This is a genomic window from Pseudomonas sp. SED1 (assembly GCF_034044025.1).
GTDB lineage: Bacteria > Pseudomonadota > Gammaproteobacteria > Pseudomonadales > Pseudomonadaceae > Aquipseudomonas.
Map to the genome: position 1 here is coordinate 57,672 of NZ_JAXCIS010000142.1, position 53,926 is coordinate 111,597.

60 protein-coding genes and 1 tRNA gene (2 of these 61 only partly in view) are annotated in these 53,926 nt (G+C 58.2%); 31 read left to right on the forward strand and 30 right to left on the reverse strand.

Annotation, left to right across the window (positions count from 1 at the left end):
- The 5 genes in view from lolA to cysG are tightly spaced (at most 27 nt apart) and all read left to right on the forward strand, a layout consistent with a single transcriptional unit that may run on beyond the window.
- A protein-coding gene (lolA, locus tag SNL23_RS18155) for an outer membrane lipoprotein chaperone LolA (RefSeq protein WP_026078226.1) crosses the window boundary here: on the forward strand, positions 1-198 show its end. The gene continues 426 nt to the left of window position 1, outside the view; 198 of the gene's 624 nt are visible here — the last part of the coding sequence; the start codon falls outside the window, past its left edge; the stop codon is at positions 196-198.
- A 27-nt stretch (positions 199-225) separates the two neighbouring features.
- Positions 226-1,548: a replication-associated recombination protein A gene (locus SNL23_RS18160; RefSeq protein ID WP_010172481.1), complete on the forward strand. Its 1,323-nt coding sequence runs from the start codon at positions 226-228 to the stop codon at positions 1,546-1,548.
- Entirely contained in the window at positions 1,548-1,922 is a 375-nt protein-coding gene (gene crcB, locus SNL23_RS18165; RefSeq protein ID WP_008431560.1) for a fluoride efflux transporter CrcB, read from the forward strand. The genes SNL23_RS18160 and crcB overlap by 1 nt, the downstream gene beginning before the upstream one ends.
- 16 nt (positions 1,923-1,938) lie before the next feature.
- Positions 1,939-3,219 (forward strand): serine--tRNA ligase, encoded by a 1,281-nt coding sequence (gene serS / locus SNL23_RS18170; protein WP_076016785.1) that lies wholly within the window; start codon positions 1,939-1,941, stop codon positions 3,217-3,219.
- Positions 3,220-4,614, forward strand: coding sequence for a siroheme synthase CysG (gene cysG, locus SNL23_RS18175; RefSeq protein WP_167663356.1), 1,395 nt, complete (start codon positions 3,220-3,222; stop codon positions 4,612-4,614).
- Positions 4,615-4,743: 129 nt separating this feature from the next.
- On the opposite strand, the gene SNL23_RS18180 is transcribed toward cysG, so the two are convergent.
- From SNL23_RS18180 to SNL23_RS18210, 7 genes are all read right to left on the reverse strand, one after another.
- Positions 4,744-5,739 (reverse strand): glutathione S-transferase family protein, encoded by a 996-nt coding sequence (locus tag SNL23_RS18180; RefSeq protein ID WP_318303007.1) that lies wholly within the window; start codon positions 5,737-5,739, stop codon positions 4,744-4,746.
- Between the two features lie 88 nt (positions 5,740-5,827).
- Entirely contained in the window at positions 5,828-6,829 is a 1,002-nt protein-coding gene (locus SNL23_RS18185) for a glycosyl transferase family protein (RefSeq protein WP_318303008.1), read from the reverse strand.
- Complete coding sequence (locus SNL23_RS18190; RefSeq protein ID WP_076016789.1) at positions 6,826-7,161, reverse strand: TusE/DsrC/DsvC family sulfur relay protein; 336 nt, start codon at positions 7,159-7,161, stop codon at positions 6,826-6,828. The genes SNL23_RS18185 and SNL23_RS18190 overlap by 4 nt, the downstream gene beginning before the upstream one ends.
- On the reverse strand, positions 7,158-7,451 hold the full coding sequence (gene tusB / locus SNL23_RS18195; RefSeq protein ID WP_076016790.1) for a sulfurtransferase complex subunit TusB: 294 nt from the start codon (positions 7,449-7,451) through the stop codon (positions 7,158-7,160). Before tusB ends, SNL23_RS18190 begins: the two co-directional genes overlap by 4 nt.
- Entirely contained in the window at positions 7,451-7,801 is a 351-nt protein-coding gene (gene tusC, locus SNL23_RS18200; RefSeq protein WP_076016791.1) for a sulfurtransferase complex subunit TusC, read from the reverse strand. The genes tusB and tusC overlap by 1 nt, the downstream gene beginning before the upstream one ends.
- A 1-nt stretch (position 7,802) precedes the next feature.
- Positions 7,803-8,195, reverse strand: a complete 393-nt coding sequence (tusD, locus tag SNL23_RS18205; protein ID WP_017479530.1) for a sulfurtransferase complex subunit TusD — start codon at positions 8,193-8,195, stop codon at positions 7,803-7,805.
- 89 nt (positions 8,196-8,284) lie between these two features.
- A complete protein-coding gene (locus SNL23_RS18210; RefSeq protein WP_318303010.1) occupies positions 8,285-8,956 on the reverse strand; it encodes a Bax inhibitor-1/YccA family protein in 672 nt (223 codons plus the stop codon).
- Between the two features lie 152 nt (positions 8,957-9,108).
- Between SNL23_RS18210 and SNL23_RS18215 the strand changes: the two genes are divergently transcribed.
- Positions 9,109-9,199 (forward strand) — tRNA-Ser (locus SNL23_RS18215).
- Between the two features lie 92 nt (positions 9,200-9,291).
- On the opposite strand, the gene SNL23_RS18220 is transcribed toward SNL23_RS18215, so the two are convergent.
- Complete coding sequence (locus tag SNL23_RS18220) at positions 9,292-10,047, reverse strand: tyrosine-type recombinase/integrase (RefSeq protein WP_442969514.1); 756 nt, start codon at positions 10,045-10,047, stop codon at positions 9,292-9,294.
- A gap of 226 nt (positions 10,048-10,273) precedes the next feature.
- On the opposite strand from SNL23_RS18220, the gene SNL23_RS18225 reads away from it, so the two are divergent.
- A complete protein-coding gene (locus SNL23_RS18225) occupies positions 10,274-10,465 on the forward strand; it encodes a hypothetical protein (protein ID WP_318303011.1) in 192 nt (63 codons plus the stop codon).
- Positions 10,466-10,494: 29 nt separating this feature from the next.
- On the opposite strand, the gene SNL23_RS18230 is transcribed toward SNL23_RS18225, so the two are convergent.
- The gene (locus tag SNL23_RS18230; RefSeq protein WP_318303012.1) at positions 10,495-10,740 is read right to left on the reverse strand and encodes a hypothetical protein; all 246 of its coding nucleotides are present in this window, start codon (positions 10,738-10,740) and stop codon (positions 10,495-10,497) included.
- A gap of 207 nt (positions 10,741-10,947) precedes the next feature.
- Here SNL23_RS18230 and SNL23_RS18235 point away from each other — a divergent pair, with 207 nt between their 5' ends.
- The 4 genes from SNL23_RS18235 (at position 10,948) to SNL23_RS18250 (ending at position 14,303) form a co-directional block, all read left to right on the forward strand.
- Positions 10,948-11,355 (forward strand): hypothetical protein, encoded by a 408-nt coding sequence (locus SNL23_RS18235; RefSeq protein WP_318303013.1) that lies wholly within the window; start codon positions 10,948-10,950, stop codon positions 11,353-11,355.
- 24 nt (positions 11,356-11,379) lie between these two features.
- A complete protein-coding gene (locus SNL23_RS18240; RefSeq protein ID WP_318303014.1) occupies positions 11,380-11,637 on the forward strand; it encodes a hypothetical protein in 258 nt (85 codons plus the stop codon).
- A gap of 1,221 nt (positions 11,638-12,858) precedes the next feature.
- Complete coding sequence (locus SNL23_RS18245; RefSeq protein WP_318303015.1) at positions 12,859-13,773, forward strand: hypothetical protein; 915 nt, start codon at positions 12,859-12,861, stop codon at positions 13,771-13,773.
- Entirely contained in the window at positions 13,749-14,303 is a 555-nt protein-coding gene (locus tag SNL23_RS18250; protein ID WP_318303017.1) for an AAA family ATPase, read from the forward strand. Before SNL23_RS18245 ends, SNL23_RS18250 begins: the two co-directional genes overlap by 25 nt.
- Here SNL23_RS18250 and SNL23_RS18255 read toward each other — a convergent pair whose 3' ends face one another.
- The 4 genes from SNL23_RS18255 to SNL23_RS18270 form a co-directional block, all read right to left on the reverse strand.
- Positions 14,304-15,050 carry a hypothetical protein gene (locus SNL23_RS18255; RefSeq protein WP_318303019.1) on the reverse strand — a complete coding sequence of 249 codons (747 nt, stop codon included), beginning with the start codon at positions 15,048-15,050 and terminating at the stop codon, positions 14,304-14,306.
- Positions 15,051-15,068: 18 nt separating this feature from the next.
- Positions 15,069-16,253 (reverse strand): DNA methyltransferase, encoded by a 1,185-nt coding sequence (locus SNL23_RS18260; RefSeq protein WP_318303020.1) that lies wholly within the window; start codon positions 16,251-16,253, stop codon positions 15,069-15,071.
- The gene (locus SNL23_RS18265) at positions 16,240-17,544 is read right to left on the reverse strand and encodes an HD domain-containing protein (RefSeq protein WP_318303021.1); all 1,305 of its coding nucleotides are present in this window, start codon (positions 17,542-17,544) and stop codon (positions 16,240-16,242) included. Before SNL23_RS18265 ends, SNL23_RS18260 begins: the two co-directional genes overlap by 14 nt.
- A gap of 639 nt (positions 17,545-18,183) precedes the next feature.
- Positions 18,184-19,095, reverse strand: coding sequence for a bifunctional GNAT family N-acetyltransferase/nucleoside diphosphate kinase regulator (locus SNL23_RS18270; protein WP_318303054.1), 912 nt, complete (start codon positions 19,093-19,095; stop codon positions 18,184-18,186).
- A gap of 280 nt (positions 19,096-19,375) precedes the next feature.
- On the opposite strand from SNL23_RS18270, the gene SNL23_RS18275 reads away from it, so the two are divergent.
- Both SNL23_RS18275 and SNL23_RS18280 read left to right on the forward strand, forming a co-directional pair.
- Positions 19,376-19,804, forward strand: a complete 429-nt coding sequence (locus tag SNL23_RS18275; RefSeq protein WP_318303022.1) for an N-acetyltransferase — start codon at positions 19,376-19,378, stop codon at positions 19,802-19,804.
- 198 nt (positions 19,805-20,002) lie between these two features.
- Positions 20,003-20,461 carry an Hsp20 family protein gene (locus SNL23_RS18280; RefSeq protein ID WP_003219642.1) on the forward strand — a complete coding sequence of 153 codons (459 nt, stop codon included), beginning with the start codon at positions 20,003-20,005 and terminating at the stop codon, positions 20,459-20,461.
- Positions 20,462-20,589: 128 nt separating this feature from the next.
- Here the strand turns inward: SNL23_RS18280 and SNL23_RS18285 are convergent, their stop codons facing one another.
- From SNL23_RS18285 to SNL23_RS18305, 5 genes are all read right to left on the reverse strand, one after another.
- A complete protein-coding gene (locus tag SNL23_RS18285; protein ID WP_318303023.1) occupies positions 20,590-21,918 on the reverse strand; it encodes an OprD family porin in 1,329 nt (442 codons plus the stop codon).
- Between the two features lie 233 nt (positions 21,919-22,151).
- Positions 22,152-22,406 (reverse strand): hypothetical protein, encoded by a 255-nt coding sequence (locus SNL23_RS18290; RefSeq protein ID WP_017477095.1) that lies wholly within the window; start codon positions 22,404-22,406, stop codon positions 22,152-22,154.
- 40 nt (positions 22,407-22,446) lie between these two features.
- Complete coding sequence (locus SNL23_RS18295) at positions 22,447-23,439, reverse strand: zinc-dependent alcohol dehydrogenase family protein (RefSeq protein ID WP_318303024.1); 993 nt, start codon at positions 23,437-23,439, stop codon at positions 22,447-22,449.
- A gap of 61 nt (positions 23,440-23,500) precedes the next feature.
- The gene (locus SNL23_RS18300) at positions 23,501-23,803 is read right to left on the reverse strand and encodes an ArsR/SmtB family transcription factor (protein ID WP_318303025.1); all 303 of its coding nucleotides are present in this window, start codon (positions 23,801-23,803) and stop codon (positions 23,501-23,503) included.
- Between the two features lie 54 nt (positions 23,804-23,857).
- On the reverse strand, positions 23,858-24,226 hold the full coding sequence (locus tag SNL23_RS18305; RefSeq protein WP_318303027.1) for a hypothetical protein: 369 nt from the start codon (positions 24,224-24,226) through the stop codon (positions 23,858-23,860).
- A gap of 204 nt (positions 24,227-24,430) precedes the next feature.
- Here SNL23_RS18305 and SNL23_RS18310 point away from each other — a divergent pair, with 204 nt between their 5' ends.
- Complete coding sequence (locus SNL23_RS18310; RefSeq protein WP_318303029.1) at positions 24,431-24,628, forward strand: hypothetical protein; 198 nt, start codon at positions 24,431-24,433, stop codon at positions 24,626-24,628.
- A gap of 56 nt (positions 24,629-24,684) precedes the next feature.
- Here SNL23_RS18310 and SNL23_RS18315 read toward each other — a convergent pair whose 3' ends face one another.
- Positions 24,685-25,245 carry a fasciclin domain-containing protein gene (locus SNL23_RS18315; RefSeq protein WP_318303031.1) on the reverse strand — a complete coding sequence of 187 codons (561 nt, stop codon included), beginning with the start codon at positions 25,243-25,245 and terminating at the stop codon, positions 24,685-24,687.
- Positions 25,246-25,435: 190 nt separating this feature from the next.
- On the opposite strand from SNL23_RS18315, the gene SNL23_RS18320 reads away from it, so the two are divergent.
- Positions 25,436-26,185 (forward strand): hypothetical protein, encoded by a 750-nt coding sequence (locus tag SNL23_RS18320; protein ID WP_076017135.1) that lies wholly within the window; start codon positions 25,436-25,438, stop codon positions 26,183-26,185.
- A gap of 12 nt (positions 26,186-26,197) precedes the next feature.
- On the opposite strand, the gene SNL23_RS18325 is transcribed toward SNL23_RS18320, so the two are convergent.
- From SNL23_RS18325 to xylA, 4 genes are all read right to left on the reverse strand, one after another.
- Positions 26,198-27,334 carry a sugar ABC transporter permease gene (locus SNL23_RS18325; protein ID WP_076016803.1) on the reverse strand — a complete coding sequence of 379 codons (1,137 nt, stop codon included), beginning with the start codon at positions 27,332-27,334 and terminating at the stop codon, positions 26,198-26,200.
- Positions 27,335-28,894 carry a D-xylose ABC transporter ATP-binding protein gene (gene xylG, locus SNL23_RS18330; protein WP_318303032.1) on the reverse strand — a complete coding sequence of 520 codons (1,560 nt, stop codon included), beginning with the start codon at positions 28,892-28,894 and terminating at the stop codon, positions 27,335-27,337.
- Between the two features lie 68 nt (positions 28,895-28,962).
- Positions 28,963-29,964: a D-xylose ABC transporter substrate-binding protein gene (xylF, locus tag SNL23_RS18335; RefSeq protein ID WP_076016805.1), complete on the reverse strand. Its 1,002-nt coding sequence runs from the start codon at positions 29,962-29,964 to the stop codon at positions 28,963-28,965.
- A gap of 57 nt (positions 29,965-30,021) precedes the next feature.
- The gene (xylA, locus tag SNL23_RS18340; protein WP_167663343.1) at positions 30,022-31,338 is read right to left on the reverse strand and encodes a xylose isomerase; all 1,317 of its coding nucleotides are present in this window, start codon (positions 31,336-31,338) and stop codon (positions 30,022-30,024) included.
- A gap of 152 nt (positions 31,339-31,490) precedes the next feature.
- Between xylA and SNL23_RS18345 the strand changes: the two genes are divergently transcribed.
- The 3 genes from SNL23_RS18345 (at position 31,491) to SNL23_RS18355 (ending at position 35,322) form a co-directional block, all read left to right on the forward strand.
- Positions 31,491-32,702, forward strand: coding sequence for a XylR family transcriptional regulator (locus SNL23_RS18345; RefSeq protein WP_076016807.1), 1,212 nt, complete (start codon positions 31,491-31,493; stop codon positions 32,700-32,702).
- A 54-nt stretch (positions 32,703-32,756) separates the two neighbouring features.
- Complete coding sequence (locus tag SNL23_RS18350) at positions 32,757-34,907, forward strand: phosphocholine-specific phospholipase C (RefSeq protein WP_167663342.1); 2,151 nt, start codon at positions 32,757-32,759, stop codon at positions 34,905-34,907.
- Positions 34,908-35,046: 139 nt separating this feature from the next.
- Complete coding sequence (locus SNL23_RS18355) at positions 35,047-35,322, forward strand: hypothetical protein (protein ID WP_076016808.1); 276 nt, start codon at positions 35,047-35,049, stop codon at positions 35,320-35,322.
- On the opposite strand, the gene SNL23_RS18360 is transcribed toward SNL23_RS18355, so the two are convergent.
- Positions 35,313-37,028, reverse strand: coding sequence for an amidase (locus SNL23_RS18360; protein ID WP_076016809.1), 1,716 nt, complete (start codon positions 37,026-37,028; stop codon positions 35,313-35,315). The genes SNL23_RS18355 and SNL23_RS18360 overlap by 10 nt on opposite strands.
- A 149-nt stretch (positions 37,029-37,177) precedes the next feature.
- On the opposite strand from SNL23_RS18360, the gene SNL23_RS18365 reads away from it, so the two are divergent.
- Together SNL23_RS18365 and SNL23_RS18370 are read left to right on the forward strand one after the other, a co-directional pair.
- Entirely contained in the window at positions 37,178-37,483 is a 306-nt protein-coding gene (locus SNL23_RS18365) for a putative quinol monooxygenase (protein WP_167663339.1), read from the forward strand.
- A gap of 86 nt (positions 37,484-37,569) precedes the next feature.
- Positions 37,570-37,824 (forward strand): hypothetical protein, encoded by a 255-nt coding sequence (locus SNL23_RS18370; RefSeq protein ID WP_318303033.1) that lies wholly within the window; start codon positions 37,570-37,572, stop codon positions 37,822-37,824.
- 14 nt (positions 37,825-37,838) lie between these two features.
- Here SNL23_RS18370 and SNL23_RS18375 read toward each other — a convergent pair whose 3' ends face one another.
- Positions 37,839-38,639 (reverse strand): SDR family NAD(P)-dependent oxidoreductase, encoded by an 801-nt coding sequence (locus SNL23_RS18375; RefSeq protein WP_318303034.1) that lies wholly within the window; start codon positions 38,637-38,639, stop codon positions 37,839-37,841.
- Between the two features lie 120 nt (positions 38,640-38,759).
- Here SNL23_RS18375 and SNL23_RS18380 point away from each other — a divergent pair, with 120 nt between their 5' ends.
- Positions 38,760-39,284 carry a MarR family winged helix-turn-helix transcriptional regulator gene (locus SNL23_RS18380; RefSeq protein ID WP_167663336.1) on the forward strand — a complete coding sequence of 175 codons (525 nt, stop codon included), beginning with the start codon at positions 38,760-38,762 and terminating at the stop codon, positions 39,282-39,284.
- A gap of 74 nt (positions 39,285-39,358) precedes the next feature.
- A complete protein-coding gene (locus SNL23_RS18385) occupies positions 39,359-40,690 on the forward strand; it encodes an LLM class flavin-dependent oxidoreductase (RefSeq protein WP_318303035.1) in 1,332 nt (443 codons plus the stop codon).
- 239 nt (positions 40,691-40,929) lie between these two features.
- On the opposite strand, the gene SNL23_RS18390 is transcribed toward SNL23_RS18385, so the two are convergent.
- The 3 genes from SNL23_RS18390 to SNL23_RS18400 are packed head-to-tail and all read right to left on the reverse strand — an operon-like array spanning position 40,930 to position 42,313.
- Positions 40,930-41,451 carry a hypothetical protein gene (locus tag SNL23_RS18390; protein ID WP_178124253.1) on the reverse strand — a complete coding sequence of 174 codons (522 nt, stop codon included), beginning with the start codon at positions 41,449-41,451 and terminating at the stop codon, positions 40,930-40,932.
- Positions 41,452-41,511: 60 nt separating this feature from the next.
- The gene (locus SNL23_RS18395; protein WP_076016824.1) at positions 41,512-42,150 is read right to left on the reverse strand and encodes a helix-turn-helix domain-containing protein; all 639 of its coding nucleotides are present in this window, start codon (positions 42,148-42,150) and stop codon (positions 41,512-41,514) included.
- A gap of 4 nt (positions 42,151-42,154) precedes the next feature.
- Entirely contained in the window at positions 42,155-42,313 is a 159-nt protein-coding gene (locus SNL23_RS18400) for a hypothetical protein (protein WP_167410161.1), read from the reverse strand.
- 216 nt (positions 42,314-42,529) lie between these two features.
- On the opposite strand from SNL23_RS18400, the gene SNL23_RS18405 reads away from it, so the two are divergent.
- The 6 genes from SNL23_RS18405 (at position 42,530) to SNL23_RS18430 (ending at position 51,162) form a co-directional block, all read left to right on the forward strand.
- Complete coding sequence (locus SNL23_RS18405; RefSeq protein ID WP_318303036.1) at positions 42,530-44,677, forward strand: TonB-dependent receptor family protein; 2,148 nt, start codon at positions 42,530-42,532, stop codon at positions 44,675-44,677.
- Between the two features lie 454 nt (positions 44,678-45,131).
- Positions 45,132-45,977, forward strand: coding sequence for a DNA/RNA non-specific endonuclease (locus tag SNL23_RS18410; protein WP_318303037.1), 846 nt, complete (start codon positions 45,132-45,134; stop codon positions 45,975-45,977).
- Between the two features lie 257 nt (positions 45,978-46,234).
- Complete coding sequence (locus SNL23_RS18415) at positions 46,235-46,780, forward strand: sigma-70 family RNA polymerase sigma factor (RefSeq protein ID WP_318303038.1); 546 nt, start codon at positions 46,235-46,237, stop codon at positions 46,778-46,780.
- Positions 46,777-47,721, forward strand: coding sequence for a FecR family protein (locus SNL23_RS18420; RefSeq protein ID WP_076016829.1), 945 nt, complete (start codon positions 46,777-46,779; stop codon positions 47,719-47,721). The genes SNL23_RS18415 and SNL23_RS18420 overlap by 4 nt, the downstream gene beginning before the upstream one ends.
- A gap of 89 nt (positions 47,722-47,810) precedes the next feature.
- Positions 47,811-50,300, forward strand: coding sequence for a TonB-dependent siderophore receptor (locus SNL23_RS18425; protein ID WP_318303039.1), 2,490 nt, complete (start codon positions 47,811-47,813; stop codon positions 50,298-50,300).
- A 223-nt stretch (positions 50,301-50,523) separates the two neighbouring features.
- A complete protein-coding gene (locus SNL23_RS18430) occupies positions 50,524-51,162 on the forward strand; it encodes a hypothetical protein (RefSeq protein WP_318303040.1) in 639 nt (212 codons plus the stop codon).
- 66 nt (positions 51,163-51,228) lie between these two features.
- On the opposite strand, the gene SNL23_RS18435 is transcribed toward SNL23_RS18430, so the two are convergent.
- Positions 51,229-51,774 carry a hypothetical protein gene (locus SNL23_RS18435; RefSeq protein ID WP_003219695.1) on the reverse strand — a complete coding sequence of 182 codons (546 nt, stop codon included), beginning with the start codon at positions 51,772-51,774 and terminating at the stop codon, positions 51,229-51,231.
- Positions 51,775-51,987: 213 nt separating this feature from the next.
- Here SNL23_RS18435 and SNL23_RS18440 point away from each other — a divergent pair, with 213 nt between their 5' ends.
- The gene (locus SNL23_RS18440) at positions 51,988-52,317 is read left to right on the forward strand and encodes a hypothetical protein (protein ID WP_318303041.1); all 330 of its coding nucleotides are present in this window, start codon (positions 51,988-51,990) and stop codon (positions 52,315-52,317) included.
- 3 nt (positions 52,318-52,320) lie between these two features.
- Here the strand turns inward: SNL23_RS18440 and SNL23_RS18445 are convergent, their stop codons facing one another.
- The gene (locus tag SNL23_RS18445; protein WP_318303042.1) at positions 52,321-52,872 is read right to left on the reverse strand and encodes a DUF4262 domain-containing protein; all 552 of its coding nucleotides are present in this window, start codon (positions 52,870-52,872) and stop codon (positions 52,321-52,323) included.
- 172 nt (positions 52,873-53,044) lie between these two features.
- On the opposite strand from SNL23_RS18445, the gene SNL23_RS18450 reads away from it, so the two are divergent.
- Both SNL23_RS18450 and SNL23_RS18455 read left to right on the forward strand, forming a co-directional pair.
- Positions 53,045-53,740, forward strand: a complete 696-nt coding sequence (locus SNL23_RS18450; RefSeq protein WP_318303043.1) for a fumarylacetoacetate hydrolase family protein — start codon at positions 53,045-53,047, stop codon at positions 53,738-53,740.
- A 36-nt stretch (positions 53,741-53,776) separates the two neighbouring features.
- Positions 53,777-53,926 carry the 5' portion of a helix-turn-helix transcriptional regulator gene (locus tag SNL23_RS18455; protein ID WP_318303044.1) on the forward strand. Its footprint extends 750 nt past the window's final position, so only the first 150 of its 900 coding nucleotides appear in the window; it begins with the start codon at positions 53,777-53,779; its stop codon lies off the right edge, out of view.

Sequence of the window (53,926 nt, forward strand, 5' to 3'; positions counted from 1 at the left end):
AAGCCGAAATCCAAGGACACGCTGTTCGACAGCCTGCGCCTGTCGTTCCGCAACGGCGTGATCAACGACATGCAGTTGGTGGACAGCGTCGGCCAACGCACCAATATCCTGTTCACCGGGGTCAAGGCCAACGAGCCGGTGGCCGCGTCCAAGTTCAAGTTCGACATCCCGAAGGGTGCCGACGTGATCCAGGAATAAACTGCCTAGAGGTTTCAAACGCTGCCCATGGACCTGTTTCGAAGTGACCCGATTGCTCAGCCTCTGGCGGCGCGCCTGCGTTCGACCAACCTGGACGAGTACGTCGGGCAAGAACACCTGCTCGCTCGCGGCAAGCCTTTGCGCGAAGCCCTGGAGCAGGGTGCGCTGCACTCGATGATTTTCTGGGGGCCGCCGGGCGTGGGTAAAACCACCCTGGCGCGGCTCCTGGCGAAAGTCTCGGATGCCCACTTCGAAACGGTTTCGGCGGTGCTGGCCGGGGTCAAGGAAATCCGTCAGGCGGTGGAAGTCGCCAAGCAGCAGGCCGGGCAATACGGCAAGCGCACCATCCTGTTTGTCGACGAAGTGCATCGCTTCAACAAATCGCAGCAGGATGCGTTCTTGCCGTATGTCGAAGACGGCACGCTGATCTTTATTGGCGCCACCACCGAAAACCCGTCCTTTGAATTGAACAACGCCTTGCTGTCTCGGGCGCGTGTCTATGTGCTCAAAAGCCTCGATGAAGCGGCGATGCAGAAGCTGTTGCAGCGCGCGCTGAGCGAAGACAAGGGCTTGGGCAAGCGCCAACTGAGTGTCAGCGAGGAAGGCTTCAAGATTCTGCTGACCGCGGCTGACGGTGACGGTCGACGTTTTCTCAATCTGCTGGAGAACGCCTCCGACCTCGCCGAGGACGGCAGCGAGATCGGCGTCGATTTGCTGCAAAGCCTTTTGGGCGACACCCGCCGGCGTTTCGACAAGGGCGGTGAAGCGTTCTACGACCAGATTTCCGCGTTGCACAAGTCGGTGCGCGGCTCTAATCCCGACGGCGCGCTGTATTGGTTTGCGCGGATGATCGACGGCGGTTGCGACCCGCTGTACCTGGCCCGGCGCGTGGTGCGCATGGCCAGTGAAGACATCGGCAATGCCGACCCGCGGGCGCTGAGCCTGTGCCTGGCCGCCTGGGAAGTGCAGGAACGCCTGGGCAGCCCGGAAGGCGAGTTGGCGGTGGCCCAGGCCATCACCTATCTGGCCTGCGCGCCGAAAAGCAACGCGGTGTACATGGGCTTCAAGTCCGCCCTGCGTGCTGCCGCCGAGCATGGCTCCCTGGAAGTGCCGCTGCACCTGCGCAATGCGCCGACCAAGCTGATGAAGCAGCTTGGCTACGGCGATGAATACCGTTACGCCCACGATGAGCCGGACGCCTATGCGGCTGGCGAAGATTACTTCCCGGATGACCTTGAGCCGCAGCCTTTCTACCAGCCGGTGCCGCGTGGCCTGGAGCTGAAGATTGGCGAAAAGCTCAATCACCTCGCTCAACTTGACCGGCTCAGTCCGAAACAGCGGAGAAAGTAGTGCTCAGAACGATTCTTGCCGTGTCCGTGGCCGGCATCGCTGGTACATTATTGCGTTTCGCCACCAGCACCTGGGTCAGCGCCAACTGGCCGAAGCATTTTTATGCGGCGACCCTGGCGGTCAACCTGGTGGGCTGTTTGATCATCGGCTTGTTGTACGGGTGGTTTCTGCTTCGCCCGGAAGTGCCGATTGAGATTCGTGCCGGCTTGATTGTCGGCTTTGTAGGCGGTCTGACGACCTTTTCATCCTTTTCACTGGACACGCTGCGACTGCTGGAAAGCGGGCAGGCACCGGTCGCCTTCGGGTACCTGGCCATCAGCGTGTTCGGCGGGCTGCTCGCCACCTGGGCTGGCCTGTCCTTGACCAAACTTTGATAAACGAGAGACCGACATGCTCGATTCCAAACTGTTACGTAGCAACCTTCAGGACGTAGCGGACCGCCTGGCATCCCGTGGCTTTGCCTTGGATGTTGCGCGCATCGAAGCGCTGGAAGAACAGCGTAAGACCGTCCAGACCCGCACGGAAGCACTGCAGGCTGAGCGTAATGCGCGTTCCAAATCCATCGGTCAGGCCAAGCAGCGCGGCGAAGACATCGCGCCATTGATGGCGGACGTCGAGCGTATGGCTGGCGAGTTGGCTTCCGGCAAAGTCGAGTTGGACGCGATCCAGACCGAACTGGACTCGATCCTGCTGGGCATCCCGAACTTGCCGCACGAATCCGTGCCGATTGGCGAAGACGAAGACGGCAACGTCGAAGTCCGTCGCTGGGGCACGCCAAAAGCCTTCGATTTCGAGATCAAGGACCACGTCGCCCTGGGCGAATTGACCGGTGGCCTGGATTTCGAAACGGCGGCCAAAATGTCCGGCGCGCGCTTTGCCTTGCTGCGCGGCCCGATCGCGCGCATGCACCGTGCCCTGGCGCAGTTCATGATCAACCTGCACACCGGCGAACACGGCTACGAAGAGGCTTACACCCCGTACCTGGTTCAGGCGCCGGCGTTGATGGGTACCAGCCAACTGCCGAAGTTCGAGGAAGACCTGTTCAAGATCAGCCGCGATGGCGAAGCCGATCTGTACCTGATCCCGACCGCCGAAGTGTCGCTGACCAACATCGTGGCCGGGGAAATCCTCGACGCCAAGCAACTGCCGCTCAAGTTTGTCGCCCACTCGCCGTGCTTCCGCAGTGAAGCCGGTGCATCGGGTCGCGATACGCGCGGCATGATCCGCCAGCACCAGTTCGACAAGGTCGAGATGGTGCAGGTTGTCGAGCCGTCGACCTCCATGGAAGCCTTGGAAGGTCTGACCGCCAACGCCGAACGCGTCCTGCAACTGCTGGAACTGCCGTACCGCGTTCTGGCGCTGTGCACCGGCGACATGGGTTTCAGTGCCGTGAAGACTTACGACCTGGAAGTGTGGGTGCCGAGCCAGGACAAATACCGCGAGATTTCGTCGTGCTCCAACTGCGGTGATTTCCAGGCCCGTCGCATGCAGGCGCGTTTCCGTAACCCGGAAACCGGCAAGCCTGAGCTGGTCCACACCCTCAACGGTTCGGGCCTGGCGGTAGGCCGTACCCTGGTGGCCGTGCTGGAAAACTACCAGCAGGCTGACGGTTCGATCCGCGTACCTGACGTGCTCAAGCCTTACATGGCGGGCGTTGAGGTCATCGGCTAAATGGAATTTCTGCCGCTGTTTCATAACCTGCGCGGCAGTCGTGTGTTGGTCGTCGGTGGCGGGGAGATTGCCTTGCGCAAATCCCGGCTGCTGGCCGACGCCGGCGCGTTGTTGCGGGTGGTTGCTCCCCAGATTGAAGACCAGTTGCGTGAACTGGTGCAGGGCAGTGGTGGTGAACTGATTTTGCGCGGTTATCAGGAGGCCGACCTCGACGGTTGCACCCTGATCATCGCCGCGACCGACGACGAGCCGTTGAACGCGCAAGTGTCCAGCGATGCCCGGCGCCGTTGCGTACCGGTCAATGTGGTGGATGCGCCAGCCTTGTGCAGCGTGATCTTCCCGGCGATTGTCGACCGTTCGCCTTTGGTGATCGCAGTGTCCAGCGGCGGCGATGCGCCGGTGCTGGCACGCTTGATTCGCGCCAAGCTTGAAACCTGGATTCCTTCGACTTACGGCCAACTGGCCGGGTTGGCGGCGCGGTTTCGCAGCCAGGTCAAAGGCTTGTTCCCGGATGTGCAGCAACGTCGCGCGTTCTGGGAAGAGGTCTTTCAAGGCCCGATTGCTGATCGGCAACTGGCCGGGCAGGGCGATGAAGCCGAGCGTTTGCTGGTGGAGAAAATCAACGGCGCGCCGCCTCACGCACCGGGCGAAGTCTACCTGGTGGGCGCAGGCCCGGGTGATCCGGACCTGCTGACCTTCCGCGCGCTGCGCTTGATGCAACAGGCCGATGTGGTGCTGTACGACCGTTTGGTGGCGCCGGCGATTCTTGAGCTGTGCCGTCGCGATGCCGAGCGGGTGTACGTCGGCAAGCGTCGCGCCGACCATGCGGTGCCGCAAGACCAGATCAACCAGCAACTGGTGGACCTGGCCAAGCAAGGCAAACGCGTGCTGCGGCTCAAGGGGGGGGATCCGTTCATCTTTGGGCGTGGTGGTGAAGAGATCGAGGAACTGGCGGCCCATGGCATCCCGTTCCAGGTGGTGCCTGGGATTACGGCAGCCAGTGGTTGCGCGGCGTATGCCGGTATTCCACTGACCCACCGCGACTATGCGCAATCGGTTCGCTTCATTACCGGGCACTTGAAGGACGGGACTTCGGACCTGCCATGGAGTGACCTGGTGGGGCCGTCGCAAACCCTGGTGTTCTACATGGGGTTGATCGGGTTGCCGATCATCTGCGAACAGCTGATCCAGCATGGCCGCTCGCCGGATACACCGGCGGCGTTGATCCAGCAGGGCACTACGTCTAACCAGCGGGTGTTTACCGGCACCCTGGCTGATTTGCCACGCATGGTGGCGGAGCATGAAGTTCATGCACCGACACTGGTGATTGTGGGAGAAGTGGTGCAGTTGCGTGAGAAGCTGAAGTGGTTTGAAGGCGCTCAGTCGCAAGTCTGACAAGCGCGACACATTCCAACTGTAGGAGCGAGCTTGCTCGCGAAGGTCGTCAACGATAACGCGCTCATTCTGAATGAACGCGGTACCCTTGAGTTTTTCGCGAGCAAGCTCGCTCCTACAGGGCTTGGATCAACTCCAGACGCCTTTCCCGCTCAACCGGTATCGGTCATGAGCGGCATCAAACGCCTGTAAAGGCCCCTTCGGCACAATCCCCGTCGGATTAATCGTGCGGTGACTGGCGTAGTAATGCCCCTTGATGTGGGCAAAATCCACCGTCTCGGCAATCCCCGGCCACTGATACAGCTCCCTTAGCCAGTTCGACAAGTTCGGATAATCCGCAATCCGCCGCAGGTTGCATTTGAAGTGGCTGTAGTACACCGCATCAAACCGAATCGCCGTGGTGAAAAGCCTTACATCGGCTTCCGTCAGGTATTCCCCGGCCAGGTAACGATGCTCACCCAAGTGCTGCTCAAGGTGATCCAACTCGGCGAACACATCATCAAATGCCGCTTCATACGCCTTTTGCGACGTGGCAAAGCCTGCGCGATATACGCCATTGTTCACGGCGGGATAGATCCGGTCGTTCAGTGCATCGATGGTCGAGCGCTGGGCCTCGGGATAGAAATCCAGTTGATTGCCGGTCAGTTGATTAAACGCACTGTTGAACATGCGAATAATCTCCGCCGATTCATTGCTGACAATCCGCTTGAGTTTCTTGTCCCACAACACCGGCACCGTGACACGCCCGGTGTAGTTGGCGGTGTCGGCGGTGTAGCGTTGGTGCATGTAGGTGAAGTCGTCGAGCTTGTCGCCGCTGGAGCCGTGGGCCTTGTCGAAGGTCCAGCCGTTCTCGAGCATTAACCAACTGACCACGGACACATCAATCAGGCTTTCCAGGCCTTTGAGCTTGCGCAGGATCAAGGTGCGGTGTGCCCAGGGGCAGGCGAGGGAGACGTACAGATGATAGCGACCGGCTTCGGCCGCGAAACCGCCTTCGCCGGTCGGGCCGGGTTCGCCATCGCCGGTCACCCAGTTGCGGCGTTGCGCCTGTTCCCGTTGGAAGGCGCCGTCTGCGCTACTTTCGTACCACTGGTCATGCCAGCGTCCTTCGATCAGCAAACCCATGACTGACTCCTTGGCTAATAAGCGTTGGAGTGCAGTCTAAAGGTCTGAGTTCGAACAAAAAGCGCAAAGGCTGGGGGTTAATGATCGACTAAATCGATTTGTCCCGGGCGTCCCAGTACTGCTGGGCCAGTTCAAACGCTTGCTCCCGCGTGTGGCCGAGGCCACGCAAGGCCAGGGCCATGGTGGCGATCAGTGCCAGTTGCGGGTAGCTGTCCTGCACGTCGCCGCGCCATAACGCCTTGAGGTGCTCGGGCTCCAGGGCGGCAGGTTTGACGTGGCGCTGGGCCGAGAGGGCAGGCCACTCTTCATCCCAGCTTTCGCCGCCAGTGGTGCCGTACAAGTGGCTGATGGTGTCCGGGTTGATCTCGATCTCGCCGCCGTCGCCCTTGACCACGATGGTGTTGTCGCCGAGCAAGCCGCTGGCATCGCGGTGCACGCCCTGATAGCCCGGGTGGAAGATGCTTTGCAGGCCGCAGCGAGCGCTCAACGGGTTGAGGATGCGTGCCAGGGAGTGGATCGGCGAACGCAGGCCCAACGTGTTGCGCAGGTCGATCATGCGCTGCAGTTGCGGCGCCCAATCTCCCAGCGGAATAAACGCCAGGTTGCCCTGTTCAAGGGCCGCTTCCACCTGTTGCCAGTTACGGCACAACGGAATCTGCAAGCCTTCCAGCAATTGCTCGGTGTAGAGCCGGCCTGCCGTATGTGCGCCGCCGCCGTGCATCAAGATGCGCACGCCGTTCTGTGCCAGGCACTTGGCCGCCAACAGGTACCAGGGCAGGTGGCGTTTTTTACCGGCGTAGGTAGGCCAGTCGACATCCACCTTGAGTGACGGTGCATTCAGGCGCTCGCGCACGGCTTCAGTAAAGCCTGCGAGTTCTTCCGGGCTTTCTTCCTTGTGCCGCAACAGCATCAGGAAGGCGCCGAGTTGGGTGTCTTCGACCTTCTCGTCCAGCAGCATGCCCATGGCTTCCCGGGCTTCCTCACGGGTGAGGTTGCGGGCGCCGCGCTTGCCTTTACCAAGGATGCGCACGAACGGTGCGAACGGATGCTCGGCAGGGGTTTCAGTGATCAACGGGGCAAAATCAGTCATAAGCAATTCGTCGGCCTGGGCAGGCCCGCCAGCTTGGCGGCGAGTTTGGCGGGAGTGCCTTTGAACAGTCGGTTGAGGTGCAGGCTGTTGCCCTTTTCCGGGCCCAGCTTCAAGGCGGTGTACTTGATCAGCGGGCGAGTGGCGGGCGACAGCTGGAATTCGCTGTAGAAGCCCCGCAGCAGTTCGAGGATTTCCCAGTGTTCCGGGGTCAGCGCCAGGTCTTCTGCGGCGGCGAGGGCGTTGGCCACGTCGCTGGACCAGTCGTTCAGGTCGACGAGGTAGCCGTCCTTGTCCAGTTCGAGAGTGCGTTCGCCTGCGGTCAGGGTGTTCATAGCCAGGTGTTGACCTTGTCGTAATCGATCGACAGCTGGACGAAGGCCGGGTAATCGACACTGGCGGCCCAGGCAGGCACCGAAAGATTGCGCGCCTGGCCGTCTTCGGCCAGCACAAACACCTTCAAACCCTTGGCTTGCAGGGCCTGGAAGGGCGCGCTGGCGGTTTGCAGGGCGTAGGCGCCGTCGCCGCACAGCAGGATCGCATCTTGTGCGCCACAGAGGCGCAGGCAGCTGTCCAGCCGGCTATCGGTAAACGGGGAGTGGGATACCACATGCAAAGTCGACATCAGAGGGTAATCACCTGGTCGTAACGGTCAATCATCTGTGAGATCTGTTCGCTGCTCAGCGGCTGCGCGTTGCCGGATGCGGTCAGGCCACGCTCGGTGAGGCTATGGCTGCAGGCAAACACATCCTCAACCCCAAACAACTCCAAAGCCTGGAGGTTGGCGCTGAGGTCTTTCTGTTGCACAGCCTTGGCGTCCTGGCGTGCGGCCAGTTGAAACACGCCGTCGTCCAGAAACAACAGGCCAATGGGCAAATCAAACGCGCCGCCAGCCAGTACGATATCCAGCGCTTCGCGGGCGCTGGGGCCGGACCACGGCGCCTGTCGGCTGATCACCAGCAAGGATTTCGACATGTCACGGCCCTCCGAAGCAGATCAAACGGTCAGCGGCCTGGGCGGCGTCATGCAGTTGCCCAAGCCCGGACAGCGCCCAAGGCGCCTCCAGATTCACCGCGCTGCGCTGATAGCGGGTGGCCTCTTCGGCATTCAGCACCCCACGGCGCAGGGCCGCGGCGATGCACACCACGCCATCAAGCTGATGCTCGCTGACAAACTCGCGCCACTGACGGGCGATATCCTGCTCATCCTGCGGCGCAACAATGTTGGTGGACGCGCTGTAGACGCCATCCTGATAAAAAAACAGCCGCACAATTTCATGACCGCCGGCCAGCGCCGCTTGAGCGAACAGCAAGGCACGGCGCGAGGAGGGCGCATGGGCGGCGGAAAAAAGCGCAATCGCGAACTTCATGGAACACTCTGAAGGCAAAACCTGTGGCAATGATAAAGCCGCAGGCAACAAAAAGCCCGCCGAAGCGGGCTTTTTACATGCGGCTGCGATCAGTCGTCGCGGCTCATGATGCCGAAGATCTGCAACAGGCTGATAAACAGGTTGTAGATCGATACATACAGGCTGATGGTGGCCATGATGTAGTTACGCTCGCCACCCTGGATGATCGCGCTGGTCTGGAACAGGATGCACGCCGAGGAGAACAGCACGAAACCGGCGCTGATCGCCAATTGCAGGCCGCTGATCTGGAAGAACATGCCTGCCAGCACGGCTGCCAGCAACACGAAGAAACCGGCGGTGATGAAACCACCCAGGAAGCTCATGTCCTTGCGGGAGATCAGCACGTAAGCCGACAGGCCGCCAAATACCAGGGCAGTCATGGCGAATGCCGAGCTGACCACTTCCGCGCCGCCGGCCATGCCGAGGTAACGGTTAAGGATCGGGCCGAGGATGAAGCCCATGAAACCGGTCAAAGCAAACGCCGACACCAGGCCCCAGGCCGAGTCGCGCAGCTTGTTGGTCAGGAAGAACAGACCATAGAAGCCGATCAGCACGACGAAGATATTCGGGTAGCCGACGCGCATTTGCTGGGCTAAGAAGGCCATCACGCCGCTGAAAGCGAGGGTGAGAGCAAGCAAGCCGTACGTATTGCGCAGGACGCGGCTAACTTCTAGCTGCTCAGCCTGCGCGTTTCCATTCACTGCGTAATTTTGTTCGCGCATGGCGACACTCCTTCAGTTTTGAAACATTCAGTCGCAAGGATCATAACAGACGCTCTGTAACAAGCGATGGCGAGAGTTTGACAGTGTGTTTCATTCGGGTATTATGGCGCCCGCTGAGACAGGATGGGCTACGCTAATCCTGTGTTGCACAAGGGAAATTGGCAGAGTGGTTGAATGCACCGGTCTTGAAAACCGGCGAACGTTAATAGCGTTCCCAGGGTTCGAATCCCTGGTTTCCCGCCAAATTTACTCAAGAGCCCCGCTATTGCGGGGCTTTTGTGTTTCTGGGGTTTGGGAAATCAAGCAGTCTATCTACTGATCGTTTCCGCATCATTTCAGGCGGTTTCCGCAACTCGTTGCAAGTTGCGGTCAGCGGTCGGCTTGACGATCTCCCCGGCGCGTCGGTAGACCGTCTCTGTTATGCGCTTGTCCGTGTACCCGAGCAGGCGGCTGGCGTCGCCCAGGCCGAGGATCTCGCTTGCGGCTTTTGGGCGAATATCACGGAATTGAAACTGGCGGATACTGGCTGCAAGAACCTCGTCGCCAGCCACTCTGGCGATTGCGATCGCTTTGTCGCGAGCATCGTCGAATCGCAGACGATGCATGTGTTTCGTCACCTGCCGGCCGTCCTCGGTGACTATCAGGTAAGGGTTGCGTACTCCTCGCGAACGTCTCTGCTCGATAAGTCTTGCAACCAGGGTCCCCGGGTCATTGAGCGCGCCGGCGGCGGTCAGGCGTATGCGCAGCTTCTTGGATGTCTTGCCCTGGGATACCTGCAGGAATTCGTTAACGGCATCCGCCTCCCTCATCGATGGCGTGTCCGCTGGGCGTTGAGCGGTAAGATAGGCCAGGTCCATCGCATCACGCAGTTCCGAGGCAGCAACCGCGTATACCGCGCTCCAGATCTCCTCGGTAGCGTAAAAGTCTCGCGGAGCTTCTTTGTTCTTGCGCACGTCGGCGGCAGGGTCGTTTTCAGTAAGACCCCATTCGCGCGCTATGTTGTAGGCGTGCGACAGCAGTGAGATCTCGCGGTTGGCCCGTACCTTCGCTGTCCTGCTATCTCTGTACTGCGCGATGATCTGCGGCCTCACAGCATCAGTGGGCGCATCGTTGAAGGCTTTGCGCAGTTGCTTCAGGCTCAGCAGATTATCGCTTTGTGTCTTTGGCGCCCTGCCTGGGATGATCTCCCGCTCGTAGCTCTTTCGACGTCACAAGTATCGATCTTGGTGTTGGGCGTCGCGACGCCTCGCCGGCTGAGGTGATTCGTTGATATGGGATTACGGGTGACCGGCATGGAGCCGGATCAGGGAGAGAATTATGATCATTGGTGAAAAGTTTATTTTTGAAATTGGCGATCCGGTTGTTGATCAGTCCGCGACAGATCGCCGTGTCGGCATTGTCGTTGATATCGAAAGCAACGAGGGTGGAAAGAAAATTCTCGTTGTCGAAACTGACGGACAACCAGGTGAGATTTGGCGGCTTCTGGATGAAAATGCCGTACTCCCTTAGATAGCGATCTCAAGCTGCTTTTCCCGCGGTCAAATAGCTGAACTGTTGTTGTGCGCCTCGATCCGGTCTGCGATCACATTTGCGCGCTGGCCAGTAGTGGGCGGGGCGTACATGCCGAATCGGCTGATGCTTCCGCCATTCACCGCAGCGTTCGTCGAGTCGGCTGATGCGAAAGGTAGGTGCTGGAAGATGGCCGGGGCGAGCATCCGCAACCCGTGCAGCCTGCACATCGGTCGGCCCTGGTCGTCGCAGACAGCGTCCATCGCGGCGCCCATCCGCCTCCACCATGGCCCAGTGCCCGGTGTAGCGCATTGCCCAGAACTGCCAAGGGACCTCGCCAGCCGTTGCAGGCGCTCAGTCGATTCGTGTAAGTGCCAGACAGGCACACCGCGAAGTTCCTCTGGCCACTGCCGAATTAGGTCGTCGTTGGTCTCTTCGTCGTCGTCGATGACGTCCGGAATGAATGCCCAAGTGAATCCTGGGTGCCGATGCCATTCTTCGGCCCAACGGGTGTAGCCGTCGACGTCTACCTGGCCGCCTTTTTTCCAAACCGTGAACGCGCCGTTATCGAAAACAAACGATTTGCACACATCGACGACAATCCCAAGATCGTCCTTGCACGGAAACGGCACCAGCGCGTGCCGGCCGGCCAGGAACTTTGCCGCATCCTCTCGCTTACCGCCGACAGGCGTGCCGTGCGTAGCGATGATGGTTTGATCGCCGCCCAAAGATTACGACAGGCGATCGGTGATCTGTTCATGCCAGCCTTTTTTAATCAGCGCGGTGGCTGCCCGGATATGCTCGACAAGGAAATGGTTTCGCCGTCGGACGGACAGACTGCGGCGAACGTGTGTCGATACGTGTTCATAGGGGATACCTCGCCGGTATAGTTCCTGGATGTACAAGGGAGTGGGTTGAGCTGGGAAGCAGTTTTCCGTTGGATCGGAGTCCATCCAGAACTGGCGTCTTGGGTACAAGCTGTTGGCTCAATCGCTGCGCTTGGTATTGCAATTTGGGTTTCTTCGCAGCGCCGAGATCAACTGAAAGCGGCAGAGAAGGTTGCAAAAGCTAAAGTTGATGCTCTCGTCGCCGTTGTGGAAAGTGCGTCGACGTATGTCACGGTTCTTGGGGTTATGATCGAGAAAAAAACCGGTGCTTTTGCATTCGGATAGAGTTGGAAACTCGTCCACAAGCAATGGCTGGAATCCTCAATCCACTCACTTAATCAACTGCCTGCGCATGAATTCGGTAGGGAAGATTTGGTTCGTGGCTATTTCGGCATAGTCTCAGCAATCAGTGAGATCACCCGAATCATAGATAGCGCAGTTAACGCAGAGGCTCTACAAAAATTAGAGTTCGCCTTCATGTGCGGAGAAGTTCTTATTAAGATTGAGCTCGTGCAGACCATATGGAGAAATATCCAAAAATTAAATGACATTTAAGCAATCACCATCCCCTCTCGGAGTTTGAGATTTTCTCCCATGCCCTCGCTGGCTGACGTGATTCGTTTATATGGGTATTACGGGTGACCGGCATGGAGCCGGATCAAGGAGAAGTCAGATGGCTACGGTTAAGTTTGACCAAATTGAAAGGGTAGACATTGAGCAATGTCCGCCAGATTCCAGTTATGGATGAAGCAAACAAATTTCATGGGCCATTAGAAACTTGGGCTACCAGGACGATGGGGGCTTTAGTCGGCTGCGAGACCCCCAGCACCGTAGATGGTCAAGAGAAATTGTTAGTGGAGGTTAAGGGCGAAGCTACGCAAGAAAAACTAGCCGCAATCATGAAGGCTTTGAAGGCGCATTAAACTCCATCAACTGCGGGAGGCTTCCTCAGCATTCACGAGTGGGAGCGTTGGGGCTTTCAAGCTAAACACTATCCTAAGTGATTGTTAACTAGGGAACGTTGCTTGTTACGCAGTTCCTGCTGCAATCTTCTCGATAGCGCTGTGCGTCGCTGACGAACCGGCCGCAGACATCGCAATTGAACATCATCATTTTAGGTCCCTTCGGCTTGGCCAGAGTTATGGCGGTACCGCGCAGGGCTTCCTTGATGTTCACATCATCGCGCTCGACCAACCGACGGCTATGCGCGTCGATGTAGGGCCTGGGCCAGACCCACAGCACCTGACTGACCGAGCTTACCGATCCAGGTCACTGTGTGGGCTCTCGGCACCACCACGGCCTTTGAAAGATCTGGGGGGGCGCTGTAGGCAATCCTATTAGCAAAAAACGTCAGCATCCGGTAGTGTGAATTATGGGGTGATAACGGCCTCCATTCAGGGGGACTAGACGTTAGAGTAGTGTCTAGGTGAGGCTTTTTCACCTGAATGCTGTTAAATGACCTGCCTTAAGACAGGTTGGGACTTGGAAAAAATCAAAGGAATGTGCATGAGTACTGTAACTCAAAGCAATAATGCAGGACCGAATAGCGGTACGAGCCAGAATGAGCTTCGACGCATGTTCATAGCAATGTTGTTCGCGTTAGTTGCAGCTACTATTGCGCAGCAAATAGCAGAACTTCTATTTGTTATAACTGGTGGCTGGGATTTAGCCTCCAGCCCCACCAAGATGTGGAGTAACTTAATCTCTAGTAATGGGCTTTTGTTTGCGTCACTTAGTCACTCATTTCTAGCGCTTTTACTGGTTTCAATGAGCTGGGTTATGTGGTCGAAATCTCAGGCTGCTGGGCATAAGACCGAAATAAAAAGTATTTTTTCAAAAGAGTTTGTGATTTTATTGATAGAGGTTTTTCTAGTAATTTTGTATTTTGCTATTGCAAAAACAATGGAGCAAGATTTTTCGGCGTATTCGAAAAGTAAGGAAATAGCTACATATGTTGGGGTTACATCTGCTAGGCCAGAAGCCCTTCAAATGATGTGGGTGTTTTCAGTATTTTTCATCTGGGATGTGATCGTAGATGTTATGTATAGTCCACGGACTCCTCACCCAACCCGTAAACGTAATAAGGTTTATACCTTCGTACAAGGAATACTATGTTATTGTTCAATTTCTTTCGCCTGTGCATTTGCGGCATGGCTGATAAGCAGGGTCGCACCTTCTGCAGGTAACGCCTATGAAGCTTTATGGGGTGACATTGCATTAGTATCCCTTTTGCTTTTCTTTGCATTAGGTAAGCAATTAGAGTTCTACTTAATTGGTTTTTTTCCAGGTGAGGAAACTAGAGAGAATACTAGAAGAGATCATCCTCCTTCGACTAGAGCATCAGTTGGTATGATGTTCCTAACTTTGGTGTACATTTATTCTTATATGGTGTTGATATGGCCTCCGAGCTTCCTTCGATAATTGGAATGGTCGGCCCAATACGTGCGGGTAAGACTACAGTTACGAAATACTTAGTGGAGAAGTATGGGTATGTTTCAGCGTCTAATTCGGATATTTTGAGGCGAATTTTAGCAGGGATGGGTATTGAACCTGATAGGAAGAGCTTGGGGATGTTAGGGGATTCTATTTTCAAGGTTTTGGGCAATGACATTATTGCAAGATATCGTTTAGGTAACCTTCACATGGGGCGGATCGTCGTTGATGGAATTCGATACCCTGACGAGTTAGCACGCTATGCTGAAGTGTCTGATTTTAAGTTGTTAGCCGTTACGGCAGATCCAGATCTTCGATTTTGTCGGGCGGTTGGGGAGTCTAAGGAGTTTAAAGATGTAGGAATCTCCCGTGAAGCTTTCGACAGCTTTGCACATTCGAGAAGTGAGCTTGACGTTCCTTCACTCGTATTGAGAGCAGATGGGGTCATCAATAATGAAGGGGGGCTTCAGAGTCTAAAGCAAAAAGTAGATCAGACTCTGAATGCATGGAGATCATAGTCAGGTCTGCTGAACTATTAGTTCTTCTAGTGTGATTGCGCAGTTTTCAAGCTGCGCGTCACTTTTTCCGAGAATCCAATATTCATGATCGCGGCATAGTTTGGCGCTGTCGATAATTTTTTTAATTTTAAATCCGGTCTCTATTATTTCAGAAGTTAGCTTTTCCCTAGCCTCATCACTGCGGCGGTAGACGTTCGCTATGATTACGCCAGATGAACTTAGACGCTTGTGCAGTTCTGTGAGTTGTTCTTTGTGAAATGGAAAGTGCAGTACGAATACGGCAATTACCATCTCAAAATAATCTTTCTTTAAGGGCAGGTTACAAGTTTCTCCAGAGAATGCATAGCACTCTGATTTACTCTCTAAATGGAACGCTACAACTTCGCTGTCTGCATCAGACAGTACGTAGTGCATTTCTGCGGGTTCTTCATCTTCAAATACGGGGTTCCTACCGGCTCCTATTTCTAAAAGAGTCGCTGGGCCAATCTTTTTAGCTAACGCCTTAAAAAGGGATCGTACTTCTACGTTGGTCTTGCTTATTAATAGTGGGTATTTTGCGCGAGCACGACATAGATTGCTTACACCTTCTGGCGTTAGCTCATCTAGGTGCTTTGTTTGAGTGTAAAAGTAGTCCATGAAGCGATAATACTTCACTTCAAAATGTACAATTTCTTCTGGACCTACTTGTTTGTTGTCAACGATTTTCAGTACGCCATCCTCGACAGTCTCAAACATAGCTTTGTTCATGTTCCATTCCCTCGGAATTTAATTTTTAACAAATATCAGGATGTCTTCGCACTTGACTTTAGCCATCAAGCGCCTGCGGCTTATCTTTATATTTCTTTCTTTTCTCAAGGCAAGGGAGAAGCCACGCTGAATTGCAGTGGTGATAAGGTCTTCGGTCGTTGATGCTCTAGCTTGAGATTCTCCAACCACTAACGCCATTGAAGAGCCTTTCTTTAGTATGCGAAAACTTTGTTCGAAAAAGTTAGTGATGAAGTTCATATAACGCTCATGACTATCTTTTCTAAATCGATTGGATCTAGCGCCCGATTCAACAGCTCGGAGTTTTTCGAAGTCTCTGAAACCCAGTCGTTCTGCGGCAAGCTCGTCCTTGTCGAACCATAAGTAGCTAAGCCGCTGAGATTTTACATAGTCGGCTACACCATAATATGGAGGTGATGTCATAATGAAATCGACATGTTCGCTTTTAATGGCTTTCATATTAGCTACGCAATCGCCCGCTAATAGTTTGTACCGAGAGCGTGTTTGTGCTCTAGTTTCGCCTTCAAGATGTACTTGAACTGCGTTATGTGATAGCTCTGTGACTTTTAGATATTCATTGCAAGCGTTTCTGAATATTAACAGAGCATCCTTCGACACTATTTCGAAAGTTTTTGGCTTGACGTTATCGCAAACCCAACCCCAGTGCCGCCCTTGCGAGGACGTGTTTTTTAGTATTCCTGAAAATATCGCGAGCAGGCATTTTCTTAGTTGAGGGCTCGGGGTCTCGAGGATAGATGTTAAAAGACGATTTAGTGTAAATAAAGTGTCCGGGTGATACCAATCTCTTAGCTCTTCTTCATGAGGGTGTGGCTCGGGGTGGAGCGTTCCAAATAAATCTTCCGACTGATTTATAATTTGATCGATTTGCTTGCGCAAACTTTTTGGATCTGGGAAAAAAAGTTTAGCCTCGCTCATAAGTAAAGCAATTGGGTTGGTATCGATTCCTATAAATTTTCTACCGAGCCTTATTGCCTCGACACCAGTAGTTCCAGATCCATTGAACGGGTCTAAAATGATGTCGTTCTTTTGAGTAAAAGCAGGAATCAGAGTGCCCGGTATTGCAGCTATGTAAGTTGCCGGGTACCAATGAAGAGAGTGTATTCCCGAATTGCTTTGATTTGGGAATGACCAGTCAATGCTTTCTAAATGTTCAGTTGAGTTCAAAGTGCAGCTCGTCCGTTTCTGCGAAGAAGCTTCCTTTATATGTTTCTGGGAATTCAGCTTCGAAAGTATCAACTTCAAAAAGATTGATGAAAGATGTTGTTGCTTCATCTCTCCAATCACTTATATCTTTTTTTAGTAGTTTAGCTTTGCCTTGCGTCTTTTTAATTAGTGCGACCATACAGCTCGTAGAGTTTTCTCCTAGCGTTTCTATTTCTGAGCCGTTATCGATGGAGATTTTTATTTCTCTACAGATTAAGCTTTTTTCATTCCATACAAAATAGCCGGAATCATTGAAAGGAACTTTCACCTTTTCAGCCATGAATTCGGCGATTTCAGCATTTTTTAATTTTTTTGATGTGTTGAAGTTTTTGAACCATACATAATCAACGAGGTGGTATTCGCAGCCGGATATCAACTGTTGCGCAAGAAGTTTTGTACTTTCGTGCTGTCGCAGTCTCTCCTCGAATTCTGGTTCTGTCATATACCAGTTTTCAGGAGTTATTATGTTGCTATCAACTGCTAGACGGACAAGGTCGGTTTGAAGTGCGTTGTATGGGATGCACTCTGGATGCGCTATTATCATAGTGTAAATGCGTTGTCTGAAATCTAACCATTGTTGAAGCGGCTTTATGGCTTCTCGGCCGAAGGATAGTCCTGACTTGTTGTTAAGTCGCATGTGTTTTCGTATTTCAACTATGTTTTCTCTGGCTTTATCCCAGCCAAGCATTGCTGCCATGCGGTGAACGTTATCAATGTTGTCAATGTCAATATCAGCAGATACAGCGCTGTGAGTCCCTTTTTTTGGACAAACTAAACTGATCACAGCGTTTTGGTCAACGTTATGCTTTCGCAAAATTTTTGCGAGTTGAAGCTGTTTTCCAGGGACTATTTCTTCATAGTCATTACCTTCGCCGATCACCCCACGAATTAGCTGTGAAAGCGTCTCTTCATGATTGAAGTTAGGTGCAACTCGCTTAAGTTCTGATTCTACTAAGTGACCATAAGGCGGGATGGCGGCGTCATGAAGAATTGCTGCTGCTAGCAGAGCTTTTGTCGCGTCAGGGCCAAGGTTACTATTGTGTGCAAGCTCAACCGCTAAGTATGTAACTCCGATGGAATGAGGCAGGCGTCGGGATCTACCAAGTTCTTGGATAAGGGGTACATCAAAATTCATTTGACGCATATTGCGCAGCCGATGGATCTCTGGGCTGTCGATAAGATCAGCGAGTAAAGCGGTTAGGTTTTCATCCGAAAACCGTATGATCCCATGCAAAATGTCGTGGAATTCCATAAGGCCCTTCATTTCAAGCGTAACGGTGGGTGCTACCCAAATTTTTCAATTGTACACGTTAAAGGCTCGCAGATCATACGGATAGCCCATGTCCTCCCAAGTTGTAGCCCTTATGTTCGAGTGGTCTGACACATGATTTTACATTCGTGCCTAGGGGCATCATGGTTGGATCAAGAGTTTTGCCTGGTTGGAACGCGCGCTCGCTTGTCGAGTGCGTGTGCTAGCCTGAAAATGAAGGAGCGCCCCAATTTCCAGCGTTCCTGGATGAGTCTGACCGCGCATTTAAGCCCGGAATTAAGCGATCTGCATCAGATGTCGAGCGTACGTAGGGGGGCATAAAAGTTTTGATGAGCTAGTCGAGAAGGGCGAGTCTCTGTGTCAGCAAGCGGTGGATTCGCTTCTACGTTACCATGGCGCTCAAAAAGCTAATCACTCCGGTGAAGAGGTTGAACGCTTTGAACTTAGAGAATTAAAACTGTCGCAGGAGCCGGCTAGGTCTGTTCTACCGCCTCCTGCTTTTCGCAACTGGCTCCGCTCCTACCCTTGACCCTACAACAGGCCGCTCAGACACGGAAAGCGAGGCGCCTTCCTTTGGGGAATCCTCGCGTCTGATGGGCGAATACTGAGAAAAAGGCGCCGTTATAGGTGGAAATGGCCCGCAGCCTCCGGCTGATAAAGCACTTTCTTGATCTCAATCCGGCGGGTCCGATCGGAAATTCGCCAGTCGATGGCGTCTCCCTCCTGATAGCCAAGGATGGCGGCGCCTATGTCGGAATACACGGAATGCTTCCCTGCGTTGCTGTCCGCGTCTTCAGGGTAGACCAAGGCCACTTCGAACTCTTCGTCGTCCAGTTGCAGCAACGCCCTGGAGTTCATCGTGATGACATTGCACGCCACCTGCTGCGGCTTGACGACAATGGCTCGCTCCAGCTCATGTTCGAGTTCAACAACCGCCGGGCCTTGCTCGAACGCAATTAGTTCCTCGAGCCTGGCCTTGTCGATTTCAGTGATGTAGATCCTGGTGGAGTCGCTACCGGCTCCTTCGCGCAAGAACTGGAGATAGCGCGCCGCCGTCATGGAAAATGACTTCAATGTCGGCGTTTCGCTCTCAAGCATAAAGCCGCTGCGCAGAAAGGCTTTCAGCGAGCGCGAGTTGTCCGGGTGAATCTTGGCGATGAGCTTCTTGGCCCGCATGTCGAGGAAGGCCAGTTTCATGCCTTCGCGGATCGTGCGGGCACCAAGATTTCGACCCCATTTGTCGCTGTCTCCGATGACCAGGACTATCTCGCAATTTGAGCCGGTCTTGATTAGACGGACAAAACCCACCGGGGCGTCATGCTGGTCATAGGCCATAAAGAATCTGCCGCCCCGGTTGAATAGATGAGTCAGGATCGGCAGCTGAGTCCGATCAATGACTTGCTCAATGGAGCGGGAGACATGACGCGAATCGCTCAGATAGCAGGTGATGCGTTCATCCTCTAACCAATCCATCAACGTCAGCGCGTGCGCCCGAGTAATTTCAGGGCACAGCGAAATGAAAGGCTTGTTCATCTTAACCACACTTATTTGTAAAGGATTGAAGCCCTTCATGGATATGTCATGGCGGTTCTTCGGCAACCGGATATTTTAAGACATACCGCGAGTAATGGCGAACACGCCAGAGAGTTCCAAGAGACCACCGCTTGCTGAACCCGAACCAGTCAAGCACTCAAGCCTCGATGAAGCCGACTCGTTTTCGTCAGCCAAAGAGTCTTTAAATGTGGTCGCGAATTGACGCACAATAAAACGTGTCTTTACGGATAATTCACGACTGCATCTACAGGAACTCAGTATGATCCGCCGCTATCATCCCAGCGACATTGACCACGTCCTCAATCTTTGGCTGGTCGCTTCGATTAAGGCGCACGATTTTGTCCCTGAAGCGTTCTGGCGCGAGCAATTAGGTGCCATGCGCGATCATTACCTGCCACAAGCCGAAACCCTAATACTTGAAGAGGACAGTCGGGTACTTGGTTTTTTGTCGTTGCATGAGAATCGTCTAGCTGCTTTGTTTGTCAGTCCTGAAGCCCAAGGACGTGGTTTAGGTCGACAGTTACTGGACGAAGCCAAGCGCTTGCGCTCGTCCCTTGAACTGAATGTCTACAGTGCCAACGACCGAGCGATAGCTTTTTATCAGGCTGGTGGCTTTTCAACGGTTGCTGAGTCGCTCGATCCAGTTACAGGCCAGCAAGAGTTCACGATGCGCTGGGGCTGCAGTTGAACAAAGTCGTCACGAAGGGCGCTTCACATAGGCGGGCGGCCTGTTTATCCAATCGAGCCGGCCGTTCCTGGCTGGCTCAAATGTAAAAATTTTTATCTGCCCTCTTGAAAGTTTTCCCGGCGAACATAAATTTTCATCACGCGACGCCGAATGCGGGTCGCGCACTTAATCACTTGGATTTAATCAGGAGATTTTGAGATGGCTACTACCCTTTCGTTGGCCCCTTTGTTCCGCCAATCCGTGGGCTTCGATCGCTTCAATGACCTGTTTGAGTCGGCGCTTCGCAGCGAGGCTCCGAACACTTATCCGCCTCACAATGTGGAAAAGCACGGTGATGACGAATATCGCATTGTCATTGCAGTCGCTGGGCTTACTGAAGCGGACCTGGATATTCAGGTCGAGAAGGGCGTTTTGACAGTCGTTGGCGACAAGCGCGAAACCGAGAAAGCAGTCACTTATCTGCACCAGGGCATCGCGCAACGAGCATTTCGGTTGTCGTTCCGTCTGGCAGACCACATCGAGGTGCGCGGTGCTTCGATGAACAACGGGCTGTTAAGCATCGACTTGCTGCGCGTGGTTCCTGAAGAGGCCAAGCCCAAGCGCATCACGATTGGCAGCGGGAAAGAGCCCGAACTGCGTCAGGTTAGTTTGCAATAAGTCAGCGGTAACAAAAAAGGCGCTCTTGGTAGCGCCTTTTTTGTGTGTGTGGAATCAAAATGCCTGCCGAGCAATACCTGGCCACGCAGAGTACCCAGTCGATCCATCAACCGGGCAATCCCGTCTGTTTAGAAGATATTCATCGGGTACTCGGTAATCAGCCGCGTCTGCACCAGATGCCCCCCGGTGGACGCATCACCATCGTGCCAAGCTTCCCGCAAGCGGAAGGACAGCTTCTTGGCCGGGCCACTCTGCACCACGTATTTCACTTCGGCGTCGGTTTCGTGTTCCTGGTCGTTGGCACCATAGAACCCGGTGTAGGCCGAATTGCCGGGAGTATGCGTACCGTCGATGCCGGCACCGCGAATATGACGGGCCATGAAGCTCAGGCCGGGGGCGCCGAAGGTGCCCATGTCCAGGTCATAGCGCATCTGCCAGGACCGCTCGCCCGGGCCGTTGAAGTCGGAGTACTGCACGGAGTCGGCGAGGTTGATCGAGTTGCCGTAGCGGCCGGAACCGACTCCGGCGTTGGTCTCCCCAAAGCCGACGTAGTCGAACGGCTCGTCACCATGCACCTTTTGCCCGACCAGCGTGAAGGTCTGCGCCCCCAGGGTGTAGGCAGCCGCCAGCGAGGCGGCGGTGGTGTCGATGGTGCCGGCCTTGGCGCTGCCGTCGTCCAGTGTGCGATAGAGGTTGAAGTCCAGCGCGACGGATTGGTCATCGGTCAGTGGATGAACAAGGTTCAGGTTGACGTAGTACTGGTTCCAGACATCTTCCAGGTGCGCTCCATACAGCGACGCGGTGAATTCCTTGCTGAACTGGTATTTGCCCCCCGCGAAGCTGGCCGACGACGCAGCCACACCTGCATAGCTGGCAAGAATGTCGCCGCTGCGCGAGGTGGTGGTGTTACCGGTGCCGGAGGTGTAGTGACCAGCCTCCAGGTTCAGGCCGGTGATTTCATGGCTGTCGATCTGGAAGCCTGATGCGGTCTGGGGCATCAGGTAGTTGTCGGCGGTGGCGAACACCGGCGATGTAGGCTGCAGGTCGCCGACCTTGAGCGTGGTGTTGGAAACACGGAACTTGATGTCTCCGCCGGCCTTCGCATAGCCTCGATCCGGATTGCCATTGGCGTCGGAGGGTATGGTCGGGCCGCCGGCACGGTCGGTGTCCCCGTCGATGCGCAATGCCAGGTCGGCAAACGCATCGATGCCGATGCCGATGGTGCCTTGGGTGAAGCCCGAGCTGTAGGTTGCCATCAGCGCCTGGCTCCAGTCACGGGTGTGGGCGCTGCTTCCGTTCTGGTTCCAGAACACGTTGCGGTTGAGGATATTCAAACTGCTGTCCGCGACGAAGCCCTTGGAGTCGGACTGATCGCTGGCGTAGCTCATGGCCGGCAAGGCAAATGCCAGCGCCACTGCCAAGGTATTGAGCTGAAGTAACGGTTGACGTTTTTTCATTATTTTTTGCTCCTGTGCACGAGTTCGTGTTGGAGCATTAAGGCGACAGCCCAGGCCATCAACAAATGAAACTGGATGAATGTTTTGATATCCCTTTTACTGAATTCCAGGCAAAGAAAAGCCCGCGATGGGGAGTGCGGGCTTAAAGGTGTTCACTTAGGAGCTGGGGTAACCATAAGCGCTCGACTGTGAAAGGGATGTGAAAGGTTGTTGGTTGCGTAGCGCATTGACCGCTATTGATCCTCCCCCCGCACAATCCTTCCCGCCTTCACCTCATCCGCGTACCCGCTGAGCTTTTCCTGCTGAGCCGCGAGCAGGGCGCCCATCTTCATGAGGGCGACAGCTTCGTCGGGTGATTTGGCGACCCCGGCGATACTGGCCAGCTCATTGACCGACCAGGCGATAACGGCCATCGCATCTTCGAGGTCGTAGAACAGCTCCTGCTGTGCGGTCCTTGGGCCGTCGAGCATTTCCATCAGTTCTGCCATTTACCCGTGCTCTCCAAAGAAGTGGTTCAGTGCCATCAGCTCAGACACCGTTGCGCCAATCCTCCTGTAACTCGGAAGACACGGCAATCGCGATTTTTCCTTGGATGCCGTTGTTAGGGCTCTCCAGCCGGGAATGGGCGAGTGGGATGTCGGCAAGCGAATAGACCGCGCCAAGATGTGGGCGCAGTTTACCGTTGGCTATCAGTGCGCTCATTTCATCCAGTTTGCCGCGGTTCTGTCGTGTGAAAACGAAGTGATAACTCGCGTTCTTGCCCCAGGCCTGAACCAGGTTTTGCGGGTGTGCAATGTCCACAATCGAGACCACGCGCCCCAGCTGCGCAAGCGCGTCCGGGCTGCGCGATAACGTGTTGCCGCCGATGGTATCGAACACGACATCGACTCCACGACCAGCCGTTTCTCGCTGGATGACGTCGACATAATCCTCCTTTTCGTAGTCGATGATCACATCGGCGCCCATGCTTCGTGCGAACTCGACGTTCACTTCGCGCACGGTTGTGAACACCTTGGTGCCCATGGCTTTTGCCAGCTGGATCGCCACATGGCCGACGCCTCCTGCGCCGCCGTGCACCAGGATGCTTTCTCCCACTTTGAGTGCCGCACGCACCACCAATGCTTCCCAGGCTGTCCCGCCGACCAGGCTCAGGCTTGCTGCCTCAAGGTGACTCAGCGAAGAGGGCTTCTTCCCGATAATGCTTTCGTGCGCCACGTGGTACTCGGCATAACTGCCCGGGCCTTCGAAAATTTGCGGGGTGTACCAGACTTCATCGCCGGGCGCGAAGGTCGTAACCCCCGGCCCGACTTCTTCAACAACACCCGATACGTCATGCCCGGTAATGGCTGGTAACGGCACCCAGTCAGAATAGTCGCCACGCCGGACCTGATAATCCAGCGGGTTGATGGAGGTTGCGTGTACGCGCACCAGGACTTGTCCTGCGTGTGGCACTGGCTTGGGCACGTCGCACAGTTCAAACGATTCCGGGCCGCCAAATGAATTGAGTATCAACGCTTTCACTGTATTTCCTCATTTCGATAAAAAGGGATATCGCGAAATCTAGATATCATGGGGCGAAAATTTACAGCTCTTTCCCCATGACTTCGGCAAGCATGCTGATGGTTGCTTCATTGCGCTTGTAGTAGGTCCACTGGCCGATACGCCGGGCTTCCACCAGGCCCACTCGCTGCAGGGTTGCAAGGTAACCGGACACCGTCGACTGCGAGAGTCCGATACCTTCTTGGATGCTGCTGACACACACACCCACCGTGTGAACGTCACCTTCATCTTGAGGCGGGAAGTTCTTTTCGGGATCTTTCAAACCTTTCAGGATTTCGAGGCGTGTCTGGTTTGAGAGTGCTTTGAATATTTCGAGTAAGTCCATGGCGCGATCATATCGAGAATTACCGATATGTCAATGTGCAGGTCTGTGTCATTGCTACCATTTCGCCGTAAACCAATACCTGGCGAGCTTTACCTGGTTCCTGAGACCTGACTGACCTTTGATACACATGTCTTCCATTTCCTCGGCGGACTCAGGAGGACCTTTCTTCACGCTAGGCTTCAGGCCATCCTGATAGGTTGGGCCAAACTCCGCAGAGGACTCTGAAAGGAGTCGAATCGCTTTGGCGTAGTCGTCTTCAAGATCCTGGGGCAGGGTGCCGCAAGCTGTTTTAGTGCGCTGATAAACCTGCCCCCACATGAAGCCCGATTTGTCAGGGGTGTTGAGATCCGAATAGGTATCGGCGGCTACGGGAGCGCAGATAAAAATCAGCGCCATTGCAGCCATTGACGTTTGCGTGAGCATCGCGAGTCAGCCCTTCCTTGCTTGCTTGAGGCGCACACAAATACCGGCAACCCTTCAGCATTTCAAGTCCTGTCCAAGCGAGCCCACGTCTTTCTCTGAAGCGGAAATTACCCCCACCGTTCGTCCATTGCCCGGCACTCGCGAGCCCGCACCGTTTCTCATGTTCAAGCACGGACATCCCGCGCGCCAGAACGGAGAGCCAGCATGGAAATTGACGAGAAGGCCCCTGGAAACGTATCCCAGCAGGGCGTAACCCGTGGTACAGACAATGAAACCGGGCATGATCCTCGGCGCGATCAACCTGAAGTACCTCTACCAGCGGACGACGACGCCCCTCTGGAAGAGGATATGTCGGATGTAGACGCCGCCGATTCTGTCGCAAGCGAACACCCCGACAACTGACAAATCCGAACAAGCCCGACGCACATTGCGCCGGGCTTTTCGGTGTCGAGCGGCGATTACGGCATCAGCACCGAATCAACCACATGAATCACGCCGTTGGACTGCATCACATCCGCAATGCTGATGCTGGCCTTGCCACCCTTGGCATCCACCACCCACAGCTTGCCGTCGTGCAGCTTGATCGTCAGCGATTCCCCCTGCACGGTTTTCAACATCACCATGCCGCCGTTCTTCTTGGCCTCGGCCATCAGTTGCGCAGAGGTATGGGTGCCAGGCACCACGTGGTAGGTCAGGATTTTCGTCAGGTCGGCTTTGTGCTCAGGTTTCACCAGCGTATCTACGGTGCCTGCCGGGAGTTTGGCGAAGGCTTCGTTGGTCGGTGCGAATACGGTGAACGGGCCTTTGCTGTTAAGGGTATCAACCAGTCCGGCTGCCTTGACCGCCGCCACCAGAGTGGTGTGATCCTTTGAGTTGACGGCATTTTCGACGATGGTTTTCGTCGGATACATCGCCGCACCGCCCACCATCACGGTGTCGGCGGCAACGCTGAGGGTGGTTGTGATGGAGAGGATCGTGAAGCAGGCGACGGCAGCAATTTTTTTGTAGAAAGCATGCATGATGTATCTCCTTGGTTCTTGTTCCCCCGGTTGAGGGTATTGAATCTACGTACCAAGGAGCAAAGTGGATGCATGCCTCGAAAAATTATTCGTTTGGGCGTCCCGTCGCACTTTTTCCCGATCTCCTGCTCTATCTCTGTCCCGACCACACTAATTCCCGGCGTGGACAGAAGACCCAGACCTGATGCCGATGGATCGCACGTTACCTGTTTTTATCACTCGATGGATGCGCCAGCCGCTGTGGCTCGCTGCGGTTTTGATGCTTTGCGCCAACGGTTGCAGCCAGCAGATGGGGCGCGATATTGCCACGCAGTTCAGCAACGGCAAGCCCGACGAGTTCTTCCAGACCAGCGTCGATCGCATGGCCACCCTGAGCATGCGCGACAACCTGCAAAGCCTGTATTTGCTGATGAGCAAACTCTACCTGCGCAACCCCAACCAGTGGCGTCAATCGGGTTACCCAGACGCTGTGACCGCCGCCCGGCAAATCCGCCAGGCCATCGAACTTCGCCAGCCGCTGCCCGCCCTTGGGGATCGCCGTGACCTGGCGGCGCTAAGCTATTCCCTGAGCCCGGAATTCCGCGGCGACCGTGTGGGCGCCTTCATCTACGCGATCGGCAGCATGCTGGTGACAGCACATGGCGGGCGCACCGAGTTTTATATAACGGACTCGATCAACCCCCAGTTCGTCAGCAATGCCGCGCGCAATATCGAGAAGGCCACCTGGCTGCTCAGCCAGCGCCAGGACGCCAATGGCTCGCTGTTGCTGTTTTCCAACGAGATCTCGGAGGCGGGCAGCAACCTCAGTTTCGCCGTCGAATTCGGTAAGATCGTCGCGCGCCTCGACCTGTTGACCCAGATGCAAGACGAGCGCTACCGGCGCATTGGTCTCAACTACGCGCAAAGCTTGCTGCTGATGAATTTCCTGCCGGTGCAGTAACGCGCCGCATACTCAGCGCCTCCCCGTCCGCGTACTCACATCCACCCACACCGCCAGCACCAGAATGCTGCCCTTGACGATCATCTGCCAGTAGCTGTCGACATCGAGCATCGACATGCCGTTGTCCAGGCTGCTGATCACCAGCGCGCCGAGCAGGGCGCCGTACACCGTGCCCGAACCGCCACGCATCGATGTGCCGCCAATGAAACATGCCGCGATGGCATCCAGTTCGCCCATGTTGCCCGCCGAAGGTGAACCGGCCGCCAGGCGCGCGGTGTTGACCAGCCCGGCGAGAGCGCACATCACGCCCATGATCCCGAAGATCCACAGCTTGACCGCCTGCACGTTGATCCCGGACAGGCGCGTGGCTTCCATGTTGCTGCCCACCGAGTAGATGCGGCGGCCGAACACGGTCTGGCTGGTGACGTAACTGAACACCCCCAGCAGCACCAACAGAAGCAGCACTGGCACGGGAATCCCGTCGTAGCTGTTGAGGGTGTAGACGAAGCCGGCCAGCACGAAACCGATCAGCACCACACGCACGCTGTCCCGCAGCATCGACGGCAGTGCCAGCCCGTGCAGGGCGCGGTTGTGGCGTTGGCGCCAGGTCAGGAACACTGTCAGCCCGAACAGCAATACGCCGAGAATCACCCCGACCACCGTCGGCAAATAGCCCTGGCCGATGTACACGAGTTCCGGCGACACCGGCGCAATCGTGGTGCCGCCGGTAATGCCCAGCAGCACCCCGCGAAACGCCAGCATGCCGCCCAGCCCGACGATGAACGAAGGAATGCGCAGGTACGCAGTCATGTAGCCGTTGCCCAGGCCAATCAACAAGCCGCAGAGGGCGACGATGGCCAGGTTGAGCGGCAGCGGCACGTGATAGACCACATCCAGAATCGCCGCGACACCGCCGAGCAAGCCGAGCATCGAGCCCACCGACAGGTCGATCTCGCCACTGATGATCACCAGCACCATGCCGCACGCCAGAATGCCGGTGATGGACATCTGCCGCAGCAGGTTCGACAGGTTGCGCGGGGTCAGGAAACCGCCTTCGGTCTGCCAGCTGAAAAACACCCAGATCAGCACCACGGCGATCAACAGGGCGAGCATTTTGTAGCGGGTGAAAAGCTGTTTGACCTGGTTCATTTACGCGGACTTCCGATCATTATTATTGTCATGCCCGTTTGGTTGGCTGAGGGCGGCGGCGAGTACCTGTTCCTGGGTCAGGCCCTGGTTGATGAAGTCGCCGCGCAGTTGGCCTTCGCCGATCACCAGTACCCGGTCAGACACTCCCAGTACTTCGGCCAGCTCCGAGGACACCATGATGATCGACACGCCTTTGGCCGCCAGCGCGCCCATCAATTTGTAGATCTCGTATTTGGCGCCCACATCCACGCCGCGGGTGGGTTCGTCGAGGATCAACACCCGGGGTTTGGTCAGCAGCATCTTGGCCAATACGGCTTTCTGCTGGTTGCCACCGGAGAGGCTGGTGATCGGCAGGAACGGGTTCGCCGTCTTCAGGTGCATGCGTTTGATTTCCTGCTCGACGCTGCCCAGTTCCGCCTCGGCATCGATGCGCGTCAGGTGCGAGAAACTGTCCAGCACCGCCAGGGTGATGTTTTGCCCGACGCCCAGGTCCGGCACGATGCCCTGGCGCTTGCGGTCTTCCGGGACCATGCACAGCCCCGCGCGAATCGACTTCAGCGGCGTGCGCGTATCAATCGGTTTGCCGTCCAGCCACACCTCGCCTTCGTAGCGCCCGGGGTAGCTGCCGAACAGCGCCGACACAAGCTCCGTGCGGCCCGCGCCCACCAGCCCGGCGATACCGAGGATTTCGCCACGGCGCAGGCTGAACGAGACATCGTCCACGCGCTTGCGGCCCGGGTTATCGACGTCGTAGCAGGTGATGTGGCGCGCCTCGAACAGCACCTCGCCGACGGCGTGGGGTTCGGTGGGGTAGAGGTTGCTCATCTCACGGCCGACCATCTGCGTGATGATGCGCGACACGTCCATGTCGGCCATGGCTGTGGTCGCGATGTGCTTGCCGTCGCGGATCACCGCGATGGTGTCGCAGATGGCCGAGACTTCATCGAGCTTGTGGGAGATGTACACGCAGGCGACACCCTTGGCCTTGAGCCCGCGGATGATGTCCAGCAGCACCTCGATTTCCGAGCGGGTCAGCGCCGACGAGGGTTCATCGAGGATCAGCAGGCGCGCCTGCTTGTTCAGGGCCTTGGCGATTTCCACCAGTTGCTGGTAGCCGCCACCGTATTGAGAAACGGGCAGGGCGACGTTCATGTCCGGCACTTTCAGCTCGCGCATCAGGGCTTCGGCGCGGTGCATCATGGCGGGGTAGTTCATGCGCCCGCCGGGCAGTGTCAGCTCGTGGCCCATGAAGATGTTTTCGGCCACCGAGAGGTCGGGCACCAGGGTCAGTTCCTGGTGGATGATCACGATGCCGCAGGCCTCGGTTTCGGCGATGGAATGGGCGCGCAGCGGCTGGCCGTCCCAGATGATTTCGCCGTCCCAGGTGCCATGGGGATACACCGCCGACAACACCTTCATCAGGGTCGATTTGCCGGCGCCGTTCTCGCCGCACAACCCCACGCATTCCCCGGGTTTTACCTTGATGTCGATGCCATTCAGGGCTTTGACGCCACCGAAGGTTTTGACGATGTTGTTCATTTCCAGCAGGTAGTCGGACATGGCGGGCACTCATTCCACAGCGAAAAGGCAGGAGCGGCCTCAAGCTGCCCCTGCAGTGAGCCGTACGCTTACTGCCCGGCGATTTGCGCTTTGGTGTAGAACCCGTCTTCTTCCAGCACGTTCACGTTGTCTTTGGTCAATGCGGTCGGCTTGAGCAGGATGCTCGACACCTGTTTGCTGCCGTTGTCGTACTGCGAGTTGTAGGCCGGTTTCTCGTCACGCACCAGTTGCACCGAGAGCTTGGCCGCCTCTGTCGCCAGCAGCTTCAGGGGCTTGTAGACGGTCATGGTCTGGGTGCCGGCGATCACGCGCTTGATCGCGGCGAGGTCGGCGTCCTGGCCGGAGACCGGTACCTTGCCCGCGAGTTTTTGTGCCGCCAGGGCCTGGATCGCGCCGCCGGCGGTGGCGTCGTTGGAGGCGACGATGCCGTCGATTTTATTGCTGTTGGCGGTCAGGGCGTTTTCGACAATGCTCAGGGCTTCGGTGGGGTTCCATTCCTTGACCCATTGCTGGCCGACAATCTTGATGTCGCCCTTGTCGATCGAAGGCTGCAGCACCTTCATCTGGCCCTGGCGCAGGATCTTCGCGTTGTTGTCGGTAGGTGCGCCGCCCAGCAGGAAGTAGTTGCCTTTAGGCTGCGCGTTCAACACGCCCTGGGCCTGCATCTCGCCGACCTTTTCGTTATCGAAGGAGATGTAGGCGTCGATATCGGCGTTCAGAATCAGCCGGTCATAGGACAGCACTTTCACCCCGGCTTTCTTGGCCTCGGCCACCACGTTGTTCAGCACCGTGGCATTGAACGGCACGATCACAATCACATCGACGCCCCGGGAGATCAGGTTTTCAATCTGCGAGATCTGCCGCTGTTCGTTGGCGTCCGCCGATTGCACATAGACCTTGGCGCCCAGTTGCTCGGCGGCGGCGGTGAAGTAATCACGGTCGCGCGCCCAGCGCTCAAGGCGCAGGTCGTCGATGGAAAAGCCGATTTTCGGATGGGCCGCGTCGGCCATGACCGAGTTGGAAAGCAGTGCCAGAACGCTGGTGAATAAGACGGTTTTCAGGTGTTTCATGATGGTGAGTCCCTTTTATTGTTGTTTAGACGCACTTCTGGACCTGGAGCGTAGCGGTCATGGATAGATAAAGCGATTGACCACGCCTTCGAGCATTTCCTGGCGGCCACTGACGGCTTTTGGGTTGAGTTCATGGCTAAAGGCATGCTCGGCCAGCGATTCCAGGCTGAAGTCACCGCCGAGTACGGAACGTCCGAACGATTGGTCCCAGCCAGCATAACGCTGGGCCTTGAACTGCTCGAGGGCATCGTTCTGGACCATGGCGGCTGCGCGTTCCAGGGACAACGCCAGCACGTCCATCGCGGCCACGTGGCCATGGAACAGGTCCACTTCATCGAGGCTTTGGCGACGCACTTTAGAATCGAAGTTGTAGCCGCCGCCTTTGAAACCACCGGCCTTGAGTACCTCGTAGGTGACCAGGGTCAGTTCCTCGACGCTGTTGGGGAACTGGTCGGTGTCCCAACCGTTCTGTGGGTCGCCGCGGTTGGCGTCGATGCTGCCGAAAATCCCCAGGGACGCGGCGGTGGCGATTTCATGATGAAAGCTGTGGCCGGCGAGGGTGGCGTGGTTGGCCTCGATGTTGACCTTGATCTCTTTCTCCAGGCCGAACTGATGCAGGAAGCCAAACACGGTGGCGCTGTCGTAGTCGTACTGGTGCTTGGTCGGCTCCTGTGGCTTGGGCTCGATAAACAGCTCGCCGGTGAAGCCGATCTTGTATTTATGCTCGACCACCATGCGCATAAAGCGCCCGAGTTGTTCGCGCTCGCGCTTGAGGTCGGTATTGAGCAGGGTCTCGTAGCCTTCGCGGCCGCCCCACAACACATAGCTGGAACCCTTGAGGCGGTGGGTGGCATTCATCGCGCTGAACACCTGAGCCGCCGCATAGGCAAACACCTCGGGGTTGGGATTGCTCGCGGCGCCGGCGGCAAAGCGCGGGTTGCTGAAGCAGTTGGCCGTGCCCCACAGCAGCTGGATGCCGGTCTCTTCCTGATGGCGTTCGAGTTCATCGACCATCTGCGCAAAGTGGTTGCGGTACTCCGCCAGGCTGGTGCCTTCGGGGGCGACATCGGTGTCGTGGAAACTGTAGTAGTCGATGCCCAGCTTGGAGAAAAACTCAAACGCGGCATCGGCTTTGCCGCGCGCCACCTGCATGGCTTCCCCCGGTTGCTGCCAGGGCCGCTGGAAGGTGCCGGAACCGAACATGTCACTGCCGGGCCAGACGAAGTTATGCCAATAACACGCGGCCATCCGCAGGTGCTCGCGCATCGGTTTGCCGAGGATCAGTTTGTTCGCATCGTAGTGCCGGAAGGCCAGGGGAGAGTCGCTTTGCGGGCCTTCGTAAAGGATTTTATCGACAGCGGGAAAGTAGGGCATCGCCAGATCCTTGTTGTTATGAGTGCACGTTAACCTTGCCTCGATACTAGCAACGGCCCCCGGCCAACCGATTATGAAAATCACCAGAGCGGGGTTCGATTTTGAGTAGCTTTGGGCGCATAGTTGATTGACACCTCCCCTGGAGCCGCCCTGTGAAAACCGTCCCGCCAGTGCACCGGATTGCCCTGCTGTTCAACGGCAACAAGATCTACGATCGCGGCATCATCACCGGGATCGGCAACTACCTGAGCAGTACGCGGGTGTCGTGGGATCTGTTTCTGGAAGAGGATTTCGTCTGCCGGCTCAAGGGCATCGAGCGCTGGCATGGCGACGGGATCATCGCCGACTTCGACGACCCGGCGATGGGCCCCGCGCTGGCGGGTGTGCATGTGCCGGTGGTGGCGGTGGGCGGGTCTTATGAAGATGAGCGGGCTTACCCACGGCATATTCCGTACGTGGCCACCGACAATTTCGCCCTGATCAAGCTGGCCTATGAACACCTGATCGAAGCCGGGCTGACGCGCTTCGCCTGTTTCAGCCTGCCGCAAGCTGATATCAACCGCTGGGCCCAGGAGCGCGAAAAAGCCTTTCGCCGCCTGCTGGAGCGCGATGGCCTGCCCGTGGAGGTGTATCGCGGGCTGGGCACCAGCGCACCGCTGTGGGATTCGGCGGTGGAGCAGCAGATCGCCTGGTTGCACAGCCTGCCCAAGCCCATCGGCATCATCGCGGTCAGCGACGCCCGTGCCCGGCAGTTGCTGCAAGCGTGCCTCACCGCCGGCATCCCGGTGCCGGAGCAAGTGGCACTGATCGGCATCGACAACGACCCGCTGACCCGCACCCTGACTCGCGTGCCGCTGAGTTCGGTGATCCAGGGCACCGAAAAAATGGGCCGCACCGCCGCACGCTTGCTGCACCAGATGTTGCATGGCATGCCGTCGGCGGGCAGCCAGATCCTGGTGCCGCCGGAAGCGGTCAACGTGCAGACCTCAAGCCTGCACCAACCCCTCGGCCATCCCTACGTGATGCAGGCGCTGCACTTCATTCGCCAGTACGCCTGCCAGGGCATCAAGACCGCCCAGGTCGCCAACTACGTCGGGGTGTCGCGTTCGTCCCTGGAAGCGCATTTTCGCAGCGAACTGAATCGCAGCGTCCACGACGAAATCCTGCGCTTCAAGCTCGCGGCGGCGGTTGCGAGCCTGGAAAATACCGGGGCCGGCATTGCTGATATTGCCTACGACTGCGGGTTCAAATCCGCGCAGTACCTGCACACGGTGTTCAAGCGTGAGTTCGGGTGTACGCCGAGGGAGTATCAGGTGGGGCAGGTTGAACGCGATTCGAACGATGTCATTTCTTTGTCGCCTTGAGTCCCTATTTTGTCCTGAGCCTTGCTCCAGAACCTCAAGGGATTGAATCGTCTTATGCCGACTCTTACACGCAGAAAGCTGCTGCAGGCAGCTGCCATCGGATCCGCCTACACCCTGTTGCCCGACTCCATTCGCCAGGCCCTGGCGATCCCCGCCAACAACCGTACCGGCACCATCATGGACGTCGAACATGTGGTGATCCTGATGCAGGAAAACCGCTCATTCGATCATTACTTCGGCACCTTGCCCGGCGTGCGCGGGTTCAGTGACCGCTTCACCATTCCGCTGCCGGGCGGGCACCGGGTGTGGGAGCAGCAGGGTGTCGGGCGGCGGATTTTGCCCTATCACCTGGACAGTTCCCGTGGCAACGCGCAGCGGGTCGACGGCACGCCCCATTCCTGGAGCGATGAGCATGCCGCGTGGGGCAGTGGCCGGATGAATGCCTGGCCGACGTACAAGACGCCCACCTCGATGGGCTACTACCGCGAGCCGGAAGTGCCGTTCCAGTTCGCCCTGGCCAACACCTTTACCTTGTGCGATGCCTACCATTGTTCGGTGCACGCCGGCACGAATCCCAATCGCCTGTTCCACTGGACCGGCACCAACGGCCCGACTGGCGCGAACGTGGCGGCGGTGGTCAACGAATGGGACGGCCCCGGTGCCGTGAGCGTGGGCTACACCTGGAAAACCTATCCTGAGCGCCTGGAAGAGGCGGGCGTGAGCTGGAAGATTTATCAGTACTTGCCGGATAACTTTGGCGACAACCCCTTGGCCGGATTTCGTCAGTTTCGCGCGGCCAGTGTCGCGGCCGGCAACCCCGCGGTGCCACCGAAGGACTTCAAAGACTTTGTGCCTTACAGCGACCAACTTAATGCCCGCGTGCCGCTTTACAAAGGCAACGGCAACACGCTCCCGGCCGTCAGCGGCAGCGACCTCGAGGCGATCATCCAGGGCTTTCGCAAGGACGTGAACGACGGGCGCCTGCCTCAGGTCAGCTGGCTGGTGGCCCCGGCCAATTACTCCGAACATCCCGGGCCTTCCAGCCCGGTGCAGGGTGGCTGGTTCACCCAGGAAATCCTCAAGGCGTTGACCGCTAATCCGGACGTTTGGAGCAAGACCGTGTTGCTGGTCAACTACGATGAAAACGATGGATTCTTCGACCATGTGCCGTCGCCATCGGCTCCATCCAAACGCCTGGACGGCAGCTTTGCAGGCAAGTCCACAGTGAAGTTCGACAGCGAAATTTTCACCCACCCGGCACCCCCCGGCACGACTCAGCAACCCGCACCCGACGGCGGCGTGTACGGACCCGGCCCGCGAGTGCCGATGCTGGTGCTGTCACCGTGGAGCCGTGGTGGCTGGGTCAACTCCCAGGCGTTTGATCACACCTCCGTGCTGCAATTCCTGGAGAAGCGTTTCCACGTACGCGAGCCCAATATCAGCGCCTGGCGCCGCGCCGTGTGCGGCGACCTCACCTCAGCCTTCAACTTCGTCAACCCCAACACCGAGACCCTGCCGCCGCTGCACACCATCAGCCGCCAGGCCGCCGACTCCCTGCGCCAACGCCAGGAGCAACTGCCCCAGGTCGCCCTGCCAACGGTGGGCCAGCAACAGGCGCCGTTCCAGGCGCGAATGGCCCGGCCCTCCCGAGCGCTGCCGTACCAGTTGAACGTCGAGGGCTCGGTTGACCGTCGCGCCAGCTCTGTGAGCCTCGACTTCTTCAACAATGGCGAACAAGGCGTGGTGTTCCACGTCTACGACCGCCTGCACCTGGACGAGGTACCACGCCGCTACACGGTAGAGGCCGGCAAACACCTCAGCGACACCTGGCAAGTCGCGGGTGCCTACAAGCTTTGGCTGTTGGGGCCGAATGGCTTCCACCGCTCGTTCAAAGGGCACCTACAGCGTCGCGAACCCGAGTTATCCCTGGCGTATCACGGCGACACCTTGCTGCTGACCCTGGTCAACCCCGGCAAGCGTGCTGCCTCGGTGACCATCGAGCGCTGCCCTTACACCAAGCAGGGGCCCTGGCTGCTGGAGATTGCGGGCGGCAGTACAGTGCAACGCACGTTCTCATGCCAGCCGAATGGGGGGTGGTATGACTTCAAACTGCGTGACGAGCATGGTTGGGTGCGGCGAGTGGCGGGGCGCATCGAGACGGGAGCGCACAGTATCAGTGATCCGTTGATGGGTAAGCGGGTGTAAAAGGCTGTTGATCGCTGGGGGGATTTCGTAAGCCCTTTCCCTGTTTTCCGTAGGAGCAGGGCTTTCTCCCCATGCAGTGCTTGAAACAACACCGCCCTCGGCAATAGCCTCACGTTTTTCCTGAAACTGAGGCCCGGCATTGGGTAAGCGAAAAACGGTATGGCCCACGGAGCGGGAAGTTCGACTGCGCTTTATCCTGCTGGCAATCATTGAAACCGCCTCCAATCGAGGCGTTCCCATTGAGCGACTTTTGCTCTCGTACATTCTGCTGCGCAACAAGCCAACCCAAGAGCAACTGTGGGAGGCGATCAGCGATTGCCTGCTCCTCGATGAGATGAGCGGCTTTCGCTTTGAACCCGGGTCGGAAGCCGATCGGTTGATGCGCAACATCAGCAGCGAAACCGATCAGGCCTGACGAGCCACCAACATCGGCGTACGCGGCGGCACCCGGCGCTTGCTCCCTGTCGACTCATACGCCGACGCCAATTGCAGCAACGCCGAATCATCATAAGCCCGACCGGCAAAGGTCAGCCCCACCGGCATGCCAATGTCCGCCATAACGCCCATCGGCACCGTCACTGTCGGTACGCCCAGGTGGCGGATGGCGAGGTTGCCGTTGGCCACCCACACACCGTTGCTCCACGCGATATCCGCCGACGCGGGATTCACATCCGCATCCGCCGGGCCTACGTCGGCGACGGTCGGAAAAATCACCGCGTCCAACCCCAACTTATCCATCCAGTCTTCAAGGTCGATGCGCCGTGTCTGTTCCAGGCCACGCAGGCCGTCGGGCACGGTGCTGATCTTGTCCCACGGCGTGATGCCGCGCTCGGCCATGCGCACGTACTCGTCCATGCCGGCGGCCAGGTCGTCTTCGCGGTTGGGCAGGGTGCCGGGGTCGTGGGGGAAAATTTTCGGGCCGTCGACATCGGCCAGGCGGTTCAATGCAGGGTCATTGTTGGCACGCAGAAAATCATCGAACGCCCAGGCGGACAGTTCCCACAATTCATCGTGCAGAAATTCCTTCGACACCAGGCCTCGGGTAAACACTGTCGGTGCGCCCGGGCGATCGCCTTCGCAATTGGAAACCAGCGGGAAATCCACCTCGATCACTTCTGCACCGGCTGCTTCGAGTGCCTTGCGCGCGGCTTCCCACAAGTCAATGACCGAGGCGCGGGTGTTGATGCGCTGGCCGGTGGGGCCACCGATTCCCGGGTCGTCGCTGGTGCCGGCTTCGGGGTCGGCGTTGATGTACATGCGTGGCACGCCGAAGCGTTTGCCGGCGAGCGCATCGCCGGTCGCTGCCAGGGCGCCATAGGATTCGGGGCGAACCGAAGCGACGCTGGGGATTGGCACCCAGGGTTGCATCCGCCACAGGTCGCCGCGCGTGTCGGGGTCTTCCGCCACTACTACATCAAGCACTTCAAGCAGGTCGGCCATGGTCCGGGCGTAGGGCACGACCACGTCCATGGTCGGGGTCAGCGGCCAGTTACCGCGCACCGAGATCACGCCACGGGACGGTGTATACGCACACAGGCCATTGTTGGAGGCCGGGCCGCGCCCGCTGGACCAGGTTTCTTCCGCCAGGCCAAATGCCGCGAAGCTGGCCGCAGTGGCCGTGCCGGCACCGTTGGAGGAGCCCGAAGCGAACGGTGCGGTCAGGTAGTCGGCGTTGTACGGGCTTTCTGCCCGGCCATATACACCGCGCTGCATGCCGCCATTGGCCATGGGCGGCATATTGGTCTTGCCCAGGCAAATGGCGCCGGTGGCCCGTAGCCGCTCAATGGTGAACGCATCGCGATACGCGGTCAGGTTGGCAAAAGCCGGGCTGCCGGAGGCGGCCGTGAGGCCCTTGACCAGGTAGCTGTCCTTGGCTGTATAGGGAATGCCGTCGAGCGGGCCGAGGATTTTACCGCTGGCCCGGCGTGCATCGGACGCGCGGGCTTCCTCCAGCGCTTGAGGATTGCGCACCACCACGGCGTTGAGGGCGGTGGCGGTGTTTGGGGCATCGAAGGCGTCGATTCTGGCGAGGTAGGCCTCTACCAGTTCAACCGCCGTGGTCTGGCCGGACTCTAGCGCAGCGCGCAGCTGGGCAATGGAAACTTCGGTTACTTCGATCACGTGGTTATCGCCGGGCAGAAAAGGGGAGGGGTTGAGTGCTGACTCAAGCCATTCAGTCAAAGTAGCTTACTGATAGATTTTTCATAGCGCCAGAGAATGGCATCCCTTACTGTGGCCCTTCAATTTCCTTATCGATAACGGTGCGGTTTATGTCCGATGAAGTGCGGCTTGTCGTCATCATCAATACCCAGCCTGGGCGGGGTGCGGACCAGTTGGCCGCCTTTGCCGGACTGGCGCCGCTGGTGCGGGCCGAAGCGGGTTGCATCCAGTACGACCTGCACCCGGTTGACGGCAACAGCGACAGTTTTGTGTTGATCGAGACGTGGGCTTCAAAGGCGGCGCTCAAGGATCACCACGCGGCCCCTCACATGCTGGAAGCCGCCAAGCACAACCCGACATTCCGTGCGGGCCCCGCCAACGTACTGGTGCTGGAACCCGCCGTCCAGACGCCCTGACTTCAATCCGGCGGCTCCAGGGTTTATCATCGGCCCTTCATTTTTTGCTGCCCGGAAAGATCTCGATGTTGTTTACAAGGACTGTCATGGCGAGCGCACTGCTCGCCGCTCTGGCCACCCCGGCCCAGGCGTCCAACCTGGACCTGACCTACGAGGCGCCGGTCCTCAGCGCCGTACCTCTAACGCCCCAGGCTGAGCCCAAGCCGCGCTTCCCGGTCAAAAGCGTTGCGCCGGTGACCGTGGAAAACAGCTGCACCGGCCGCGAGTGCACCTACGAAGGCGACATCAGCCTGCCCCGTGAGGAGCAGACTGTGCGGCGGTTTTCCATCGGTATTCAATAAAACCAACGGGCGCCTCAGACAATCTCGTACCGAGGTGCCGGCTTACCCGTCTGCGTTGCCGCAAACAACGCACCCCGCGCCGCGTCATAGGTATCCCACAACGAACCATCGGCCACCGACGGCCAGGTGATCGTCTCACCCTGGTCAAGCCCGGCCAACGCCGCGTCCACCAGATGTTCGGTGGTCATGATCGACTCTTGTTGCAGGGCGGAAAGCGGAATGCCCGACTCGTCCCAGATCTCGGTAGCGGTAGACCCCGGCAACACGATCTGCACCTTCACCCCGGTTTCCGCCAGTTCCGATTGCAAGCCACGGCTGAACGCCAGGACATAGCTCTTGGTGCCGCTGTACACGGAGCTGACAGGCAGCGAGTGCACGGCCAACACCGACGCCACGTTGATGATCACACCTTCATTGCGCACGAGCATGCCCGGCAACGCCGCGTGGGTCAGGCGGGTGAGGGCGGTGATGTTCAAGGCGATCTGGGTCATGGAGTCCTCGACCGAGGATTGAGCCAGCGGGTGCAGGCGCGCCAGGCCAGCGTTATTCACTAGCACGTGGATTGCCGGGTTGCTGGCGAGCAGGCTTTCGACACGGGCGAGGTCGGCGGGGTTAACCAGGTCGGCACCGAGGGTCTGGACCTGCCGCCCGTGGGCTTGAGTGATCTTCGCCGCCAGGGCTTTGAGGCGGTCTTCGCGACGGGCGACCAATATCAAATCGTAGCCGCGAGCGGCCAATCGGTCGGCATACACAGCGCCAATACCGGAAGACGCGCCAGTGATGAGGGCAATTTTTGTGGAAGCGGGGGTCGACATGAACGGCTCCAATAGATGAGTACTCAACCAATATTGTTGAGGGCTCAAGTTATAGGCTTGGCGTTTGTCCTTGTCAATGGTTTAGTACTCAATCATTCTAGGGGCATAGAGGAGCTGAAAATGCCAACTGAGAAGACTGACAAGCCTGATGCTCGCGCCGACCTTTTGAATCTGCTGGGGGACGTGGCGTGCACCAACAACGCACTGCGCCGCGCCGCCAGGCGGCTGGGGCAGCTGTATGACGAAGCACTGGCACCGATTGGCCTGAAGGCCACACAGGTCGGCTTGCTGGGTGAAATCACCCGGCTGGCGGCGGTCGATGAACATGGGGGCCCGACGTTGCAGGAGCTGGCCGGACGCCTGGCGATCCTGATGTCGGCGTTGACCCATGCCATGAAGCCGCTGGTGCGCGACGGGATTGTCGAGCTACGTCCGGACGCGTTGGACAAGCGCACCAAACGCTGTGTGCTCACGCCCAAGGGCGAAGCGCTGTTCAATGAGGCGTTGGTGTTCTGGGCGTCTGCCAACAACCGGGTGGAGGAGGTGCTGGGGCATGATTCGGCGGCGCAGTTGCGCGGCATGGCAGACCATGTGGCCTCCGAAGCGTTTTTGGCGGACTACAACAGCCGCTCCGCGCAGGCATAAGCCAGATCCTTTCGTTATTAGACAGACGCCGTTCGCGCATCCGATGCTGGGCCCCTCTCGATCAGGGGCTTTCCATGACCACTCCACGCCAACTGAAACTGGGCGCGTTCATGCGCCCGGTCAGCATCCACACCGGCGCCTGGCGCTATCCCGGCGCTTACCGTGACGCCAACTTCAACTTCACGCACCTCAAGCAGTTTGCCCAAACCCTGGAGAAGGCGCGTTTTGATGCCTTCTTCATGGCCGACCACCTGGCCTTGCTTAACATGCCCATCGACGCGTTGAAGCGCAGCCACACCGCCACGTCATTCGAACCGTTCACCTTGTTGTCGGCCCTCAGCCAGGCCACCGAGCACATCGGCCTGGTGGCCACGGCCTCGACCACCTACGACGAACCGTTCCACATCGCCCGTCGCTTCGCATCCCTGGATCACTTGAGCAATGGTCGCGCCGGCTGGAACATTGTCACCACGGCCAACCCGGATGCCGCGCAGAATTTTGGCCTGGAACAGGCCTACGATCACGACGAGCGCTACGCCCGTGCGCGGGAGTTCTACGATGTGGTCACCGGGCTCTGGGACAGTTGGGCCGATGACGCCTTCATCCGCGATGCCGACAGTGGCGTGTACTTCGACCCGGACAAACTGCACACCCTCAATCATCAAGGCCGCTACCTTAACGTGCGTGGCCCGCTGCATATTGCGCGGCCGGTGCAGGGCTGGCCGGTGATCGTGCAGGCCGGTGCCTCGGAGCCCGGGCGTCAACTGGCGGCGGAAACCGCCGAGGTGATTTTTGTCGCGCCGGGCACGTTGGAGGAGGGGCGTAAATTCTATGCCGATATCAAACGCCGGATGCTGGCGGTCGGTCGGCATCCCGACCACCTGAAGATTTTGCCCGGGGCGTTTGTGGTGGTCGGCGATACGCTGGAAGACGCGCGGCGGATTCGTGCACACCTCGACAGCCTGGTGCATTACGAAAGCGCGATTGCCTCGCTGTCGATAGCGCTGGGTACCGACGCGACCAAGTTTGATCCCGACCAATACCTCCCGGCGATTCCCCAAACCAACGCCAGCCAAAGCTCCCGCGAACGAGTACTGGCGCTGGCTGACCGCGAGCAGTTGACGGTGCGCCAATTGGCCCAACGCCTTGGCGGGTATGCCGGCTTGTCGTTTGTCGGCACGGCCCACAGCATTGCCGACGAGATGCAGCAGTGGCTGGAAGAAGAGGGCAGCGATGGCTTCAACATCATGTTCCCGTGGCTGCCGGGCGGGCTTGATGATTTTGTCGCCAAAGTGGTGCCTGAATTACAGGGGCGCGGGATCTTCCGGCGGGAGTACGAAGGCTCTACCCTGCGGGAAAACCTCGGACTGCCGCGTCCGGAAAACCGGTATTTTCACGCTGGTTAGATCGTTTATTTCCTTATGATTGGAGCCCATTCCCCAATCGCATATCCATCACGCCGGTTCGGCCCTGATAACGGAGCGGGTCGGCGTGATCGCAGCATAAAGTCTGTCATCACGGAATTGTCGGCTGTCTCGCTCCGATAAACCCCCATGCAACGTCCATTTCTGCTGCTGGGCCAGCGCCTTGCGCCGTTGCGCCGCATCTCTAGAATCGGCCCCAGAACTTACTCATTTCCTGTCGATTACGGAGTTTCGAACATGATGAACGCCATGCAGATGCCAATGAACAACGCGATGCCTATGATGCCGATGATGGGCATGCCGATGATGATGGCCACCATGACCTGCACGATGACCGACGAGGCCATGATGTGCACCATGAAGCCGGCCGCTGGCATGGACATGGCGATGTTCAAGAACAACGCCGAAATGATGGCGATGATGATGAACTGCGGCATGCCGATGATGATGCAGTGCGCCAACATGTCGATGATGTGCATGTCGCAAGACGGCATGGCGATGATGAACAGCATGTCGACCATGAACATGCCGATGATGATGCCGATGGGCATGCCTATGCCGATGATGAAGTGCGTCATGGAATGCAAGATGGAAGCCGACTGCATGACCTGCAAGATGATGCCGATGCCAGGCATGAGCATGGACATGATGAACAACTGCTGCATGCTGATGATGAAGATGATGAGCGACTGCGCCATGCCGATGATGATGAGCTGCAACGGCATGCCGATGATGTGCTGCACCTGCTGATTCGTTTGGCGTGAAACCAGAAAGCCCCGGCGAGTGCCGGGTTTTTTTGCGTTTCAGTCCAGGCGCTCCGGATAAGTGATCACCAGGAACGCCACCGCCTCACTGTCCGCCGGGTTTCGATAGCGGTGGGGCTGGTCGGCGTAGAACAGGATCGAGTCACCGGTGGACAGCAGGTAGCGTTCCTCGTTGACGCTGACTTCCAGCACGCCCTGGGCCACCACCAGGTTTTCCTGGATTCCCGGCCCGTGACCTTCAGAAACTTCTTCGCCAAGTGCCTTCAAGCGGATCTCGTAGAACTCTGACTGGCGCGCCATATCGTAGGGAAACAGCGCACGGCTGATGAAGCTGCCGTCGGCACTCACCAAGCGTTTGCTCTGTTGTGCCGGCAGCAGTTCGACCCCTTCGAACGCACGGTTTTCCAGGAAGGCCGCCACCGAGACTTTCAAGCCCTTGGCAATCTTGCACAGCACCTTGATCGACGGCACGCTGCGCCCGGATTCAATCTGCGCCAGCATCGCCCGACTTACGCCGCAGTTGCGCGCCAGGGCGTCCAGCGACAGGTAGCGTTTACTGCGCAGGCGTTGCAGGTTCTGCGCGACGCACTGGCCGATGGCGTCGTCGTCGCCGCTGTTGCAATCCTTGGGTTTGGAGGGGAGGTCGGGCACTTCGGGAAGCGCGTGCAGGAAATTCATTGCCTCACGCCCGGCGGGTATCGCTGGAGGTGGTGACGTGTGCGGTAAACACCGCGACCCCGGCCCGCGCCGCGTACATCGCCCACATCAGTTCAGCCGCTGCGCGTGCCTGGCGGCGTTTGCGGTGGAGGGTGAAATCGATGACGGTGGCGGATGTTTGCATGACGTAAATCTCTGGGGACTCAATGGCCCTACATTAATCCTTGCTGCTTATTTCCATAAATACTGAGTTTGCATTTGGTAATTCGATTTTGGACTTAACGCCGATTGGCGCCTGTACGTCCATCAGTGGTGACCCGCCGGGCTTCACAGGCTTCCCACCACAGACCTTGTGCCGGGCCGAGTCCGTCGCAAAAACGAATTCCAAGGATTTACCCTCATGCCCCCCGCGTTTCCGTTCACCGCCCGAAAAGCCTGGCCCTTGCTGGGTTTTGGCGCCGCTCTTAGCTTCAGCCCGGTCACCCAGGCCCAAGACACGCTGCAACTGTCACCCGTCGAGGTCAGCAGCGCCGAACTCAGCGCTGATGAACTGGCCCAGGTCCAGCTCAAGAGCGTGCCCGGCGCCACCAACTACATCGACATGGGCAGCGTCGAGCAAGGGCGAGTGAGCACCAACGAGGACGTGTTCAAGTACCAGGCCGGCGTGTACGCCAAGGCCGCGAACAACGAAGGGGTGAAGCTTTCCATCCGTGGCTCGGGCATCAACCGTGGCCCCGGCGCCCACGCGTCCGGCCTGTACGAAACCTTCGACGGTCTGCCGCTGACCGGCCCGGGCGGCACGCCCTACGAACTCAAGGACCCGTTGTGGCTCAGCCGCGTTGAAGTGCTGCGCGGCGCCAATGGTTTTGACCAGGGCGCATTGGCCCTCGGTGGTGCGGTCAACTACGTCACCCACACCGGCTACGACGCCCCCAAGCTGCAAGTGCGCTACGAAGCTGGCAGCCATGGCTACGCCCAACGGGAAATCAGTTCGGGGCAGGTGCTGGGGGATGCCGACTACTACATCAGCCTCACCGATTCGCACTACGACGGCTTCCAGGACCACAGCTCCGGCAGCGGCAAAGGCATGGCTGCCAACTTTGGCTACCGCTTCAACCCTGACCTGGAAACCCGCTTCTACTTCCGCTACCGCGAAACCGACAACGATTCCCCCGGCAAGCTGACCCGTGACCAGATCAGCCATGACCCACGCGCCGCCGCCAGCCTCAACGTGGCGCGGGACTCCAAGCGCCTGCAACCGGGCTCGACCTGGATTGCCAACAAAACCACCCTGCACCTGGACGACAACGCCCGGGTCGAGGTCGGGCTGGCGTATCACGACTACCCGATGGACCTGCGCGAAGGCACCAACCGTCTCAAGGTCGCCTACACCGACGTCAGCGGCACCGTGAACTACATCCGCCAGGACACGTTGTTCGGGCGCGACAGCAAGACCACTATCGGTTTGCGCACGACTCAGGCGATGCCAAATAACGGCGGCTCGGAATTCGTACGGATCCCGACCGGCAATACCGCCATTTATGCACCCGGCACCAAGACCCGCGACTACAGCTACCTGGGTTCCGACACCGTGCTGCATATCGGCAACGACCTGGAACTGGTACCGGACCTTTGGCTGACCACCGGGCTGGCGGCGATCTACACCCGCCGTGAAACCGAAGTCAGCTATCCGCAAACCCACACGCCGGTCAGCCAGCACGATTGGGATTACGCGCCACGGGTTGGCTTGCGTTATGACTTCAGCCCGCAACTGCAGGTGTATGGCAACCTGAGCCGCTCGGTTGAGCCGCCTCATGCATGGTCGATGATCTGGGGCTCAAACAAGTACTTCCCGGCCGACAGCGGCCCGGCGAGCGGGTTGCAGCGCGAAGGCGTAAAGCTGAAAAACCAGACCGCAACCACCCTGGAAATCGGCGGTCGCGGTGAAGAGTGGTTCGGCCAATGGGACCTGGCGCTGTACCGTTCCGAGGTGCGCCACGAACTGCTCAGCGTCGAAACTCAAGCCGCGACCTCCACCACCTCTGCAATCATCGCCGAGTCCAACGCCAGCCCCACGGTGCACCAAGGCGTGGAACTGAGCCTGATCAGCCCGCTGTGGGATGGCGGCCGCACCGGCCAGTTAGCCCTGCGCCAGGCCTACACCTACAGCGACTTCCATTACCGCAACGACGACCGCTTCGGCGACAACACCTTGCCCGGCATCCCCAAGCACTACTATCAGGCGCAGTTGCGCTACAGCCATCCGAGCGGTTTCTACACCAGCCTCAATGGCGAGCACTCGTCGCGGGTCGCGGTGGACTACGCCAATTCCTACTACGCGGCGGCCTACACGCTGCTCGGTGCGACGGTCGGGTATGACGCGCCGAAGCACGACTGGCAAGCCTGGGTCGACCTGCGCAACCTGACCAACCAGCGCTACGCCAACACGATCACGCCGGGTTATGACGACAAAGGGCTGGACGTTGCGCGGTCGACGCCGGGGGATGGCATGGGCGTTTACACCGGGGTGTCCTGGAGCTGGCGTTAAGCCGAGCAACGCCACTGTAGGAGCGAGCTTGCTCGCGAAAAACGCAAAGACACCGCGTTCATTCAGGATGCCAGCGTTATCGTTGAGGTCCTTCGCGAGCAAGCTCGCTCCTACATAAAACACAATCCACTTAACGGATCGATTTAACGTGCGTTTTTTTGATTTTATCTCTGGTTTTTTTGTAACAATTACGTGTATAAGATAAAGCCTGCTCAAATGAAAGATGCTTTTTCATAAGCAGTTAGTTCCTTGCGCCACGGGTGCGGGCACTTAAGCGAGTACGCACATGGAATGTCGCCGTACCCGCAAAAAAACAGTTATCCAGCACTGCACAGTATTCACCGGATAACTGCCAGCAATCGACTTGATAGTGTTGTTATTTAATCTATCGGGATCAATTGCGTCCGTTTTATCCCTTTAAGCTTAATTAATCTGTTGTAAATGGAGTATTACCATGCAAAGGAAAGCACCGTTCAAATACCTGGCGTTGTTGTGGGTGCCGCTGATGGCAGGCTGTATCAGCACCCAGCCTACACAGGCACCGGAGCGCGCCGTACAGGCGCCGCTCGAGCAGGCCGTCACGGTCGATAATTGTTCCCAGGGTTGCCCCTCCGGCGGTGGACCGCTGACATTGAATCGCCAGGCCTACACCCTCAACAACAATGCATCGACCAAGTTCGCCAACTGGGTGGCCTACCGGATCACCAAGTCCACACCGGCCAGCGGGCGCCCGCGTAATTGGCACACCGATCCGGACATTCCGGCGGGTGAAACCCTTGATCCTGTTGACTACAACGGCGCCAACGTGGCGCTGAAGGTCGATCGTGGGCACCAGGCAAACCTGGCGTCGATGGCCGGCGTCTCCGATTGGCAGACCCTCAATTACCTGTCGAATATCACCCCGCAAAAGGCTGATTTGAACCAGGGCCCGTGGGCACGCCTGGAGGATCAGGAGCGCACCCTGAGCCAGGACGCCGCAGTGGACGAGGTGTACGTGATGACCGGCCCGCTGTATGAGAAATTCATCGGCACCTTGCCGGGGACCAATAAAGTCCACACGATCCCCAGTGGCTACTGGAAGATTGTTTCTGTCGGCAAGTCGCCCCAAGACGGACTTTATGCCTCGTTCATCATGAATCAGGAAGCGCCCAAGGGGGCTAACTTCTGTGACTATCGCGCGACGGTCGAACAGATTGAACAGCGTTCCGGGCTGACATTCTGGAGTGAGTTGCCACAGGCGGTACAAACTGCACTTAAATCGAAACAAGGACAACTGCCGCAGCGGATTGGCTGTAAGTAACCGCCACACGCTACACCCCCGTTCTTAATTGTCATGCGTCCATTAAGTTGGCAGGTCGCAAGTGCCTGTCGACTATTGCTTGTTCTAACTAAATGAAGTGTTAGTACGTCTGTTAAAAGGTAGTTGTTATCTACCTGCATCCCGCTCACCACCCATCACCCATGATGGCTTCGATCGGTGAGCCTCTTGCTCCCCCTCCGTTTTACTGTCATCGTTCGCGCAATTGGTAATCTTTCTTGTTTGAGAAATTTTTGCGCATGCATGACTTTCCTGTAGCTGAGGGTGATATAGCCCGTCGCCAGCAGACCATCGCCACCCTCTACAGCGACCACCATTCCTGGTTGCACGGTTGGCTGCGCAAGAAACTCGGCTGCTCACAACATGCCGCCGACCTGGCCCACGACGCATTTATCCGCATTCTGCTACTGGCCGAACCCCATACCATCAAGGAACCAAGGGCTTTCCTGGCGACGACGGCCGGGCGCTTGATGATTGACGGCGCGCGTCGGCGGCGTATCGAGAAGGCCTACATGGAAGCCCTGGCGATTCAAAGCGAAGACGCCGGCATGCCGGATCCGGCGGCAATTCATGTGGCACTCCAGGCCCTGGAACGAATCGCCGAGATGCTCACCGGCTTGCCCGCCAAGGCCCGCGAAGCCTTCCTGCTCAGCCGCCTCGACGGGCTGACCTACAGCGAAATCGCCGCACACCTGCAGGTGTCCCCCAGCACCGTGAAGAACTACATCTCCAGCGCACTGGTGCACTGCTATCACACCCTGCACGGGGCGGACCCGCTGTCGTGAGTTCCGAGCAGATCATCAGTGAAGCCGCCCGCTGGCTGACGTTGTTGCACGACGATCACGTGACCGAGGCCGACCGCGCCGCATTCGATGCTTGGTGCCAGGCCGACCCACGGCATGCCGTCGCCATCGAGCGCATGCGCAGCCTGTGGGGCAGCCTCGACGCATTGCCCGCCGCCCCGGCGCGCCTTGCCCTGAACCGCGCGTTTGCCCCGCAAAAACCAAGGTTTGCCGCCCGTGGTACTCAGGCCGTCGCGCTGTTGGGTGTGTTGCTGTGCGGCTGGGCGGGAATTGAGCGGATGCCGGTGTGGATGGCCGACCAGCGCACCAGCATCGGCGAACGGCGTCAGGTGGCACTGACCGACGGCAGCCAGGTGCAGCTCAACAGCAACTCGGCCCTGGACGTGAAGTTCGACGGCCACCAACGGGTGATCGAACTGTTGCAGGGCGAGATGTGGGTCGAGGTGGCCAAGGACGCGCAACGGCCGTTCGTGGTGCATACCGACCAGGGCACGGCCACGGCGTTGGGCACGCGGTTCCTGGTGCGCAAAGCCGAGGACGGCTCGACCGTAGTCACCGTGATCGAGTCCACCGTGGCCGTCAAAGGCACCCGCGCAGGCGACGTGAAAGTGCCGGCAGGGCAGAAGTCCATACTCAAGGACGGACACGCCAGCAACCCGCAACCCATCGGCAATGCCGACCCGGACGCTTGGACCCGCGGCCTGCTCAAGGTCGACGACCAACCCCTGAGCGAGGTGCTGCAAACCCTCGCCGGTTATCGGCACGGGCTGGTGCGCTTTGATCCGCAGGCGCTGCAAGGGATGCGCGTGTCGGGGGTGTTCAAGCTCGACGACACCGGCGCGGCCCTGGCTTCACTGGCGGATAACTTGCCGATCAAGGTGGAGTACTTCACCGATTTGGTGGTGGTTATCAAGCCCCGGTAAAAAGTCTGAATAAAAACTGCTCTCATTCATACCCGATTTTCCGACATGGCCGTCATGACTAATAGAACCCCCATTTCCCAGGACTTCTCATGTCGCGCCTTGCTCGTCCCTTAAAGCCACTGGCCCTTTCAGTGGCGATGGCTTTTGCCGCCTTACCCCTGCTGACCGTTCAAGCGTCCTTCGCGGCTGAAAGCGCCGCGTTTTCCATTCCGGCCGGTGACCTGAGCCAGGCCCTCAACAGCCTCGCCGAGCAGGCGGGCCTGGTATTGGCCTTTGATTCGAGCCTGACTCGCGGCAAACGCAGCAATGGCCTGAACGGGCAGTACAGCACCGACGCCGCCCTGGCCCAATTGTTGGCTGGCAGCGGCTTGCAAGCCCTGAAGATCGCCGACGACCGCTACCGCCTCGAAGCCATCCCGCAAACCGACGGCGCCATGGAACTGCAGGCCACCACCATCAGCGGTGCGTACCAATCGGAAAGCCCCACCGGCCCGGTGTCTGGCTATGTGGCCACCCGCAGCCTGTCGGGCACCAAGACCGACACCGCGCTGATCGAAACCCCGCAGTCGATCTCCGTGGTCACCAAAGACCAGATGCGCGCGCAGAACGCCGAGAGCCTCAACCAGATCCTGCGCTACAGCGCCGCCGTGATCCCGGAAACCCGAGGTTCCACCGCCTCACGCCTCGACCAGTTGACCATCCGTGGCTTCGCCCCGGCGACCTACCTCGACGGCCTGCGCATGCCTTCGAGCCGGGATGCCTTGCCGCAAAAAGACGCCTTTGACCTGGAGCGCGTCGAAGTGCTGCGCGGGCCGGCGTCGGTGCTGTACGGGCAGGGCACACCCAGTGGTGTGATCAACATGGTCAGCAAGCGCCCGCTGGACACGCCGTTCCATGAAGTCGGCGTCGAGTACGGCACCTTCAACAAGAAGCGCACCAGCTTTGACCTGAGCGGCCCGCTGGACGATCAAGGCGTGTATTCCTACCGTGTCGCCGGCCTGTTCGACGATGCCGACGGCCAGATCGAGCACACCGAAACCCGTCGCCAATCCCTGTCTACGGCCTTCACCTGGCGCCCGGACGACAGTACTTCGCTGACCTTGCTCGGACATTTCCAGAAGGACCCCAAGGGCGCGTCCTACGGTTCGATGCCGGCCTGGGGCTCGGTGTTGCACAGCCCCACCGGGCGCAAGATCGACGTGGATTTCTACGACGGCGAGAAAAGCTTCGAGAAGAGTGACCGCGAGTATTACTCCATCGGCTACGCCTTCGAACATCACTTCAACGATGTCTGGACCGTGCGCCAGAACGCGCGCTACCTGCGCAGCGAAGGGCAGTACCGCAGCCTCTATAGCAACTACCTGGAGAGCGATTACCGCACCATCCGGCGCTCGACTATCGCCAGCGACGTGAACATTGACGCCTATGCCCTCGACAACCAGTTGCAGGCCAAATTCGACACCGGCCCGTTGCAGCACACCGTGCTGATGGGCGCCGATTACCAGAACACCAGCACCGACACCAAGTCGGGCAGCGGCGTGTACACAGCAGGTCCTACGCTGGATATTTTCGACCCGGTCTACGGCGCGGCCGTGCCGGTACCGGCCTACACCAGCGACGCCACCTCGCGCAGCGAGCAGACTGGCGTGTACCTGCAAGAGCAGATGAAGTGGGACAAGTGGGTGTTGTTGATGGGCGGGCGTTATGACTGGGCCAGCACCGACAACAGCACCTTGGCCATGACGACCCAGAAGAAGACCAAATCCAGCCAGGACAGCAAAGCCTTTACGGGCCGCTTGGGCCTGGTCTACCTGTTCGATAATGGCTTGGCGCCGTATGTCAGCTATTCGGAATCCTTCCAGCCGCAATCCGGCACGGGCTATGGCGGCTCGACGTTCCAGCCGACTGAAGGCAAGCAGACCGAAATCGGCATCAAGTACCAACCGCCGGGCAGCAACAGCTTTATCACCGCCGCCATTTTCGACCTGCGCCAGACCAACGTGCCGACACTGGATCCGGACGCTTCCCACCTGTGCAACGGCTCGCGCTGCCAGATCCAGGACGGTGAAGTGCAATCCCGTGGGTTTGAGCTCGAAGGCAAGGCCAGCCTGAACGACAACCTGGATATCACCGCGGCCTACGCCTACCTGGATAACCGCATCAGCAAGTCCAACAACACCGTGCGTTATGCGCCCATCAGTGACATCGGTGTCGGTCCGGCTGTGGCTGCCGAAGGTACTACTACCTACGCCGTACCACGTCATACCGCGTCGGCCTGGGCGGATTACACCCTGCATGACGGCACGCTGAAGGGCTTCGGCGTGGGGGCCGGTGCGCGGTATGTCGGTTCGTCATGGGGCGATACCGCCAACACCTTGAAGGTGCCGGGTTACACCTTGTTCGATGCAGCGGTGCACTACGACATCCCGCACATCAATCGCCAGGGTGACAACCTGCGCCTGGCGGTGAACGCCACCAACCTGGCGAATAAAGAGTACGTCGCGTCCTGCTATTCCTACTCGTGGTGCTGGTATGGCTCACAGCGCACCGTGCAGGCCAGCGCGACCTACCAGTGGTAAACACCCATCTACTGTAGGAGCGAGCTTGCTCGCGAAGAACCTGAGAGCAGCGCGCTAAGCCAGGCACGCTGCGTTATCGTTAACGATTTTCGCGAGCAAGCTCGCTCCTACAGTGATCGTCAGTATTTTATGGAAGATGGCCTTTTAACATTGCGCCCCACTCTTTATCATCCGCCCCAGCAACTCCGGCCATGGAGACGCTCCATTCACTAAGGAAGCCGTAATGCACATTGGAAAAATGCTGGGGTTGGCCCTGATCACGTTGTCGATGGGTGGCTGCGCCAGCTTCACGAAGGACGAAGTAGCACCTGTCACGCTGCCATCGAAGGCCAGCTACGCCAACAAACCGAACGTCTACGTAGACTTCAAGTTCTACCAGGGCGAGCCGACAAACGCCGCCGCTGCCGAAGTTCCACAAGCGCGGGACATGCTCAAGCCACAACTGCAAAAAGTCCTGACCGACTCCGGCCTGTTTGGTCGTGTGACCCTGGATGAATTCCAGAAGCAGCCCGGCGATTACAGCCTGCGCCTGAAGGTCTACAACCATCCACCGGGTGGCGGCCAAATGGTGCTGGCGTTTATCAGCGGCTTTACCTTCACCATCATCCCGGCGCTGGGTACTGATCAGTACACCATGAAGCTGGAGTCGGTGGATGCACAGGGCCAGGCGCTGAGCACCGGCACCAACCACGACTCGATCAATACCTGGATGGGCATCTGGTTTATCCCGCTGATGGCCAACACGCCGAAAGAGGCGGTGACCGATACCTTCACCCGCCAGGTCAATGCCTTGCTCAAGCAAATGGTCGACGGCAATAACCTGAAGTACTCGGCACTGGATGCCGGCGTGCCACGGGCGTGACACGTTGCACAACGTAAGCTGAAACAGCTGCGAGGGCAGGGTGACCCGCCCTCGCAAGCTGGGCGCTTACTTAAGCGCTTTGATGAACAGCGGGTCGCTGTACAACGACTTGAGCAAATCTCGCACCATCGGGTTGTAGGCGTTGGCGGCATTCGGGATCGCAATGAACCCGAAGAACGAACTGGGCCAGGTGTGATTCACTTCCTTGGTCGCGTCGTACACCACGTCATTGCCCTTGAGCAGCGTAAACCGCGCGGCCAGCGTGCCGTTGCCGGAGCCCATGCCTGCCGACAGCGAATTCTTCACCACCAACACTTGCAGATGTCGTTCTGCTTGCGGGTTCAGCAGGCCTGCGAGTTGCAGTTCCTGGGTGATCGCAGCCTGGATATGCGCCGGGATGCTGCCACTGGGCGAGCGGATCGGGTTGGCACGTACGGACAACGAGCCTTCGCCCGATGCGGCCGTCACCTGGGCATTGCTGACGGGTTGCAGCGGCGCTGCTTGCTTGAGGACCTGGACGTTATCGAAGTTCGGCTCGTATTGCGTCATGGTGACGCCGCAACCTTGCAACAGCAGCGCGAGCAATGGGGTCAACAGTAGAAGCTTTTTCACGGCGTTTCCTTGCGTGAGTGTGGGAGAGCGCGGGGATTATCGTCAGACGCTGGCCTATCGGCAACAAATAGTGGCAAAAGGCCTTAATGCATGCGTGGCTTCCTGGCTCTGTTACCTGCCGGAAAAATCATCGAGAAGGCAATTTGCTGGCCCCTTTGTAACAAAATTCTCGCCAAAATCACTTTTATTTTCAGGTGGTTAGGCGGGATGCAAATGCGCAATGTTGGAATCATGCTGATCGCCTGCGCAATGGCGGGTGGGGCGGTTTCGGTTGAGGCACGGGAGCTGCGGGACAACGACAAGTACATGTGCAGCTGGGGCGCGGGCACCGCCGCCCGGGCCCAGGAATTGAAGCTGTCGGGCGTCTCGCTGTACGCCGCGCGCCAGAAGCTCAAGACCTACCAGTTCAAGAAACCCTGGATGCACATGATGGCCATGGGCATCACCGAGCAGACCTACGACAGCCGCTCGCGGGTCAAGCCCGAGGTGATTCGCCAGAGTTTTTATCAGGACTGTTTGCACTACAAGCTGGCGCGTAAATAACCCCTATTTATCCAGCAGTAATTGGAACCTTGAGAACGACTGGTCGTAGTTGGGCTCCCACGGAAAGCGCCCTTGTTTGTCCGGCCAGACCATTTGCAGCGCAGGGAAATCAGCTTTGATCGAGGCGTAGAACCAGCCGGCATAACCGAGGTACTCGCGGTAGTGCCGGCGGTCTACAGGAATGAAGGCGATGCGCATGCCTTCGGCAATATCGTCATAGGGCTTGTAGGTTTCATAGGCGGCTTTTGCACCGGCAAAGCGGATCGCGGCGATGTTCAGCAACTGCTGGGCAATCTGCGGGGGCAGCCCGAATACGATGATTTCCGGTTGGCCGAAGTTGGCGTAGAACCCCAGGGAGTAGGCGAACGACGGGTCACCGTCTTCGGCCCGCACGTGCACATGGTGCCAGCCGATCTTCTTGATATCCGCCAACACCTTCTCGTCATATTCCGAATCTGCCTTGGGCAACTGGAATCCCGGGAGCGGGGCCTTTGCTGAAGTGTTCATCGAGAACAATGAGGCGGCGAAGAGGGCGACGGCGCGAATGATGTTCATCAGAGTCCTTTCTGCGGGATCAGTGGTTGAAACCGCGATGAGGCTAGCAGTGTTGGGTTCGCTCGGCAAAGTGACCGATGCACCGCCCAGTACAAAATCTGCGTAAGCCTGTCCAACTTCGCCCTGAGGCCAGTCCGCATACTGGCCCCAGGTAACCGAAGAGGCACATGCCATGACCCGCTACGTCATCACTCCCAACGAAATTCCATCCCTCGCCATCCACGGCGACGACGCTCGCTTCCCGCTGCGCCGGGTGTTCTGCGTCGGGCGCAACTACAGCGAACATGCCCGCGAAATGGGCCACGACCCCGACCGCGAGCCGCCGTTCTTTTTCATGAAACCGGCGGATGCCGTGGTGCCTGCCGAGGGCGTGATCGCCTATCCACCATTGACCGCCGACCTGCATCACGAGGTCGAGTTGGTGGTGGCCATCGGCAAAGGCGGCGTGGACATTGCCCCGGAAGAGGCCTTCGCGCATATCTGGGGTTACGGCTTGGGCATTGACCTGACCCGCCGCGACCTCCAGGCCCAGGCGAAAAAGCTGTCGCGGCCGTGGGAATGGGCCAAGGCCTTCGATGAATCGGCACCCTGCACTGCGTTGCAGCCGGTGAGCGCCGTCGGCCATCCGGGCAGCGGGCGTATCTGGCTCAAGGTCAATGGCGAGCAACGTCAAGTGGGCGATCTGGCAGACCAGATCTGGTCGGTCAGCGAGGTGATCAGCCATGCGTCCAAATCCGTGGCGCTGAAAGCCGGCGACCTGATCTTCACCGGCACCCCGGCGGGCGTTGGCGCCTTGCAACCGGGCGATGTGGTGACCGCCGGGATCGACGGCCTGGCCGAGCTGAGCTTCACCCTCAGCCAGGGTTGACGCTACAGTGGTGCCCAGGCTCTCCGGGAAATACGTATGCCAGGCACCCGCATCACCACCTATGGCATGGAACAACGCAGCGACCGCTCCGACTTCTACATCCGCGACAAGCGGGGCAGGGCGGCGCTGACCAGTCCCCATCGCCACGAATACTTCCAGATCCAGATCAACCTGGGCGGCGACACC

Excerpts from the sequence above, each read along its gene's own strand:
- tusB (WP_076016790.1), bottom strand. The coding sequence starts at position 7,451 with ATGTCGACTTTGCATGTGGTATCCCACTCCCCGTTTACCGATAGCCGG.
- SNL23_RS18370 (WP_318303033.1), top strand. The coding sequence starts at position 37,570 with ATGGCGAGCGCACTGCTCGCCGCTCTGGCCACCCCGGCCCAGGCGTCC.
- SNL23_RS18410 (WP_318303037.1), top strand. The coding sequence starts at position 45,132 with ATGCAAAGGAAAGCACCGTTCAAATACCTGGCGTTGTTGTGGGTGCCG.
- SNL23_RS18305 (WP_318303027.1), bottom strand. The coding sequence starts at position 24,226 with ATGCTCACGCAAACGTCAATGGCTGCAATGGCGCTGATTTTTATCTGC.
- SNL23_RS18350 (WP_167663342.1), top strand. The coding sequence starts at position 32,757 with ATGCCGACTCTTACACGCAGAAAGCTGCTGCAGGCAGCTGCCATCGGA.
- SNL23_RS18385 (WP_318303035.1), top strand. The coding sequence starts at position 39,359 with ATGACCACTCCACGCCAACTGAAACTGGGCGCGTTCATGCGCCCGGTC.
- xylA (WP_167663343.1), bottom strand. The coding sequence starts at position 31,338 with ATGCCCTACTTTCCCGCTGTCGATAAAATCCTTTACGAAGGCCCGCAA.
- SNL23_RS18440 (WP_318303041.1), top strand. The coding sequence starts at position 51,988 with ATGCGCAATGTTGGAATCATGCTGATCGCCTGCGCAATGGCGGGTGGG.
- SNL23_RS18290 (WP_017477095.1), bottom strand. The coding sequence starts at position 22,406 with ATGGCAGAACTGATGGAAATGCTCGACGGCCCAAGGACCGCACAGCAG.
- SNL23_RS18450 (WP_318303043.1), top strand. The coding sequence starts at position 53,045 with ATGACCCGCTACGTCATCACTCCCAACGAAATTCCATCCCTCGCCATC.
- SNL23_RS18415 (WP_318303038.1), top strand. The coding sequence starts at position 46,235 with ATGCATGACTTTCCTGTAGCTGAGGGTGATATAGCCCGTCGCCAGCAG.
- SNL23_RS18310 (WP_318303029.1), top strand. The coding sequence starts at position 24,431 with ATGGAAATTGACGAGAAGGCCCCTGGAAACGTATCCCAGCAGGGCGTA.
- SNL23_RS18230 (WP_318303012.1), bottom strand. The coding sequence starts at position 10,740 with ATGGGCGCCGCGATGGACGCTGTCTGCGACGACCAGGGCCGACCGATG.
- cysG (WP_167663356.1), top strand. The coding sequence starts at position 3,220 with ATGGAATTTCTGCCGCTGTTTCATAACCTGCGCGGCAGTCGTGTGTTG.
- SNL23_RS18185 (WP_318303008.1), bottom strand. The coding sequence starts at position 6,829 with ATGACTGATTTTGCCCCGTTGATCACTGAAACCCCTGCCGAGCATCCG.
- SNL23_RS18325 (WP_076016803.1), bottom strand. The coding sequence starts at position 27,334 with ATGAACCAGGTCAAACAGCTTTTCACCCGCTACAAAATGCTCGCCCTG.
- SNL23_RS18315 (WP_318303031.1), bottom strand. The coding sequence starts at position 25,245 with ATGCATGCTTTCTACAAAAAAATTGCTGCCGTCGCCTGCTTCACGATC.
- SNL23_RS18255 (WP_318303019.1), bottom strand. The coding sequence starts at position 15,050 with ATGAACAAAGCTATGTTTGAGACTGTCGAGGATGGCGTACTGAAAATC.
- SNL23_RS18430 (WP_318303040.1), top strand. The coding sequence starts at position 50,524 with ATGCACATTGGAAAAATGCTGGGGTTGGCCCTGATCACGTTGTCGATG.
- SNL23_RS18320 (WP_076017135.1), top strand. The coding sequence starts at position 25,436 with ATGGATCGCACGTTACCTGTTTTTATCACTCGATGGATGCGCCAGCCG.
- SNL23_RS18375 (WP_318303034.1), bottom strand. The coding sequence starts at position 38,639 with ATGTCGACCCCCGCTTCCACAAAAATTGCCCTCATCACTGGCGCGTCT.
- SNL23_RS18270 (WP_318303054.1), bottom strand. The coding sequence starts at position 19,095 with ATGAACAAGCCTTTCATTTCGCTGTGCCCTGAAATTACTCGGGCGCAC.
- SNL23_RS18380 (WP_167663336.1), top strand. The coding sequence starts at position 38,760 with ATGCCAACTGAGAAGACTGACAAGCCTGATGCTCGCGCCGACCTTTTG.
- SNL23_RS18225 (WP_318303011.1), top strand. The coding sequence starts at position 10,274 with ATGATCATTGGTGAAAAGTTTATTTTTGAAATTGGCGATCCGGTTGTT.
- SNL23_RS18395 (WP_076016824.1), bottom strand. The coding sequence starts at position 42,150 with ATGAATTTCCTGCACGCGCTTCCCGAAGTGCCCGACCTCCCCTCCAAA.
- SNL23_RS18210 (WP_318303010.1), bottom strand. The coding sequence starts at position 8,956 with ATGCGCGAACAAAATTACGCAGTGAATGGAAACGCGCAGGCTGAGCAG.
- SNL23_RS18445 (WP_318303042.1), bottom strand. The coding sequence starts at position 52,872 with ATGAACATCATTCGCGCCGTCGCCCTCTTCGCCGCCTCATTGTTCTCG.
- SNL23_RS18190 (WP_076016789.1), bottom strand. The coding sequence starts at position 7,161 with ATGAACACCCTGACCGCAGGCGAACGCACTCTCGAACTGGACAAGGAC.
- SNL23_RS18265 (WP_318303021.1), bottom strand. The coding sequence starts at position 17,544 with ATGGAATTCCACGACATTTTGCATGGGATCATACGGTTTTCGGATGAA.
- SNL23_RS18180 (WP_318303007.1), bottom strand. The coding sequence starts at position 5,739 with ATGGGTTTGCTGATCGAAGGACGCTGGCATGACCAGTGGTACGAAAGT.
- SNL23_RS18400 (WP_167410161.1), bottom strand. The coding sequence starts at position 42,313 with ATGCAAACATCCGCCACCGTCATCGATTTCACCCTCCACCGCAAACGC.
- serS (WP_076016785.1), top strand. The coding sequence starts at position 1,939 with ATGCTCGATTCCAAACTGTTACGTAGCAACCTTCAGGACGTAGCGGAC.
- SNL23_RS18160 (WP_010172481.1), top strand. The coding sequence starts at position 226 with ATGGACCTGTTTCGAAGTGACCCGATTGCTCAGCCTCTGGCGGCGCGC.
- SNL23_RS18275 (WP_318303022.1), top strand. The coding sequence starts at position 19,376 with ATGATCCGCCGCTATCATCCCAGCGACATTGACCACGTCCTCAATCTT.
- SNL23_RS18280 (WP_003219642.1), top strand. The coding sequence starts at position 20,003 with ATGGCTACTACCCTTTCGTTGGCCCCTTTGTTCCGCCAATCCGTGGGC.
- tusD (WP_017479530.1), bottom strand. The coding sequence starts at position 8,195 with ATGAAGTTCGCGATTGCGCTTTTTTCCGCCGCCCATGCGCCCTCCTCG.
- tusC (WP_076016791.1), bottom strand. The coding sequence starts at position 7,801 with ATGTCGAAATCCTTGCTGGTGATCAGCCGACAGGCGCCGTGGTCCGGC.
- SNL23_RS18365 (WP_167663339.1), top strand. The coding sequence starts at position 37,178 with ATGTCCGATGAAGTGCGGCTTGTCGTCATCATCAATACCCAGCCTGGG.
- SNL23_RS18425 (WP_318303039.1), top strand. The coding sequence starts at position 47,811 with ATGTCGCGCCTTGCTCGTCCCTTAAAGCCACTGGCCCTTTCAGTGGCG.
- SNL23_RS18245 (WP_318303015.1), top strand. The coding sequence starts at position 12,859 with ATGAGTACTGTAACTCAAAGCAATAATGCAGGACCGAATAGCGGTACG.
- SNL23_RS18405 (WP_318303036.1), top strand. The coding sequence starts at position 42,530 with ATGCCCCCCGCGTTTCCGTTCACCGCCCGAAAAGCCTGGCCCTTGCTG.
- SNL23_RS18250 (WP_318303017.1), top strand. The coding sequence starts at position 13,749 with ATGGCCTCCGAGCTTCCTTCGATAATTGGAATGGTCGGCCCAATACGT.
- xylF (WP_076016805.1), bottom strand. The coding sequence starts at position 29,964 with ATGAAACACCTGAAAACCGTCTTATTCACCAGCGTTCTGGCACTGCTT.
- xylG (WP_318303032.1), bottom strand. The coding sequence starts at position 28,894 with ATGTCCGACTACCTGCTGGAAATGAACAACATCGTCAAAACCTTCGGT.
- SNL23_RS18285 (WP_318303023.1), bottom strand. The coding sequence starts at position 21,918 with ATGAAAAAACGTCAACCGTTACTTCAGCTCAATACCTTGGCAGTGGCG.
- SNL23_RS18300 (WP_318303025.1), bottom strand. The coding sequence starts at position 23,803 with ATGGACTTACTCGAAATATTCAAAGCACTCTCAAACCAGACACGCCTC.